At 61.8% G+C, this 56912-nt stretch carries 55 protein-coding genes; 28 read left to right on the forward strand and 27 right to left on the reverse strand.

What is annotated here, in order from left to right:
- Nucleotides 1-226 precede the first annotated feature (226 nt).
- Complete coding sequence (locus QTI17_RS29315; protein WP_286537201.1) at nt 227-1309, reverse strand: MBL fold metallo-hydrolase; 1083 nt, start codon at nt 1307-1309, stop codon at nt 227-229.
- Nucleotides 1310-1844: 535 nt separating this feature from the next.
- Here QTI17_RS29315 and QTI17_RS29320 point away from each other — a divergent pair.
- The gene (locus QTI17_RS29320; RefSeq protein WP_286537204.1) at nt 1845-2882 is read left to right on the forward strand and encodes a LacI family DNA-binding transcriptional regulator; all 1038 of its coding nucleotides are present in this window, start codon (nt 1845-1847) and stop codon (nt 2880-2882) included.
- A gap of 257 nt (nt 2883-3139) precedes the next feature.
- Here QTI17_RS29320 and QTI17_RS29325 read toward each other — a convergent pair whose 3' ends face one another.
- From QTI17_RS29325 to QTI17_RS29350, 6 genes are all read right to left on the reverse strand, one after another.
- Nucleotides 3140-4000, reverse strand: coding sequence for an amidohydrolase family protein (locus QTI17_RS29325; RefSeq protein WP_286537205.1), 861 nt, complete (start codon nt 3998-4000; stop codon nt 3140-3142).
- Nucleotides 4001-4273: 273 nt separating this feature from the next.
- Nucleotides 4274-4618, reverse strand: coding sequence for a DUF202 domain-containing protein (locus QTI17_RS29330; protein ID WP_286537206.1), 345 nt, complete (start codon nt 4616-4618; stop codon nt 4274-4276).
- Nucleotides 4615-4983: a YidH family protein gene (locus QTI17_RS29335; RefSeq protein ID WP_286537208.1), complete on the reverse strand. Its 369-nt coding sequence runs from the start codon at nt 4981-4983 to the stop codon at nt 4615-4617. The genes QTI17_RS29330 and QTI17_RS29335 overlap by 4 nt, the downstream gene beginning before the upstream one ends.
- 85 nt (nt 4984-5068) lie before the next feature.
- The gene (locus QTI17_RS29340; protein ID WP_286537210.1) at nt 5069-5920 is read right to left on the reverse strand and encodes an ABC transporter permease; all 852 of its coding nucleotides are present in this window, start codon (nt 5918-5920) and stop codon (nt 5069-5071) included.
- Nucleotides 5917-6747 (reverse strand): ABC transporter ATP-binding protein, encoded by an 831-nt coding sequence (locus QTI17_RS29345; RefSeq protein ID WP_286537212.1) that lies wholly within the window; start codon nt 6745-6747, stop codon nt 5917-5919. The genes QTI17_RS29340 and QTI17_RS29345 overlap by 4 nt, the downstream gene beginning before the upstream one ends.
- The gene (locus tag QTI17_RS29350) at nt 6744-7778 is read right to left on the reverse strand and encodes an ABC transporter substrate-binding protein (protein WP_286537215.1); all 1035 of its coding nucleotides are present in this window, start codon (nt 7776-7778) and stop codon (nt 6744-6746) included. The genes QTI17_RS29345 and QTI17_RS29350 overlap by 4 nt, the downstream gene beginning before the upstream one ends.
- 318 nt (nt 7779-8096) lie before the next feature.
- Here QTI17_RS29350 and QTI17_RS29355 point away from each other — a divergent pair, with 318 nt between their 5' ends.
- From QTI17_RS29355 to QTI17_RS29365, 3 genes are all read left to right on the forward strand, one after another.
- A complete protein-coding gene (locus QTI17_RS29355) occupies nt 8097-8828 on the forward strand; it encodes a DUF4286 family protein (RefSeq protein ID WP_286537216.1) in 732 nt (243 codons plus the stop codon).
- A gap of 37 nt (nt 8829-8865) precedes the next feature.
- The gene (locus tag QTI17_RS29360) at nt 8866-9636 is read left to right on the forward strand and encodes an alpha/beta fold hydrolase (RefSeq protein ID WP_286537217.1); all 771 of its coding nucleotides are present in this window, start codon (nt 8866-8868) and stop codon (nt 9634-9636) included.
- Between the two features lie 125 nt (nt 9637-9761).
- Nucleotides 9762-11534 (forward strand): FAD-dependent oxidoreductase, encoded by a 1773-nt coding sequence (locus QTI17_RS29365; protein ID WP_286537219.1) that lies wholly within the window; start codon nt 9762-9764, stop codon nt 11532-11534.
- A gap of 746 nt (nt 11535-12280) precedes the next feature.
- Here QTI17_RS29365 and QTI17_RS29370 read toward each other — a convergent pair.
- A complete protein-coding gene (locus QTI17_RS29370) occupies nt 12281-13051 on the reverse strand; it encodes an alpha/beta fold hydrolase (RefSeq protein ID WP_286537220.1) in 771 nt (256 codons plus the stop codon).
- A 264-nt stretch (nt 13052-13315) separates the two neighbouring features.
- On the opposite strand from QTI17_RS29370, the gene QTI17_RS29375 reads away from it, so the two are divergent.
- Nucleotides 13316-14212: a LysR family transcriptional regulator gene (locus QTI17_RS29375; protein ID WP_286537222.1), complete on the forward strand. Its 897-nt coding sequence runs from the start codon at nt 13316-13318 to the stop codon at nt 14210-14212.
- A 54-nt stretch (nt 14213-14266) separates the two neighbouring features.
- Here QTI17_RS29375 and QTI17_RS29380 read toward each other — a convergent pair whose 3' ends face one another.
- From QTI17_RS29380 to QTI17_RS29395, 4 genes are all read right to left on the reverse strand, one after another.
- Entirely contained in the window at nt 14267-15751 is a 1485-nt protein-coding gene (locus QTI17_RS29380) for a tripartite tricarboxylate transporter permease (protein ID WP_286537224.1), read from the reverse strand.
- 32 nt (nt 15752-15783) lie between these two features.
- Entirely contained in the window at nt 15784-16329 is a 546-nt protein-coding gene (locus QTI17_RS29385; RefSeq protein ID WP_286537225.1) for a tripartite tricarboxylate transporter TctB family protein, read from the reverse strand.
- A 3-nt stretch (nt 16330-16332) separates the two neighbouring features.
- Nucleotides 16333-17283, reverse strand: coding sequence for a Bug family tripartite tricarboxylate transporter substrate binding protein (locus QTI17_RS29390; protein WP_286537226.1), 951 nt, complete (start codon nt 17281-17283; stop codon nt 16333-16335).
- A 174-nt stretch (nt 17284-17457) separates the two neighbouring features.
- Entirely contained in the window at nt 17458-18324 is an 867-nt protein-coding gene (locus QTI17_RS29395) for an IclR family transcriptional regulator (protein ID WP_286537228.1), read from the reverse strand.
- A 111-nt stretch (nt 18325-18435) separates the two neighbouring features.
- Here QTI17_RS29395 and QTI17_RS29400 point away from each other — a divergent pair, with 111 nt between their 5' ends.
- From QTI17_RS29400 to QTI17_RS29425, 6 genes are all read left to right on the forward strand, one after another.
- Nucleotides 18436-19404, forward strand: coding sequence for a Bug family tripartite tricarboxylate transporter substrate binding protein (locus QTI17_RS29400; protein ID WP_286537229.1), 969 nt, complete (start codon nt 18436-18438; stop codon nt 19402-19404).
- A 76-nt stretch (nt 19405-19480) separates the two neighbouring features.
- The gene (locus tag QTI17_RS29405) at nt 19481-21832 is read left to right on the forward strand and encodes a cytochrome P450/oxidoreductase (RefSeq protein ID WP_286537230.1); all 2352 of its coding nucleotides are present in this window, start codon (nt 19481-19483) and stop codon (nt 21830-21832) included.
- Nucleotides 21833-21845: 13 nt separating this feature from the next.
- Complete coding sequence (gene hmgA / locus QTI17_RS29410; protein WP_286537231.1) at nt 21846-23135, forward strand: homogentisate 1,2-dioxygenase; 1290 nt, start codon at nt 21846-21848, stop codon at nt 23133-23135.
- Nucleotides 23132-24400: a fumarylacetoacetase gene (gene fahA, locus QTI17_RS29415; protein WP_286537232.1), complete on the forward strand. Its 1269-nt coding sequence runs from the start codon at nt 23132-23134 to the stop codon at nt 24398-24400. Before hmgA ends, fahA begins: the two co-directional genes overlap by 4 nt.
- A gap of 366 nt (nt 24401-24766) precedes the next feature.
- The gene (locus QTI17_RS29420) at nt 24767-25426 is read left to right on the forward strand and encodes a CoA transferase subunit A (RefSeq protein ID WP_286537233.1); all 660 of its coding nucleotides are present in this window, start codon (nt 24767-24769) and stop codon (nt 25424-25426) included.
- On the forward strand, nt 25423-26064 hold the full coding sequence (locus tag QTI17_RS29425) for a 3-oxoacid CoA-transferase subunit B (RefSeq protein ID WP_286537235.1): 642 nt from the start codon (nt 25423-25425) through the stop codon (nt 26062-26064). The genes QTI17_RS29420 and QTI17_RS29425 overlap by 4 nt, the downstream gene beginning before the upstream one ends.
- Before the next feature lie 333 nt (nt 26065-26397).
- Here QTI17_RS29425 and QTI17_RS29430 read toward each other — a convergent pair whose 3' ends face one another.
- The 7 genes from QTI17_RS29430 to QTI17_RS29460 form a co-directional block, all read right to left on the reverse strand.
- The gene (locus QTI17_RS29430; protein WP_286537237.1) at nt 26398-27201 is read right to left on the reverse strand and encodes an SDR family NAD(P)-dependent oxidoreductase; all 804 of its coding nucleotides are present in this window, start codon (nt 27199-27201) and stop codon (nt 26398-26400) included.
- Between the two features lie 31 nt (nt 27202-27232).
- Nucleotides 27233-28183: a Bug family tripartite tricarboxylate transporter substrate binding protein gene (locus tag QTI17_RS29435; protein ID WP_286537239.1), complete on the reverse strand. Its 951-nt coding sequence runs from the start codon at nt 28181-28183 to the stop codon at nt 27233-27235.
- A 14-nt stretch (nt 28184-28197) separates the two neighbouring features.
- Nucleotides 28198-29004 carry an SDR family NAD(P)-dependent oxidoreductase gene (locus QTI17_RS29440; RefSeq protein WP_286537240.1) on the reverse strand — a complete coding sequence of 269 codons (807 nt, stop codon included), beginning with the start codon at nt 29002-29004 and terminating at the stop codon, nt 28198-28200.
- Entirely contained in the window at nt 28982-29818 is an 837-nt protein-coding gene (locus QTI17_RS29445) for an SDR family NAD(P)-dependent oxidoreductase (protein WP_286537241.1), read from the reverse strand. Before QTI17_RS29445 ends, QTI17_RS29440 begins: the two co-directional genes overlap by 23 nt.
- Before the next feature lie 17 nt (nt 29819-29835).
- Nucleotides 29836-30819: a Bug family tripartite tricarboxylate transporter substrate binding protein gene (locus QTI17_RS29450; protein WP_286537242.1), complete on the reverse strand. Its 984-nt coding sequence runs from the start codon at nt 30817-30819 to the stop codon at nt 29836-29838.
- 58 nt (nt 30820-30877) lie between these two features.
- Nucleotides 30878-32005 (reverse strand): NADH:flavin oxidoreductase/NADH oxidase, encoded by a 1128-nt coding sequence (locus tag QTI17_RS29455; protein WP_286537243.1) that lies wholly within the window; start codon nt 32003-32005, stop codon nt 30878-30880.
- Between the two features lie 81 nt (nt 32006-32086).
- Nucleotides 32087-33709, reverse strand: a complete 1623-nt coding sequence (locus QTI17_RS29460) for a class I adenylate-forming enzyme family protein (protein WP_286537246.1) — start codon at nt 33707-33709, stop codon at nt 32087-32089.
- Between the two features lie 550 nt (nt 33710-34259).
- Here QTI17_RS29460 and QTI17_RS29465 point away from each other — a divergent pair.
- The 5 genes from QTI17_RS29465 (at nt 34260) to QTI17_RS29485 (ending at nt 39479) form a co-directional block, all read left to right on the forward strand.
- Nucleotides 34260-35903, forward strand: a complete 1644-nt coding sequence (locus QTI17_RS29465; RefSeq protein ID WP_286537247.1) for a flavin-containing monooxygenase — start codon at nt 34260-34262, stop codon at nt 35901-35903.
- A 182-nt stretch (nt 35904-36085) separates the two neighbouring features.
- Nucleotides 36086-36841, forward strand: a complete 756-nt coding sequence (locus tag QTI17_RS29470; protein ID WP_286537248.1) for an SDR family NAD(P)-dependent oxidoreductase — start codon at nt 36086-36088, stop codon at nt 36839-36841.
- Nucleotides 36842-36890: 49 nt separating this feature from the next.
- Nucleotides 36891-37691, forward strand: coding sequence for an enoyl-CoA hydratase/isomerase family protein (locus QTI17_RS29475; RefSeq protein WP_286537250.1), 801 nt, complete (start codon nt 36891-36893; stop codon nt 37689-37691).
- Nucleotides 37692-37724: 33 nt separating this feature from the next.
- A complete protein-coding gene (locus QTI17_RS29480; protein WP_286537251.1) occupies nt 37725-38489 on the forward strand; it encodes an SDR family NAD(P)-dependent oxidoreductase in 765 nt (254 codons plus the stop codon).
- Nucleotides 38490-38792: 303 nt separating this feature from the next.
- A complete protein-coding gene (locus QTI17_RS29485) occupies nt 38793-39479 on the forward strand; it encodes a TetR/AcrR family transcriptional regulator (protein ID WP_286537252.1) in 687 nt (228 codons plus the stop codon).
- Nucleotides 39480-39570: 91 nt separating this feature from the next.
- On the opposite strand, the gene QTI17_RS29490 is transcribed toward QTI17_RS29485, so the two are convergent.
- Nucleotides 39571-40470 (reverse strand): LysR family transcriptional regulator, encoded by a 900-nt coding sequence (locus QTI17_RS29490; protein ID WP_286537254.1) that lies wholly within the window; start codon nt 40468-40470, stop codon nt 39571-39573.
- 119 nt (nt 40471-40589) lie between these two features.
- On the opposite strand from QTI17_RS29490, the gene QTI17_RS29495 reads away from it, so the two are divergent.
- The 6 genes from QTI17_RS29495 to QTI17_RS29520 are packed head-to-tail and all read left to right on the forward strand — an operon-like array spanning nt 40590 to nt 46372.
- Nucleotides 40590-41573: a Bug family tripartite tricarboxylate transporter substrate binding protein gene (locus QTI17_RS29495; protein ID WP_286537255.1), complete on the forward strand. Its 984-nt coding sequence runs from the start codon at nt 40590-40592 to the stop codon at nt 41571-41573.
- Between the two features lie 35 nt (nt 41574-41608).
- Nucleotides 41609-42592, forward strand: coding sequence for a PDR/VanB family oxidoreductase (locus QTI17_RS29500; RefSeq protein ID WP_286537256.1), 984 nt, complete (start codon nt 41609-41611; stop codon nt 42590-42592).
- 21 nt (nt 42593-42613) lie between these two features.
- Nucleotides 42614-43741 (forward strand): Rieske 2Fe-2S domain-containing protein, encoded by a 1128-nt coding sequence (locus QTI17_RS29505; RefSeq protein WP_286537259.1) that lies wholly within the window; start codon nt 42614-42616, stop codon nt 43739-43741.
- Nucleotides 43742-43766: 25 nt separating this feature from the next.
- Nucleotides 43767-44621 carry a gallate dioxygenase gene (locus QTI17_RS29510; RefSeq protein WP_286537260.1) on the forward strand — a complete coding sequence of 285 codons (855 nt, stop codon included), beginning with the start codon at nt 43767-43769 and terminating at the stop codon, nt 44619-44621.
- A complete protein-coding gene (locus QTI17_RS29515; protein WP_286537262.1) occupies nt 44618-44977 on the forward strand; it encodes a protocatechuate 3,4-dioxygenase in 360 nt (119 codons plus the stop codon). The genes QTI17_RS29510 and QTI17_RS29515 overlap by 4 nt, the downstream gene beginning before the upstream one ends.
- A 45-nt stretch (nt 44978-45022) precedes the next feature.
- Complete coding sequence (locus QTI17_RS29520) at nt 45023-46372, forward strand: MFS transporter (protein ID WP_503011136.1); 1350 nt, start codon at nt 45023-45025, stop codon at nt 46370-46372.
- A gap of 88 nt (nt 46373-46460) precedes the next feature.
- Here QTI17_RS29520 and QTI17_RS29525 read toward each other — a convergent pair whose 3' ends face one another.
- Both QTI17_RS29525 and QTI17_RS29530 read right to left on the reverse strand, forming a co-directional pair.
- Entirely contained in the window at nt 46461-46964 is a 504-nt protein-coding gene (locus QTI17_RS29525) for an H-NS family nucleoid-associated regulatory protein (RefSeq protein ID WP_286537264.1), read from the reverse strand.
- A gap of 87 nt (nt 46965-47051) precedes the next feature.
- Nucleotides 47052-47606 (reverse strand): GAF domain-containing protein, encoded by a 555-nt coding sequence (locus QTI17_RS29530; protein WP_286537266.1) that lies wholly within the window; start codon nt 47604-47606, stop codon nt 47052-47054.
- A gap of 759 nt (nt 47607-48365) precedes the next feature.
- On the opposite strand from QTI17_RS29530, the gene QTI17_RS29535 reads away from it, so the two are divergent.
- From QTI17_RS29535 to QTI17_RS29545, 3 genes are all read left to right on the forward strand, one after another.
- The gene (locus QTI17_RS29535; RefSeq protein ID WP_286537267.1) at nt 48366-48689 is read left to right on the forward strand and encodes a helix-turn-helix transcriptional regulator; all 324 of its coding nucleotides are present in this window, start codon (nt 48366-48368) and stop codon (nt 48687-48689) included.
- Entirely contained in the window at nt 48686-49975 is a 1290-nt protein-coding gene (locus QTI17_RS29540) for a type II toxin-antitoxin system HipA family toxin (RefSeq protein ID WP_286537269.1), read from the forward strand. The genes QTI17_RS29535 and QTI17_RS29540 overlap by 4 nt, the downstream gene beginning before the upstream one ends.
- A gap of 88 nt (nt 49976-50063) precedes the next feature.
- Nucleotides 50064-50846 (forward strand): Fic family protein, encoded by a 783-nt coding sequence (locus QTI17_RS29545; protein ID WP_286537270.1) that lies wholly within the window; start codon nt 50064-50066, stop codon nt 50844-50846.
- 316 nt (nt 50847-51162) lie between these two features.
- Here the strand turns inward: QTI17_RS29545 and QTI17_RS29550 are convergent, their stop codons facing one another.
- From QTI17_RS29550 to QTI17_RS29560, 3 genes are all read right to left on the reverse strand, one after another.
- Nucleotides 51163-51588 (reverse strand): helix-turn-helix domain-containing protein, encoded by a 426-nt coding sequence (locus QTI17_RS29550; RefSeq protein ID WP_286537273.1) that lies wholly within the window; start codon nt 51586-51588, stop codon nt 51163-51165.
- A 48-nt stretch (nt 51589-51636) separates the two neighbouring features.
- A complete protein-coding gene (locus tag QTI17_RS29555) occupies nt 51637-52359 on the reverse strand; it encodes a DUF6998 domain-containing protein (protein ID WP_503011147.1) in 723 nt (240 codons plus the stop codon).
- A gap of 105 nt (nt 52360-52464) precedes the next feature.
- Complete coding sequence (locus QTI17_RS29560) at nt 52465-54051, reverse strand: hypothetical protein (RefSeq protein WP_286537276.1); 1587 nt, start codon at nt 54049-54051, stop codon at nt 52465-52467.
- A 199-nt stretch (nt 54052-54250) separates the two neighbouring features.
- Here QTI17_RS29560 and QTI17_RS29565 point away from each other — a divergent pair, with 199 nt between their 5' ends.
- Entirely contained in the window at nt 54251-54466 is a 216-nt protein-coding gene (locus QTI17_RS29565) for a hypothetical protein (RefSeq protein ID WP_286537278.1), read from the forward strand.
- A gap of 164 nt (nt 54467-54630) precedes the next feature.
- Nucleotides 54631-54927 (forward strand): hypothetical protein, encoded by a 297-nt coding sequence (locus QTI17_RS29570; RefSeq protein ID WP_286537280.1) that lies wholly within the window; start codon nt 54631-54633, stop codon nt 54925-54927.
- Between the two features lie 44 nt (nt 54928-54971).
- Here the strand turns inward: QTI17_RS29570 and QTI17_RS29575 are convergent, their stop codons facing one another.
- Nucleotides 54972-55202 (reverse strand): hypothetical protein, encoded by a 231-nt coding sequence (locus tag QTI17_RS29575; RefSeq protein WP_286537281.1) that lies wholly within the window; start codon nt 55200-55202, stop codon nt 54972-54974.
- A 97-nt stretch (nt 55203-55299) separates the two neighbouring features.
- Nucleotides 55300-55962 carry a hypothetical protein gene (locus QTI17_RS29580; protein WP_286537282.1) on the reverse strand — a complete coding sequence of 221 codons (663 nt, stop codon included), beginning with the start codon at nt 55960-55962 and terminating at the stop codon, nt 55300-55302.
- A 110-nt stretch (nt 55963-56072) separates the two neighbouring features.
- On the opposite strand from QTI17_RS29580, the gene QTI17_RS29585 reads away from it, so the two are divergent.
- Nucleotides 56073-56900 carry a metallophosphoesterase gene (locus tag QTI17_RS29585; RefSeq protein ID WP_286537283.1) on the forward strand — a complete coding sequence of 276 codons (828 nt, stop codon included), beginning with the start codon at nt 56073-56075 and terminating at the stop codon, nt 56898-56900.
- The last annotated feature ends 12 nt before the right edge of the window (nt 56901-56912 follow it).

Below are 56912 nucleotides of genomic sequence, written 5' to 3' on the forward strand. Positions count from 1 at the left end.
AAAACGCCCGGCGGGCAGACCTCACGGCGCGACGTTGACCGAAATCGCGACCCATCGCGTCGTGATGTCTTCAGATCCGACGACGTCGTTCATTGATCAGCATCTCCCTAGAGTCTTCTTCATATACTGAACCTAACGAGTTCTAAGTGCTTCCATGTCCCCGGCCCCAGAAAAGGCCGGGGATGCTTGCATTCGGCGTGCGTGGGATCAGATGCACACCTGTTAGTCAGTCGCGATGGCCGTTGCCGCGATCATCATCCCGGCGGCCATCGGCCCAGTACCCTTCCCACCCACGATCACCTCGGCTGTCGTCGGGTAGCACTTGTCCGGTCCGGGCGGCGTTAACGCGAACGCACTGCTCCTGCATAGCAAGAAAGCGGGTGTAAGCCTGCTTCTTCTGAAGGACGAACGGGTTGGGATCCGAGTCACCACGACCGTCTCGGCGATACTTGATCAAGTCGAGCTTGTAGAGAGACTGGTCTTGCACTTGATGGTTGCCGATGATCACATCGACTTCAGCGCGTCGCGTCTTCTGGTTGAAGTAGCGCAATGAGTTGATTTGCGTCAGCTTGCCTTCGATGGTGCGTGGTATTCCGAAACCTCCGTAGAGTGCTGCCATATGCTTGTCGCGCCCATCCGTCACTGGAATGATGGTCGACAATGCGCCGTTCGTGTGGCCCGGTGTGACGTAGAACTGAAACGTCTTATCCCCGACCTTCCAGAATTGACCGTCGGCGACCGTCACATTGCGTACCGGCGCGCCGGTCTGCGTCGCCATCGACGCCCACGCCACTTCGGACGCAACGACCTGCGCGCCGTAGGTGTCCTGCAGGTATTTGGCACCTCCGAAGTGGTCGCGATGCTCGTGCGTGACGACCACGTATCGAATGTCGGCCGGTGTGAATCCAAGCTTCTTCAAGCCTGCCACTAAAATCGTTTCGGCCTCTTCGGCATTGTTAAGGGCGTCGAACACAACAAGCCCCGCGCTCGTCTTGACCGCCCACGCGGAGACGCCAACCTGTCCAACGAAGTAGAGGTCGTCGAACGCCTTGCCTGGCTCGACAAGCCCTGGTTCCTGCATCAGATCGTCAAGGACCGGGTATGCCTGATCGAGAATGCAGCGCTGGGCGAAGTAGGGATAGAGATCATCAGCGGCGAGCTCGCGACCTATATTGAGGTGCTTCTTAACTTTCTCGACGATTTGATTAGGGAAGGTGGTCGCCGGTGTCAATTGCGCAAGAGCGGCGGAAGACGAAATGGCAAAGGCCATCAATGCCGCCACTTTGGGCACTGCGAGGATTTTGAACATGGGATGTTCTCCGAAGGTAAACGTCAATGAGTGGACTGGACGAGCCGCGGGTTAGTTCTCGTTGTCCTCGAGAGATCGATTCGCGGTGGAGCGTGCGACCTTGGCACGGTCAGCAGCCAACCGCTCTTCTTCCTGCGCGTTGGCTGCGGAAAGTGGAGGTGGCGATGACAGGTCAGCTGCGATGGCCTTTTCCGAGGCGCCTGCACTCGTGCCAGCGGTAGGTGCGGAAGACCCGCCTGTCGAGGTCGGGACCGACCCTCCGCCGCTTCCACCTCCGCAGCCGGCAATGACCGCGACGACCACGAGCGAGGTCGCTCGTATGTAGTTCATGGGTGTCTCCTATCTGAACTGTTGAAGGACCGGATGTGCTTCGTTTGAAGCGACATCCATTGAGATGGGACGGCCGTCCTCGATCGCTGCGACAGATTCATTGTTAACGTTAACAAATGCCTGCATATACCGGGTAAACCCCTTGTTCCTGCCTGAGGCTTTCTTGAAGATCCAGTTGATCAGCCGCAGGGCCTAGACTTGCCGTATGACGACGCGGAATTCAGCCCATCTCAGACCGATCGCCCTTGGCGCGCGACCGGTCGCCACTCTTCGCGAGGTCGCTAAACTGGCAGGCGTATCCATGATGTCGGTGTCTCGAGCGATCAACTCTCCTCACCAAGTGTCGGCAGCCACTCTAAAGCTGGTAACCGAGGCCATCTCCAACCTGGGCTACGTACCCAATCTCGTCGCTGGGGGCTTGCGCGCTTCCAGAAGCTATCTGGTGGTCGCCTTGGTGCCGACAACCACGGGACCGCTTTTCGGTGAGATGATCCATTCATTGACGGAGGCGCTGGACGCTCGCGGGTATCAAGTCATGCTCGGCGAGATCGGCTACGCACGATCACGCGAAGACGAACTCTTACGAGCAATCGTCGGGCGCCGCCCCGATGGCATCGTCCTGACCGGGGTGATGCATTCCGCCGAAAGTCGACGCATGCTGCTGACGTCCGGCATCCCGATTGTCGAAACCTGGGATTTCACACGGACGCCGATCGACATGCTCGTCGGCCTGTCGCATGAGCGCCTCGGCGCGGAGGTATGCCGCTTCCTGCACACACGCGGTCGACGGCGACTGGCGCTGGTCAGCGGTGACGACGAGCGGGCGGCCCGACGCAAGGACGGCTTTGTCAAGGCCGCGAAGGGTCTTAGTTTGCGCTCGCCGGTCGTTCATTTCGGACACTCTCCCACGACTCACGCGGAAGGGCGAGATGGCCTGGCCAAGCTACTCGTTGATCACCCTGAAACGGATGCGGTTTTCTGCAGTTCAGACATGCTCGCTCTGGGTGTTCTCACGGAGGCACGGCTGAGAGGCATCAACGTTCCCGAGCAGCTGTCCGTCGTCGGGTTTGGGGACATCGATTTCGCTGAAACCGTCAGCCCAAGTCTTACAACTGTTCGCATCGATGGGACCCGCATCGGACAAACCGCAGCGCAGTTCATCGCGGACCGTGCTGAGGGCCGCATCGTCGAACAACCCATTGTGAATATCGGGTTCTCGATCGTGCAGCGCGAGAGCGCATGAGCCAAACTGTCGATCGGTGAAGATTCCCGCCCGAGAGCCCGCCCAGATCGGCCACAAGTCGGTCGCCAGCATGACAAATCGATCTGCAGCAACCGTCAGCAAACTAGGCAAGAGGCTGAAGCTTGGCTTGATCCTGAGCCTGTTAATGGCCAGAGCAATCGACGATCGAAATGAGGTACGACGCGGCTGCCCAACGAGCCCCGACCGGAATCGCTCAGACTGGTGTCGTTCATGGCTGGCTCGAGGGCATTGGGACTTCAGAGTCCCGGCAATTGAAAAAGCTCCGCCGCGTTTCCGTAGAGGAAGCGATCCAACACGGATGCCGGCAGATCGAGCGAAAGGATCTGGTCGAGCCGCTGGCCCTGTGCAGCCATCGGATAGTAGAAGCTAAAGACAAACCGATCCTGGCCCCAAGCGCGCAACGCGGCCAGGTAATCCTGCTCGCCCGGCATGCCCGGGAAGTAGTGATCCGGACATACCCAGACGTTCTGTCGCCTGAAGACGACCCCCATCATTTGCTGCGCAAAAGGCCAGCCCGCGTACGAAACGACGATCTTCAACTGCGGAAAAGCGGCCGCCAAGCGATCGATGTGCAGCGGATCGGCATAGGTCATATCCGGCCCCGCATTGCCGCCGTTGCGAATGAAGACGGGGCGCCCCAGGGACGTGCAGAGTTCATAGAAGGCAAACAGGCGGTGGTCGTCGGCCTTGGCAGCATCTGGCATGCAGCCGGGCATCAGCGCCGCCGCAACAAAGCCTGCCTCAAAGGCGCGCTTTGCCTGATCCGGGGCATTTGGATTTCCGATCGGGTCGAATGCCGCCACCCCCGAGAGCTGCTGATGCTGCGCACACAAAGCCGCAACAAACTCATTCGGAATCTCTTCCACAACGCCGTTGGGAGACGGGCCAGGGCCTCTGGCTGCCGCGTGGATCAGCGTCCGCACCACGCCCACGTCGGCTTGTTGGGCGAAGAAGAGGTCCATTGACCGGGCCTCGAACGCCGGGTCGGCGGGAATGCCCCTGCGCGCCCGGCTCGATCGCGCGACATTCAACGCGTACGGCCGGCCGACAACGAGCGCAGGGTGTGGCGGTCGTGAATTGACGTCGATGATTTTCATGGGAAGTCTGTTGTTGCGGTGTACCGCGGCGGCAATTCGCCCTCAAAGTTCAAAAAGCAAACGCTTATCGCAGGTGCGGAAGCAGCAGGTCATCATCTTGTTGTAGATCTCTCACGGGGCACACGCTGCGGACTGGTGCCTCCCTGCGGCAATGCGCCGGCGACGGCGTCGGTGGCCTACTCGTTCCCGCAACCGCCCTGGTAGCGGCGCTCAAGTTGAACAGTCACTTCGGGCTCTCCTCGTTTCAATAAAATTCGCAGCTTCGAATACGCGTCACGCGCTCGCCAGAACCAAGGCGACACATCCCATAACCCCTGTCAGCGCGGAAGTCACAGCGACGAACGCGATCCATGTCGCCCGCACCCGCGGCGGCACCATTCCCTGCAAGAGGTGCTCGCGCCGCCATGCGCCATAGGCAAAGGTGGCGAGCGCACAGCCAAGCAGGGCCAGGGCCAACCCCGAAAAACTGCGTTCCTGCATAGACCAGAGACCGCGCAGTTCCAGCAACGCGCAAACGACGATGGACATCGCAGTCCTGCTCCACGCCAGCGCCGTTCGCTCGCCCTGCAGACCGGGGTCGAACGGAACAGCATGAGGTTGACGAGCGCATTTTTTCATCTGAGCACCAGCAAGACCGTGACGATTGCAGCCACAGCCAATGCCCACACGCCGAGCAGCCCGACTGGCCGCGCGTGCGGCAACGGCGCAGAGTGACGCATTGCAACCTCGTTCGCCGCCCAGCGCCTGTACGCGAAGATACAGAGAAGGGTCGCGAGCATGCACAGGCTGATGGCAAGGGCCTCCACCGCGAGATGCGGTTGCAACTTGGTGGAGAACTGATCAAGAAGGATCCCTCCTGCGAGAATCGCCAGCGCCGTCCGAATCCAAGCTAGAAACGTGCGCTCGTTGGCCAACGAGAACCGGTAGTCGGGCTCAACTCCTTCGCGTTGCCAAGCGGGGCGGTCCAAGAGCTTGATTTTCATAGCGCGTACTCCGATTCAACGCTGGATGCCATTACGTTTCTACGGTGGTCCAGCGAGCGTGCCGGTCGACCTTTGCGGCGGCGGCTCAGCCGGGAATGTCGGTGGTTCCGTGGGCCCAACTGAGTAGCCTGCGCTCGAGCCATTCGAACGCGGTGGTTACGAACACGACACAGACGATCAGGATCAGCATGACGGCCAACACACTGGCGATGTCAAACTGACCGCTGAAGGTCTGTACCAGGAGGCCGAGACCGCTCTTCGCTGCGATCATTTCGCCGATTACTGCACCGCTCGTGCAATAGATCAACGTGAGCTTGAGCCCCGCGAATACGCTTGGAAGCGCCCACGGCAACCGCACGTACCAAAAGAGCCTCATGTCGGAAGCACCGTAGAGGCGAGACATCAACAGCATGTCCCGATCGACGGTCGCCAACCCTCCCATGGTGCTGACAAGGACGATGAAAAAGCCCAACGATGCAGCCAGCACGATCTTGGAAGCCATCCCGATGCCGAACCAAAGGATGAACATCGGCCCCAACGCAACTCGGGGCATGCTGTTGAGTGCGGAGACGTAGGGGCTCAGCAAGGCCCGCAGACGCTCGTTCCGATCGAGCAGCACCGCGCAGGAAATGCCGAGTACGACAGAGATGGCGAAGGCAATGATCACCTCGATGGCTGTCGTGGCCAGGTGAGAAAGCACATCGGTTTCGCCAAAGAGGTTGATCAGCGCAGCCCCGACCGCCGCGGGTGAACTGATGAACGCCGCGCTGGCCAGCCCCGTCTGCACCGCGAATTGCCAAAGCAGAATAAAACCTACCAGGACGAGAGCCCGGCCTGTGTAGAGACCCCAGGAACCGCTCCAGAAGGTCGTGCCCTTGGGCGGCGGAGCGGCTGTGACCGCGGCCAATTTCTCTTCAGATTGCGCAAGATCGATCATGACATCCCCTGGCGAAGTGCGTGCCATGCACGCTTGTAGACTTGGTGAAAAGCGTCGCTTTCCTGGAGTTCGGCGGCCGAGCGCGGTCGCGGGATGTCCACATCGATCGTCTCGATGATTCCCCGGCCACGGGTGCCCATGACGACCACGCGATCTGCGAGCGTGACGGCTTCGCCGATGTCGTGCGTGACGAACACGACCGTCTTGCGCGTCGCTTCCCACAATGCGAGGAGTTGGTCGTGCAGTACAACCTTGGTCTGGACGTCCAGCGCACTGAACGGCTCATCGAGCAGGTAAATGTCGCGATCAACCGCAAAGGCCCGCGCCAATGCCACGCGCTGACGCTGCCCATGCGAGAGCTGCGACGGAAAGTGATTCTCGTGCTTGAGTAGGCCGACGTTGTCCAGGAAGCGTCGCGCCGTGTCCGTGCGTGCCGGATTGCCCACACCGGAAAGCATCAAAGCGTACTCCACGTTCTGCCGTGCAGTGCGCCATGGCAGCAGCGCATCCCGTGCAAGCGTATAGGCTACGTCGCCCTGTCCGGCGACCGGCTCATGGCCGTTTACCAAGACGCGGCCGTCTCTTACGGGCACTAAACCGGCAACCGCGTTCATCAGCGTCGTCTTGCCGCAACCGCTGGCACCTACGATGGCGAGGAATTCGCCGGTGCGCACGTTCAGATTGACTCCCGACATGACGGGTGGCGCACCGCCGAATGCAATGGTGACGTTGTCGATCTGGATCCCATGCTCGGCGCGCTGGCGGGTCAGGGACTGCGCGCGATCCGGGGCGAGCGCCGCGGGGTGCGCGCCAAGTGCTTGTTTCATGAGCATTTCGATTCCTTCGGTGCCGTTGGGGCGACGAGATCGGAGAACTTGAAGGTCTTCGTGACCTGCTTCTGTTCAGTCAGAAGGTCTTGCCACACTTTGACGCTCTTCTCTGTGACGGCAGTGCCATAGGCCGGAAGCATGTCGCGGATCATGGTCCGGTACTGCTCGTCGCTCAATTCCGTTGTCGGAACCTTCTTCTTTAGGATTCCAACCAGTTCGTCCAGATTCTTCGGATCGCGGTACCAGCAGTAGCTTTGCTCGGTGGCACGTACAAACCGCTTGACCAGCTCCGGATTGCTGGCGATCGTCTTGTCGCTCGCCCACCAGAGGCTGTAGCCAAGGTCCTTGAAATCAGGAGGACCTTCGCCTCGAGCCAAATTCACGATGACGGTGCCTTCCTTCGTCGCCTCGACGATGGGTGGAAGCGGCCAGAGGCTCAAGTACGCATCGATCGACTTGTTCTTCATGGCAGACCGTGCGCTGGCCGGCATCCCGACCGCTAGGTACGTGACGTCGGACGATTTCACACCGGCCTTGGTCAGCAACTTCTCGGTCAAGTAGTGTGTGGAGACACCGCGCGCAATGACCCCGACGTTGGCACCCTTCAGGTCCTGCATGACCTTGGGGTACCCCTCACCTTTGTGTGGCAGGGGAAAGTCGCTGCGCACGATGAGTGCGTACGGAAGAGCGACCGTGTTACCGACGACCGCCTTGACCGGCAGGCCCTTGCTGACGGTACTGAAGAGGTTGTCGTATGCGTTGTTCCCGAACTGGACGCTGTCGCTTACCACTGCCGCTGTCATAGCCGCCCCGTCCGGGATCGAGATGAGCGACACATCGAGCCCGTTCGCCTGATAGAAGCCTTTCTCTTGGGCAACAAAAGCCGGGAACGACACTAGTGAGCCTGGATAGATTCCGACCTTGGTAGGCAGGTTTTCGGCGGTTGCTGATGCACTCCATCCCAGCAACGCAACGAGCGGCGGGAGGAACAGGGCGCGGAAGCCGCACCGGATGGGATTCACTGGCATATGCGTTGTCTCCTGAATGGGTGCTTGAATTCTTCCGCCACCCGCCTTCCAGCGAAAGATGCTTGCGCCGCATCTCGATTCCGGGGCGCTATATCGGGGTAATCCCTGCCCCCCAAGCACGTGCCGGAGCGCCCCCAAGCGCCCTCGGTTGCAGCACGTCTCTATTGGTCGCTCAGAAGGACACTGCCACAAGGGTTTGCCCGCATATAGCGACGGGGAATCGAGATGCGGGCGGCGCATCTTCCGGGCATTGCAGGGTCCCGCAAGAATCGGTAGCACCGCGTGATCCGCACGCGACTACCCCCCACAGGAGCCATGATGAGCCGACATTTGATGTGCGTGATGACCTCGCCCACCGCGGGCAAGGAACAGGAATTTCAACGCTGGTACAACGACCAGCATGTCCCCGACGTGATGCGTCTACCCGGTGTGCTCACCGGCCAACGCTTTCGCCTGAGTTCCGTTCAGCACAAGGCCCCGCCGTTTGCACAAAACTACGTTGCGCTCTACGACATCGAGAGTGACGACCTTGAGGGCTTCAACGCTGAAATTGCCCGTCGCTTCGGGACGCCCGAGATGCCCATGAGTGATGCGCTAGCGCTGCCCGTGGTGCGCTTCCTCCTCGACCCGGACAGCCCCCTCTTGCGTACCGACGGCAAGACGTCCAGCTCACAGCCGGAGAACCGGCACTTGATGTGCGTCATGACGACACCCGCTGACGGCAAAGAGGCGGAATTCACCCGCTGGTACGACGAGCAGCACATTCCGGATCTCATGCGCATGCCGGGGCTCTTGAGCGCCCAGCGATTCCGCCTGAGCGCCACCCAGCACAAGGCGCCGCCGTTCCCCCAGACATACCTGGCGATCTATGAACTTGGAACCGATGACCTGTCTGCCTTCAACGCGGACTTGCTAAGCCGCGTGGGCACGGCCGCAATGCCGCTGACCGATGCCCTAGGCCCAGGCTTCGTACGGTTTCTGCTCGATTCGATCACGCCGCGTTGGGTGAACGAGGCGTCGACAGCGACCGAGCCCGCCGTCGCTCGTTGATCGCGCGCACGGATTCAATCTTTGCAAAGGACAAGTCATGAGCAATCCCGTCGTCGTCGTGGGTCACGGCCCTCACAATGTTATCGCCCTCCATGGTTGGTTCGGCAGCGCCAAGTCATGGGGCCCCTGGGTCGACGCGTTGGACACGGACGCGTTCACCTACGCGTTCGTCGACTATCGTGGCTACGGCGCGCGAAAGGACGTGCCAGGCACGTACAACCTGGAAGAGATCGCTGAAGACGTCTTGAGCGTCGCCGACAAACTGGGCTGGAAACGATTTAGCCTGCTGGGTCACTCCATGGGCGGCGCCGCGATCCAGCATGTGCTCGCCGCACACCCCGAACGGGTACGCGCTTTGGTCGGCATCAGCCCTGTGCCAGCAAGCGGAGTTCCGTTCGACGAAGCGACGCTGCGCTTCTTTGAGTCTGCGGCTGAGGATGCTCAGGTCCGGCGAACAATCCACGACCGCGGCACAGGAAGTCGCCTTTCGGGGCGGTGGCTCGACAGGATGGTCGAGAACTCCATGGAGCGTTCGACCCCTGCGGCCGTCGCAGCCTACCTCCACTCGTGGGTGAAGACCGACATCTCCTCGCGCGTGCAAGGAATGGAGCTGCCGGTCCACGTCATTGTCGGAGAATTCGATGGCGCAATCAACGAAGCCTTCGTTCGCAAGACGTGGCTTACTTGCTATCCAAATGCGAGTGTCGAAGTAATGCAGAACGCGGGCCACTACGCCATGGACGAAACGCCTGCCGCTCTGGCGGCCAGCGTCGAACGGTTCCTGCGCAGTGTCCCGCTTTCGGACTGACGGTGACCTGCTCTCAAGCGAGGTCGCGCCCATCGTGCCCCAAATTCATTCTCTTGCGCCCGGCGCGCACCAACGCTCGAGCTCACCTCGCTTGTGGTCGCATCACACCGTAACGGAGTAGATCCATGTCTGACAGAACAACCCATTTCCCGAGCGCCACAGAGTACGACGTCCTCGTAATAGGCTGTGGCGCGGCAGGCCTCTCCACGGCCATCTCGGCGCGTCTGGCCGGCTTGACCGTGCTCGTCGCAGAGAAGGCCGATGTGGTGGGCGGCGCAGCCGCTCGATCGGGCGGACAGGTCTGGGCTCCGGGAAGTCAACTCGCGCGCGCCGCGGGCATCGTGGACCCGCCCGAGGCCGCACTTCAATACCTGCAGAGTGAGGCCGGGAGTTTGTTCGATCCCGAGCGCGCTTCGGCGTACCTCCGCGCGGCACCGCGCATGGTGGACGAGTATTCCTCCCGCACAACCGAGATGCGTTTCATCATGAATCCGCTGGCCGGGGACGCCCACCCACAGCTTCCCGGCGCAGCCGGTTCCGGGCGTGTGCTGATGGTCCCGGAGTTCGACGCAAGGAAGCTCGGTCAGAGAATGACTCAACTGGCGCTCCCCTTGAAGGAGTGGACGTTCCTGGGCATGCAGATCGGCCCCGGCAAGGAACTCAATCACTTCTTCAATTGGTACCGTTCCCTTGAGTCGGCGAAAGTGGTCGCGTCCCGATTCGCCCGGCTTGCCAGAGACCTTCTGACACACGGCCGCACTACCCGTCTCGTCAACGGACAAGCATTGGTGGCGCGCTTGTTCAAGTCGGCGCTCGATCTGGGGGTGGAAATTCAGACCGAGGCAACGGCGCTGCGTCTAATGACAGACGCGGGAAAGGTCACTGGCGCAGTGTTCAACATCGCGGGCGAACAAGTGGCGGTAGCCTCACGCCGCGGCGTGGTCTTGGCATGCGGCGGGTTTCCACATGATCGAATCCAGCGCGAGGCTTTGCAACCCGGCCCGCTGCGACACGCCCTCCTCCCTCTCGCGCCCGAAGGCAATACGGGCGATGGTTTGAGGCTGGCGTTGGATGTCGGCGCCACTCTCGACCGCCGGCTTCCCAACGCCCTGTCATGGACCCCAGTCTCTCGGATAGAAACAAAGTCTGGCGTGCGTCTGTTCCCACACCTTATCGACAAGGGCAAGCCTGGGTTTATCGCCGTCGATGCCAAGGGTCGGCGGTTCTGCAACGAGTCGGGACCTGGCAACGATTTCGTACGAAAAATGGCCGAGCGGACCGAGGCAGGTCCGGTTCAAGGTTACCTCGTGTTCGACCACGCTGCCCTGCGACGATGGGGTGCGGGGATGGTGCGTCCAACGCCGCTTCCCTATCAGCATCACGTCCGCAGCGGCTACCTGTTGCGTGGCGATTCCGTTGCGGAGCTGGCTGGAAAGGCTGGCTTGGAGCCGGACTGTCTGGCCGAGACCATCGAGCGGTTCAACAAGTTCGCATCGACGGGCATCGATGAAGACTTTCAGCGAGGTGAATCGCTTGCAGACAAACGCAACGGGGATCCGAACTGCAAGCCGAACCCCGCCCTTCGTGCGCTGACGCATGGACCGTTTTACGCAATTCGCCTGCTTGCCGGGGACTTCAGCACGCTGTCGGGTCTGACCGTCGATGCGCAGTGTCGCGTCCTGGACACGACGGGCCAGCCGATTGCCGGGCTGTATGCCGCCGGCAACGATGCAGCGTCCATGATGGGAGGCAGCAACATCTCCCCTGGTTCCACACTTGGACCTGCCCTCGTGTTCGGTTACATCGCTGCGCAGCAGTTGATCGGTGCCGACGTAACCAAGGAAGTGGCGACGCCCGACTCCCTGCACAGCAACGATCGAGAGCCCGCCGACGCGTAGCGCTCGGCCGTTGCGGATGGAGAATTCGAGTGATGACGCCCTAACGGCTGACGTCACCCGGGCCTCTGACCGCGCCATTCGCTGAAGTTGTCACGTGCGACAACGAGCCTCCCTGCGCAAGTCGATCGGCTGCCGCGATTGGCGTCGATTGGGGCCTATTGCCCATTCGAGGCGCTCAGCCCGAAACCTCGCGCGTTAGGCCGTCCGGCATCACCAATCATTCCGTGCTCGCGGGGATTGGCCATCAGACTTAGTCGGCCTGTCCACACCCACGATCTCTGCATGAGGCCCTGGACGAGTTCCCGAGTTCCGGCGCCAGCCCGACAGATCGTTCATCTCCGAAAAATACCCCTGGTGTCGAAAAGTTGCCACCTCTCGCTCGCTTGTGAGAAGCGAGAGTCGGCGCCACGCCGGGAAATGAACGAGCGCGATCCATCGGAGCGCCGTCGATTTCGTAGAGCTGGGTCCGCTATGGAACCTCCACGCACTCGCCGCTGGGGCCAGAAAGAGAAAGCTGAGCGGCCATCCACGAATCCTTGTGCACAGAGCAGATGGTTCATCGAAAGTCGAACCTACCATGTCCAACACTGTAGGCGGCACATCGATTGGTCAGCGAACTGAGCGTCGGCGACGCCTCGGAAATCGAAACGCAGGGCGAGCATACCGGCCACCAAAGGAGGCTTCGAAGCTGCGTCCTCTATGTTCTCAAGTGCCTCCGGCGGTTTTGATGCTTGCGGCTGGAGCGATCAGATTTCCAGCGGATGCTGATTCAGGAAGCGTTCCACCGCTGTGGCCAGCGCCACGGGCGTCTCATCCATCGAATAGTGGCCCGCGTTGGCGATCACCTCGACCGTCGCGTTGGGATAGTGGGATAGCCAGGTCTTGCGAGCAAACTCCTCGTTGATCGCGCCGTCGTATTGTCCGACGATCACGTGCACGGGGAGTTCGAGCCCGGTCACCTCGGGTGAGATATCCGTCTTCGCCCAGGCATGCAGATAGGTTCCCACCGCTTGCTCGGTTGAGCGGGCGAAGGAGTTGGCAACGATCGTGTCGAGCCAGCGGCCGCTGTGGCGCCCGCCGGTGCCTCGATCGACGATCGTGCGTCTGACCTTGGCATCACCCGCGGCCGATTCGAAGAAGGCCAGAGTCGGTGCATCGAAGGGTACGCCGCTGGCCGGGACGGGGCTAACTCCGACCAAGGCGTTCACGCGGCCGCGCGCCGCGGTCAACACATGCTGGATCGCGGCGCCGCCCATGGAATGACCCAGGAGACTGAATCGCTTCCAGCCAAGGTCGTCGGCTGCCTCCAGTGCATCCCGCGCGATCTCCTCGAGGCTGTAGTCGCCGGGTTCTCCCATCCGGTCCCCATAGCCTCGGGAATCCATGAATGCATATGCATAGGCATCACCATCGAGCACGTCAACCATCGGTCCCCATGACCTTGCGCTGCCAAGCCAACCGTGCAGTGCGAGAACCTTGTGCGGACCCTTGCCGACGAGAACAAGTGAATCTTTCATTGTCTTTTCCAATGTGGATGTTTGATCTCAAGCGCTGTATGCGGCAATTTTCCCGGAGCACCTTCCGCACAGGAAGATGCGGGCGGCGCATCCTGATTCCGAGCCGCTATATGCGGGCAAACCCCGGGAGCCTGCCGCCAGCGTGAAAAGGGGCTGAAGCTTCGAACGCCACGGGCGTTGATGGGTGCAAACCACGGCGGCTCGCCCCGGTGGCTCACAATGTCGGGTCCGCAGCGCCAGGAAGCTGCAAAAAAGGTCTTACGCATGCAACTGAAACAACTTGAGGAGTTCATCGCCGTGGTGCAAGCGGGCAGCCTCAGGAGCGCAGCTCGAAAGCTCGGGGTCACCCAGCCGTCGCTCACCAAAGCTATTCAGCGTCTGGAGGAAGACGTCGGCTCTCCGCTCTTCGTGCGCACCGGCCAGGGCGTCAGCCTGACCGAGTTTGGGAGCGTCCTGCTTCCTCATGCAGAGGCGATTCAGGCCGAGCTGCAGCGTGCCAACGAAGAACTCGGTCATCTTCGTGGAGGCGCCGAGAGTTTCATTTCAGCGTCCACGACGCCTGTGGCGGGGACAACCATCGTCCCCGAGGCTCTGCGGATCTATCGAAGGTCCTACCCCAATGTGACGGTCAGTGTGCTGGACGGACTGTCGCCGCCCGGGCTGTCGCTACTGAGGATCGGTGCGGTGGACTTCTATGTGGGCTCTGCGCCTGGCGTGCAGAACGACAAGAGCCTGAGTTCCATTCAGCTGATGCCCAACCCCCTCAAGATTGCATGTCGGCCAGGACATCCCCTGCAGCAGGCAAGACGTCTAGCCGATCTTGTCGGCGCCGAGTGGGCCTTTGCGGGGCCTACCGGATTTCGCGGCGAATTGCTAGACACAGCTTTTAAGGCGCGCGGTCTACCGCTGCCTCGCTCCGTGACACACTGCGCGTCTTTCACCAGTCTTCTCTCGGTCGCCTCTGCGAGCGACATCCTCACGTTGGTGGCCGAGCGTATGTTCTCCAAGGGGCCCTTCTCAAACGTGCTTGTCCCCGTGAACATCGAAGACTTCGAAATGGAGCTGTCGCCAGTTAGGGTTGTCTGGAAAGCGTCCAATCGACAGACCCCGGAGGCAAAGGCATTCGTCACGTCCTTGCAGCAGGCTAGCCGAAACAGCTGAAGGCGCGATGACGATACTGCCCGCGCCTTCAGCCTGTGGTTGGTGTCGCTTGTGTCAGGCCTTCCTTAGCGTCTTCATCTTTTGAAGCAGGGGCCATCCCAACATCAGAATGCCAGCCACGGTCAACGCAGCAGACGCCGGGCGCTGCAGAAAGATGAGGAACGAGCCTTCGGAAATCGACAGCGCCTGGCGCATCGAGCTCTCAAGGAGGTCGCCGATGACCATCCCGAGCACTAGGGGCACTGCCGGGAGACCGGACAGCGCGCAGAACCAGCCGAAGATCCCGAACCCGAAGGCAATCCAGACTTCATAGAATGAGTTGGACACCGAGTAGGCACCCACGAAGCAGAGGGTTAAGATGCCTATCCCCAAAATTCGGGGATCGACTTTCACCAACATCGCGATGTACTTTACGAGCAGCAAAAGGATCACCAGGATGGCGACGTTGATCATCATCATGCTCGCAAAGACGCCGTTGACCAGTTGCGGTTGTTCTGCAAACAGGTTCGGTCCAGGGAAAACGCCGTGAACCAGGAACACGCCCATCATGACCGCGGTAATGGCATCGCCGGGAATCCCCAGCGTCAGCACAGTCACCATCGCACCGCCGCTATTGGAATTGTTGGCGGCCTCGGCGGCGATAATCCCCTCGGGGTTGCCCTTCCCGAACGTCTCTGGGCTCTTCGAACCCTTCCGGGCTGCGAAATATGCGAGCGAAGTGGACAGAGCGGCGCCAACCGCAGGCAGCACCCCAATTAACAGTCCGATCAGCACCGACTTCGAGAGCGTTCGCGGGTAGCGGAACGGTTCGACGAAGTGCTTCAAGCTGACGCCTGCGTTTTCCAGTTCTTTGTTCGAGCCAACGCTCCGTGGTTTTGAGCCGAGTAGCACAAATCCCTGGGCCATGCCGAACATTCCAATCGCGACGGAGACAAGCGGCAGGCCGCTCATCAGCCCGGACGAGCCGAAGACGAAGCGTTGTTCACTGGAAGTGGCATCGATTCCCACCGTCCCGATGAACAGGCCGAGACCCACCATCAAGACCGCCTCAACGAACTGCTTCGAGTAGGCGCGGCACACGCAGATCGCCGCAAGCACGGCAGCGCATGTGAACTCGGCGGCGCCGAACTGAGTCGTGAACTTCGCCAGTTGAGGCGCCGCGAAAGCGAGAAATAGCGCGCTGACGATGCCGCCCACGAAGGCGGACGCGAAGGCAAGTGATAGAGCGCGTTCGGCTTCGCCGCGCCGTGCCATCGGATAGCCATCGAACATTGTCATGATGGAGGATGCTTCGCCTGGCGTCTTTATGAGGATCGACGTTACAGCCCCACCGTAGAAAGCCCCGCAATATATTCCCAGCAGCAGGGAGAGCCCAGCGAGGGGCGGCATGCCGTACGTGAACGGCAGGCACACCGAGATGGCCACGATGGGACCAAGACCTGGAAGGACGCCGACGAAGATGCCCAGCAGGCTTCCGGCGGCAATACTGAGGAGGACCGACCAATGAAGTGCGGCCTGCAATCCGGATAGAAGTTCCATGATGATGATCTCAGAAAGATGGTCGGCTGCAGTCAGGCAAAGAAGCCGAGCAGACCCGCCGCCGGGAACCACACTTTTAGCGCCAGCGAAAAGACGAGGTAGCAAGCCGTACCCAGTAAGAGGGCGATGACCACCGATTTCTTCCACCCAATGCCTGCCAGTCCCCCTGCCACGAGAACAAAGACGACGGTTGACAACCAGTAGCCGACAAGCGGAACCAGCAGGACGTAGGCCGCGAAGAACGGAATCGAGGCCGCCACGACGCGACGATTGGCTGTACCGTCGTCAACCTCTTCGCCTGCATCCAGGGACGCCCCTCGGAGGATTCTGACGACGTGAATCGATGCCCCGATGGCCACCAAAGCCAGCGCAACACGTGGCATGAACGCAGGTGACTCGTAGAAGTTGACGTCATGCCGATAGTTGGTGATGAGGGTTGGCGCATACACGTAGAGCGCTACGGCACCGACGAGCAGCAAAAAGGTGAGCGCTACAGCCAGGACTCGCTGGCCCTGCGCCGGGACAGCGACTTCGGCATCGGGTTCGGTGCCGAGCGACGTGTCAGTCGCGGTTGCCATGGGTTACTTCTTCACCAGACCCAGCGAGTCCATCACAGGCTTCATGGCTGCCTCGTCTGCAGCAATCTGCGCCTTGGCCTGCTGAGGATCCACGAAGAAGAAAGGCGAGTTGATGCGCCGGCTCAGCTCCTTGATCGACGGATCCTGGACCGCCTCTTTAAGGGCCGCGGTCAGCTTGTCCATCACCTCCTTTGGTGTGCCCTTGGGCGCGAATAACCCACTCCAGAGGAGTGAATCGAAGTTATAGCCCGCCTCGCGTAGGGTTGGCACGTTGGGAAGTTCCGCGATGCGATCCTTGGTCAAAGCAACCAGCGGAATGATCTGGCCCGCTTTCAGGGAACTCGCGACGACGCTGTACGGGGCTACGACGAAGTCGGCATCTCGCGACTCGAGCTGAACAAACCCCGGCGAAGGGAATGTCACTGCCTTGTAGGGCCAGCCGTTCTGCGTGGACATGCGGTGCACCATGATGGCCGGATAGGACGCAGGCCCATAGCTGCCGAAGATCGGGGGCTTGCTCGCGCTCTTGGCAGACACCTCGAATGCCTTGAGGTCGGCCAAACCCGCGTCCTTTCGCGTGGTCAGGACCATCGTGACGGCCGAGTACAGTCCGATTGGCTCGAAGTCGGCGGGCTTGTAGGTGGCGTTACCCGCGATCGGTTGCGCTACCAGCGCAGCGATGTTCAAAGAGCCGATCGAGTACCCATCCGGCTTCGCTCGTGCGACTTCGGAGGTGCCGATGACCCCTTGGGCCCCCGGCTTGTTGATCACCTGCACTGGAACGCCGAGTTTCTTTGACATGACGGACGAGATCGCACGCGCGGAGATATCCGCTTCGATGCCGGCCGGCCAGGGCACGATGATCTCGATGGGCTTCTCCGGGTACGCAGCCATTGCCAACGGCGACCAGACACCAACGAACGCTGCAGAGGCATACATCCAAAGCGGGTTCATATTTGCTCCTAGTTATCTTGGGTTTCAGTGCGCCCAAGCATTAGCTTGGACCTATGGGGAGGGACAGGGGATTGTTTTCCTTTGGTCGAACGCCCGGAAGATGCCTGTGGTTGCATGCCGATTCTCGAACGCTATATCGGGGAAATCCCTTGAGTGCGGCGTTGTGGCAGTGGATCACGCCGTGCGCGCGATCGCGGCGGATTCTTCTGGATCGCAGTCAGGCGGAGGTTTGGGGAAGCCAAGCGTCGCGCTGATCGCAGCTGCTTCTCTTCGCACGGCCGATGCGATGGCACCACCGACAGCTGCATCAAATCCGCCCGTCGCGCCTAGGGCAGTGAGCACGGCGCAGACTCGGCCGGTGTGATCGTGCAACGGCGCTGAAACGGCGCTGATGCCCCGCAGATTGATGTCCCGCACGGACGCGCACCCTGCGTCACGCACTTCTCTGCGGAGCGCTTCAATGGGCTGCTTCGCATCCAGCAGTGCACGTCGTTCGGGCGAAGAGTTCGCCAGTTCCTCCTTCGCCATGGCCTGGACTGCGCCCTCGTCCAGATAGCCCAAGAAGGCGCGGCCGGTCGCCGACCACAGAAGCGACAGCACGGATCCGACGCGAACGTTGACCGTGACAGGCAATCCAGGTTCCTCGAACCGCACGATGGTCGGCCCCCTGTTTCCCATCACAGCAATGAAGCAGGTCACCTCCAGCGTTTCCCGAAGGCGCACGAGCGCAGGTTCTGCAGCGCGCAGGGGATCCGCTTGGCGCATGGCGGCCACGCCGATCCTGATCGCCTCCGGCCCCAGGAAGTACTGCTGCGTCGCCGCGTCCTGGGAAACCAGACCTTCCTCGCTCAGGCTCGCGAGATAGCGATGCACTTTGGCCGCCGACTCGGAAACCCGCGCGGACAGGGCCGTCAAGGTTGCACGTCCCCCCAGGTCAGCGAGCCCCTTGAGGATGGCCATCCCGGTTTCTGCCGCCTGTACGCGCTGACGGCGCTCGCGGGGACGTGGGTCGAGAGGGGGGATAGGGTTTTGTGACGTCATGTAACAGCAGCGTTGGTTTACGCATTCTCAGGGTTAGCCAGGGGTTGCTAATTACGCAATGCGGATCACAATTACGCAATACACGATTTCCCTTGATCGACGGAGACCCCCATGAAGAAGCTTCTCGCCTACTGTCTGCTGGGCCTACCCCTAGTCGCATCGCTGCCCGCGCACGCCCAGACCTGGCCCTCAAAAACCGTTCGCTGGCTCGTGCCCTACCCGGCCGGCGGGGGCTCGGACTTCCTGGCGCGGACAATCGGCCAGCAGCTCTCCACGCAGATCGGACAGCCAGTAGTGGTCGACAACAAGCCGGGGGGCAACACGGCCATAGCCGCAGCCGACGTGGCTCGCTCCGCCCCCGACGGCCATACGGTCTTGTCGGCCGACAACGGGACGATGGTGTTCAACCCAGCCCTCTACAAGAGCCTGAACTACAGCCCCACAAAGGACCTCGCGCCGGTCACCCTCATGGGGCGCTTCCCCATGATCTTGGTGGTAAGCCCCAGCGTGACGGCCAAGGACGCGAAGGAATTCATCGCCCAAATCAAGGCCAAACCGGACGGCATCAACTACGCATCGGCAGGCGCCGGCAGTCCTCATCACCTGGCCATGGAGCTGCTCAAGATCGAGGCTGGCTTGAAGATGACCCATGCCCCCTATCGGGGTGCGGCCCCAGCGTTGGCTGACGTCGCAGGTGGCCAAGTGCCGGCCATGATGGTCGACTTGGCTGCAGGCGCCGGGTTCATCAAGGGCGGCAAAGTCCGCCCCCTTGCCGTAGCAAACGCCAAGCGCCTTCCGCAATTGCCCGACGTGCCGACCTTTGCCGAACTTGGTTACAAGAACGTCGAAGCCGCAGCGCTGGTCGGTATGGTCGTGCCCGCTGCTACGCCTGCCGACGTCGTTGCCAACCTCAACAAGCAGGTTGTAGCCGCCATCAATGCCCCGGACGTCCACAAGAAGCTCATTGACTTCGGCGTGGAGCCAGTTGGCAATACATCCGCCCAGTTCGCGGAATTACTCAAGAGCGAGACCACGCGCTGGCACAAGCTCATCCGCGACCTGAACATCACCCTGGACTGACTGTCCTTCCTGCCGCTGTCTGGCGGCTAGCACCTGCGTCCGCTTGTGCCCCTTTTTGTCCTTTGGAGCTCCATTCATGAATCCCGAGTCCACCTCCGCCCCGTCGACCGGCGCTTGCCCCTTCGCTCACGCACCTCAGCAAGAGTCGCGAGCACCCAACGGATGTCCCGTCAGCCAGCGCGCTGCCACCTTCGATCCGTTCAGCGACGATTACCAGCAAGACCCTCCCGAATACGTTCGCTGGGCGCGCGAGCAGGAGCCCGTCTTCTTCAATCCCAAATTGGGCTACTGGGTCGTCACCAGGTTCGAAGATATCAAGGCCGTGTTCCGCGACAACATGGCCTTCAGTCCGTCCATCGCACTTGAAAAAATCACTCCCACTGGCGATGAAGCCAACGCAGTGCTGGCGTCCTACGGCTACGCTATGGCGCGCACGCTGGTCAACGAGGATGAGCCGGCCCACATGCCGCGCCGCCGGCTTCTCATGGATCCTTTCACTCCAGAGGAACTGAAGCACCACGAGCCTATGGTGCGACAACTTGCTCGCGAATACGTGGATCGATTCGTCAACGAGGGCAAAGCAGATCTTGTCGACCAGATGCTGTGGGAGGTCACCCTCACGGTTGCCCTGCATTTCCTCGGCGTGCCCGAAGAAGACATGGACACACTGCGCCGCTACTCCATTGCCCACACGGTCAATACCTGGGGTCGGCCGAAGCCCGAGGAGCAGGTCGAGGTGGCGCACGCCGTTGGCAACTTTTGGCAGTTTGCCGGCAAGGTGCTGGAGAAGATGCGGCAGGATCCATCTGGCCCGGGTTGGATGAAGTTCGGTATCCGCATGCAAGCAGAACATCCTGACATCGTCACCGATTCGTACCTGCACTCGATGATGATGGCAGGCATCGTGGCCGCTCACGAGACCACCGCAAACGCGACGGCAAATGCCATGCTGCTGTTGCTCAAACACCCGAGCGTCTGGCGCGAAATCTGTGAAGACCCCAACCTGATTCCCAATGCAGTTGAGGAATGTCTGCGTCACAACGGCTCCGTGGCTGCCTGGCGACGCCTAGCAATGAAGGACGCCAGGATCGGGGGCATCGATATTCCGGCCGGTTCAAAGCTGCTGATCGTGATGTCGTCCGCCAATCACGACGAGCGGCACTTCTCGGATGCTGACATGCTCGACATCCGCCGCGAGAACGCCAGCGACCACCTCACGTTCGGCTACGGGTCGCACCAATGCATGGGCAAGAACCTCGCGCGCATGGAGATGCAGATCTTCCTTGAGGAACTCACGCGTCGCCTGCCACACATGCGCCTTTCGGACCAATCGTTCACCTACGTTCCGAACACCTCATTCCGGGGCCCGGAGCACCTGCTGGTCGAGTGGGATCCGTCCCAAAACCCGGAAAGGAGTCGGCCCGCTCTGCTCGAGAAGTTGGTCCCCATCCGTATCGGCGAGCCGTCCAAACATGCCATTGCGAGACCCGCGGTCGTCGAGCAGGTCGATCGCGTTGCAGAAGGCATTGTTCGGCTGCGCTTGGCTTCTCCCGACGGAAGACCAATGCCTCGATGGACGCCAGGATCACACCTGGACATCGAGTGCGGATCGCCCGATCTGACGCGCCAGTATTCTCTTTGTGGCGATCCGGCCCACGCCGATACGCTTGAAATCGCCGTGCTGCTCGAGAGCGAAGGTCGCGGCGGCTCGGCGTGGATACATAACAACGTGAAGGCCGGCGACCAGGTGAAGATTCGTGGCCCTCGCAATCACTTCCGGATGGACGAGGCGGCGAATCGCATCATCTTCATTGCAGGCGGCATCGGGGTGACACCGGTCAGCGCCATGGCGCGTCGAGCGAAGACACTTGGGATCGAATACGATTTTCACTACAGTGGTCGCAAGCGTGCCACGATGGCGTTCCTTGACGAGCTGACCGTTTTGCATGGCGATCGTCTTCACGTGTATGCCGACGACGAAGGGCAGCGCAACAATCTCGAAGCGCTTCTGGCGCATCCGATGGAGGGTACGAAGATCTACGCCTGCGGACCGGTACGCATGCTGGACGCACTGGGAAAAGCATGCGCGCATTGGCCTGAAGACTCGCTGCGTATCGAGCACTTCGTCTCGACGATCGGCACCTTGGACCCGACGAAGGAAAAGGCGTTCGAAGTCGAGTTGAAGGACTCGGGCATCACCCTTTCGGTGCCAGCCGACCGCACCTTGCTGCAAGTCCTGCGTGGCGCAAATATCGACATCCAGAGTGATTGTGAGGAAGGACTTTGCGGCTCCTGCGAGGTGCGGGTCTTGTCCGGGCAGATCGACCATCGGGACGTTGTGCTCACGCGGGGCGAGCGTGAAACGCATGGCCGAATGATGACGTGCTGCTCGCGCGCCTGCGGCGACAAGCTCGTTCTCGAACTCTGATTGGCGAAGCAGCATGAGCAAAAGATCCTATCTCTCTGGCTTCGGCAACGAATACGCCACGGAGGCCGTCGCCGGTGCGCTCCCGCAGGGCCGCAACAGCCCGCAGCGCGCGCCTTTCGACTTGTATCCCGAGCTGATCTCCGGCACCGCCTTCACAGCGCCGCGCAACGAGAACCGCCGCACCTGGATGTACCGCCGGCAGCCGTCGGTCGTGTCGGGCCGCTACAAGGCATATGCGCAGGCGTTGTGGAAGACCGGCGCCGACCGCGAGATCCCGCTGCCACCCGAGCCGATGCGCTGGGCGCCGATCCCGACGGACAACGCCGAGGTCGATTTCATCGACGGCGTGCGTACCCTTGCCGCCAACGGCGACGCCGAAGGGCAGTCGGGCATCGCCGCGCACGTCTACGTCGCGAGCAAGTCGATGGGGCGCCGCGCCTTCGTCAACGCCGACGGCGAGATGCTCTTCGTGCCACAGCAGGGCCGCCTCGAGATCACGACTGAGATGGGGGTGCTCGACGTCAAGCCTGGCGAAATTGCGCTGGTGCCGCGCGGCGTCGTGTTCAAGGTCGATCTGCCCGAGGGCCTCTCGCGCGGCTACCTCTGCGAGAACTATGGCGCGCAGTTTCGCCTGCCCGAACTCGGCCCGATCGGCTCGAACGGCCTCGCGAATTCACGCGACTTCCAGGCCCCGGTGGCCTCTTATGAAGAAGCGACCATCGCCTACGAGCTCGTCAAAAAATTCGCCGGCCGCTTCTGGTCCGCGCCGACCAGGCATTCGCCCTTCAACGTCGTCGCATGGCACGGCAACCTCGCGCCGGTGAAGTACGACACCGCGCACTTCATGACCATCGGCTCGATCAGCTTCGACCATCCCGACCCGTCGATCTTCACGGTCCTGACCTCGCCCTCCGACACGCCCGGCACGGCCAATTGCGACTTCGTGATCTTCCCGCCGCGCTGGCTGGTGATGGAAGACACCTTCCGTCCGCCCTGGTATCACCGCAACCTGATGAGCGAGTTCATGGGCCTGGTCTACGGCGAGTACGACGCCAAGCCCGGCGGCTTCAAGCCGGGCGGCGCCAGCCTGCACAACTGCATGGTGCCGCACGGCCCCGACGAGGAAGCCTTCGACAAGGCGAGCCACAGCGACCTCAAGCCGCAGAAGCTCGACAACACGCTGGCCTTCATGTTCGAGAGCCGGTTCCGATTCATCCCGACCGCCTACGCGATGCAAAGCCCGGCGCTCGACAACGACTATGCCGACTGCTGGGCCGGCCTCAAGGACCAATTCAAGCCATGATCGCCATCGACGCCACCCACGACCCGAAACTGCGCAGTTGGGTCGCCTCGGCCAACCAGGCCGGCTGCGACTTTCCGATCCAGAACCTGCCCTTCGGCCGCTTCAGCCACGGCGCCGACGCGGCGCCGCGCATCGGCGTCGCGATCGGCGACCGGATCCTCGACCTGCGCCGCGCCGGCCTGATCGACATCGACGACATGAACGCGCTGATGGCGGCCACGCCCGAGAAGCGCTCGGCGCTGCGGGCGCTGATCTCCCAGGGGCTGGCCGAAGGCAGCGCGCGGCAGGCGGAATGGGAGTCGGCCCTGGTCGGCCAGTCGGCGGCGACGATGCACGTGCCCTGCCGCATCGGCGACTACACCGACTTCTACACCAGCGTGCACCACGCGACGACAGTCGGCAAGCAGTTCCGCCCGGACAACCCGCTGCTGCCGAATTACAAGTGGGTGCCGATCGGCTATCACGGCCGCGCTTCGTCGATCGTGGTGAGTGGCCAGCCGATCCGGAGGCCGAGGGGACAACTCAAGTCGCCCGAGTCCGTCGCGCCGGTGCTCGCGCTCTCTAAGCGGCTCGACCTGGAGCTGGAACTCGGCTGGTTTGTCGGCAAGGGAAACTCGCTTGGCGAATCGATCGACATCGCGGAGGCCGAGAATCATCTCTTTGGCGTCGCACTGTTCAATGACTGGTCCGCGCGCGACATTCAAGGCTGGGAATACCAGCCCCTAGGCCCCTTCTTGTCGAAGAACTTTGGCAGCACTCTTTCGCCGTGGGTCGTAACCATGGAGGCCCTCGCGCCCTTCCGCGCCCCCTTCGAAAGACCCCCTGGCGACCCGCAGCCGTTGCCTTACCTCGACGACGCTGACAACCGCGCGCAGGGAGCCTTTTCGATCTCGCTGGAAGTGCTGCTGCAGACCGTAAAGATGCGCGACGCCGGCGAAGCGCCGGTGCGCCTGACCCACACAAACACCACCCGTGCCGCCTATTGGACCCCGGCGCAGCTGGTTGCGCACCACACGGTGAATGGATGCAATCTGCAACCGGGCGATCTGTTCGGCTCGGGTACCCTGTCCGGCCCCGAGCCTGACGAAGCCGGCTCACTGATGGAGTTGACTAGCGGCGGCAAGCGGCCGGTGACGCTTCCGAACGGAGAGCAGCGCAGCTTTCTGGAGGATGGCGACACACTGATCTTGCGCGGCTATTGCGAGGCACCCGGCGCTATCCGCATCGGGTTGGGTGAAGCCCTCGGCACTATCGAAGCGAGCTGAAGTTGGATCCGTTTCGCCACCCTCGAGCGGCCGCTCGTCGATTGATACCCTTGCCACAACGACCAGGCTGCAACGTCGGGCCTTGGATGGTTAAGAGGCTGGTCCCGGCCGCTTGGGTGTTGCTGACCTTCTCGTCAACGGCAGCAAACGCGCAACACCCCTTTCCGTCAAAGTCGAATCGCTGGACGTGCAGGTGACAGAGATGGGGTGGACAGTAGATCAAGTGACCAAACGCCGCGGTCGCACGCTCGTTCGGTTCGCTGCTCACGTCAATCGTCACACGTCGACGGTCCGGCTGGAACCTAGCCTTCATGGTGACCTATGCGAGTGCGTGGCCGGGGGCTGCGAAAGGACAGTGGTGCTCTGATGAAAAAGGCGATCCCACTCGATCAAGCTGTCGCGATGGTTCCCGAGGGAGCCGTGGTGATGGTGGGCGGGTTCATGGGCGTGGGCAGTCCTTTACGCCTTATCGACGAGTTGGTCCGCCAACGCCGAGGCGGTTTAATTCTGATCTGCAACGACACCGCCCGACCGGGCGTCGGCGTTGGGCGGCTAATCGACGCCGGCCTCGTGAGAAAGGTCATTGCCAGCCATATCGGGACGAACGCCATTACGCAGCAGCTGATGATCGACGGCCGAATCGATGTCGAACTGGTGCCTCAGGGCACCCTTGCAGAGCGGATTCGCGCCGGCGGCTTCGGCTTGGGAGGCGTACTGACGCCGACCGGGGTCGGCACGCTGGTCGCCGAAGGCAAGCGCACGCTTGAAGTTGACGGCAAGAGCTTCCTCTTGGAGACCGCTTTGAAGGCAGACTTCTCTTTCATTAGCGCAAAGCGGGCCGACTACTACGGCAACCTTGAGTACACGCTGACCGCACGAAATTTCAACCCCCTGATGGCAATGGCGGCGACGACCACGATCGCCGAAGCAGAAAGCATCGTTCCGGTCGGCATGATCAGCCCAGATTCAGTGATCACACCGGGCGTCGTGGTTCACGTGTTGGTCGGACGGGAGCGCGCGCAATGAACGACAAGGAGGTCATCGCGCGCCGTGTGGCGAAAGAATTGAAAGACGGCGACCGCGTGAACCTTGGAATCGGACTTCCAACACTAGTGGCTCAGTATCTTCCATCATCGCTTCATGTGTTCTTCCATTCCGAGAATGGAATCATGGGCATGAGCCCACTTCCTGGCGAGGGTTTCGAGGACATCAACCTGATCGACGCCGGGGGGCGGCCAGTCGGCGCCCTTCCAGGGGCCTGTGCATTTGATTCGGCGTTTTCTTTCGGGCTGATTCGTGGCGGCCATCTCGACGTCACTGTGCTCGGCGGTTTGGAGGTTGACGCGGCTGGAAGACTGGCGAACTGGGCGGTCCCCGGGGAAAGAATACCCGGCATGGGTGGCGCGATGGACCTCGTCACCGGCGCCCGCCGGGTGATCGTGGCCATGCTCCATCGCTCGCGTACGGGCTCGAAGATAGTTTCCCGTTGCAGCCTCCCTATTACGTCAATTCGACGCGTCGACTTAATAGTTACGGAACTTGCGGTGATCCGTCCGACCGATCTCGGCTTGGTTCTGGAAGAGACTGCACCGGGTGTAACAGTGCAGCAGGTGGTGGACGCGACAAGTGCACCTCTGATCATCGGCCCTGGGTTGACCGCGTGAGGCCCGCAGCCTGCTGGAAGGACGCCCGCTAGTCACGGCCGGAGATCTCCAGTGCTGCGAGCTGCAAACTCCTCTCAGCCTCTCAGCGACGAATGACTCGGGATCTCAGACCGCGCCATAGCCGCCGCCCAGTGCATTCGCTACCGGGCGCGCGGAGTGTGACTGCCTCTACTGACGATTTAACTCCCTCCTGCACCTCCTGTCGCCGCGATCCGCCTTCCCGCCCACCGTCCTCCAACAGAGGAAAACTCTTGAAGTAGCGCTAGCGTTTCCGCGGATTGCCGAGGGAAGACGCAATCGAAGTCACACCGCAACCCAAGTTGAGCCCGCGGACTAAGCGATGGACCTACCACCATTGATCAACAGATTGTGGCCGACGACGAAGCGTGCATCGTCGCTCGCAAGGAATGCGACCCCAGCGGCAATGTCATCAGGCCTGCCAAACTCTCCCAAAGGGATCGTGGAGAGCATTCGCTGGCGCATCTCAGGAGATTGGGTTGCGAACGCTGGGGTCTCGATGGGGCCAGGAGAAATCGCGTTCACCGTCACGCCATAGGGGGCCAGTTCGATCGCCAGGACTCGGGTGAAGCCGACAACGCCTGCCTTTGCGGCAGCGTAGTCGCAAAAGGTGGGCGTGGGCGAAAGCCAGGAACCGGAGGAGATGTTGATGATCCGGCCGGATCGCCGCTCTCGCATGGACCGAACAACCTGCCGGCTGCACAGCATCGTTGCCTTCAGGGACAGGTCTATCACGAAGTCCCACGTCTCAGGCTCAGATTCGGCGAACTCGCTGCGCTTCGATCCCGCGGTGCGACCGACCACGTTGACGAGAATGTCGACGCGACCGAGACGTGCCTGCATGCTCGAGAAGGTCGTTTCCACCGAGCTTCGATCTGCGCAGTCAAGCAATGCGAATTCCGCCTCGATTCCCATCGACCCAAGCTCCTCGACCGTCTTCGAACCGCCCGGATCAACGTCCAGCGCGACCACGTACGCTCCTTCACGGCCGAGACGCAGAGCCGTGGCCTTCCCGATACCGCTCGCAGCACCCGTGACCACGGCAATCTTGTCGCTCAGGCGTGTCTGGTGCGCCGGGAGGGAAGCTCTTTCTGATCGGTTCGTCACAGCTAGATCCATTGGTTATGTGTGGGCGGGAAATGAGCCAATTTCAGTTCTCGACAGTCAGGCCAGCTTGGGAAACGAGGCGTTTTTCCGTTTCCATCGCGTTCTTGACCCAATCTTTGAATTGCTCGGGCGGCAGGGACCATGGCTTCAGGCCCAGTGCCTTAGCGGTGCTTTGATACGCCGGGTCGTGCAGTGCGGCGCTGAACGAAGCATGGACCGCCGCAACCGCGCGCGGATCCATGTTCTGCGGTCCGCAGAGCGCAAACGTCGAGCGCGCACTGCTGTCATAGCCTTGCTCCTTGGCCGTAGGTACCTGCGGCTCATCCTGGAGGCGTTGGTCAGCGAAAACGGCGACCAGCCGCAGCTTTGAGCCGAGCTTTCGCCCCTCTGACACTGGCATAAACGCCGCGTCGAGCGTCCCACCGATGAGGGCCGTGCCGAGTTCTGGCGCGCCCTTATAGGGAGCGTGGTTGAACGAAGCCCCTGCCCTGATGGAGAGGTCCTGCAGGAGCAGATGACCAGTTGAACCTATCCCCGCTGTTCCGACATTTAACGTCCCTTGCGCGCCCTGCGCGGACGCAACGACGTCCTTGAGGTTCTTGCTGGGTGAAGTATTGGAGACGAAAAGTCCGTGGTCGGAATCGGCGATGCTCAGGATGTATGAGAATTCCAGTGGGTTGTACTGGACCTTCCCGAGAAACGGCGCCCTGTAGATGTTCTGGGTAGCCAGCATCAGCGTGTATCCATCAGGCTGTGCACGAACAAGTGCATTGGCAGCAAGCAGGCCGAGCGCGCCGGCCTTGTTTTCAATCACGATACTTTGGCCGAGGCCGCGTTCGGCAGCCTTTGCCAATGCACGCATCAACACATCCGCCAAGCCACCTGCGGGAAACGGGACAAGCACGGTGACGGGTTTCGACGGGAATTGCTGAGCCTGACTCATAGGGCTGAGTGCAAGTGCAATTGAGGCGCTGAGCAAGTGTCTGCGATGCATGCGGTCTCTCTCAGTTACGAGTTTTCGTTAGCGCCGTGGATCGAGTCTCGATCAGGGGCCATGAAATGCGTTGTGCTCCAGCCACCATCCACGGCCAGCACTTGCCCGGTGATGAACGAAGCGTCATCACTGCCGAGGAACGCAACTGCCTTCGCGATATCGGCAGGCATTCCCACCCGTCCCAGTGGTGTACGCCTCCGGAGCACATGCTCCATTTGACGATCACCGCTTTCAAGTGGGACGGCAGTCGCCGGAGTGGCGATCAGTCCGGGAGCGATTGCGTTCACCCGAATCCCGCGTGGACCGTACTCGGCGGCCATCTGCCGGGTAAGTCCGATGACAGCTGCCTTGGCTGCCGAGTACGGCGCGGAGCCCTGGACGCCGACAAGTCCGAAAATGGAAGCGATGTTGACGATGCTGCCGCCTCCTTCAGGAAAGCATGACAGCGCGCCGGCCGACATCCTGAACAGAGTACGCAAGTTGATGTCCAGGGAGCGATCCCAATCCGCATCCGATGATTCATGCGCGGTGCTCGCTTTGCCACTACCCGCGTTGTTAACCAAGATCGAAAGAGGTCGGCCCGTAGATTGAAGCGCGTGACTGAAGATGCTCGCTGGCGCAGCTTCCGTCCGCAGGTCGACGTCGAATGTGGTGATATCGGATTGCAACGATGCCAATTCTCGAAGGCCATCGGCGTTGCGGTCCACCGCGACCACAGTTGCGCCGCAATGGGCGAGGTGCAACGCGATCTCACGGCCGATGCCCCGACCGGCACCTGTCACTATGGCCAAAGCGCCGTCAAAATTGCATGAGCTGGTCATCAGAACTCTCCGGGTTGCTTTCGCAATCTTGCATGTCGGGTTCGACCGAAGAACCCGAGGACATCGCTGAGTTGCCACCGTCGATCGCGAGGATCGCACCATGAATCGACGAGGCGTGCTCGGATGCGAGGAAGAGAATTGCGTCCGCTTGATCACTAGCCTCTGCGGGGCGGCCCAACGGGATGCGCGCATTTCGCTGCGCGAAGCGTTCTGGGTTGCGCTGCGAGTTCGCGCGCGCTGCGGGGGTGAGCGTGAGACCCGGACTGATGGCATTCACGCGAATGTTGTGCTGACCCCATTCGACCGCGAGCGCCTTTGTCAGGCCGACGACCCCGTGCTTTGAAACGACATACGAAACCCGGTTGGGAATCGCCATCAGACCGGCAACCGAAGCAACATTCACGATGGCGCCACTTCGGTTCGGAATCATGCTTCTAGTTGCCACTTGTTGGCACCAGAAGAACACCCCATCGAGATTGATCCCCATCACCTTTCGCCAGAGATCCACCGAGGTGCTTCGTGCCGGATCCCATGCCGGAATGACACCGGCGTTGTTGATGAGGACATCGATGCGACCATACCGTTCGAGTACAGCCGAAGTATTGTTCTCGACGTCCAGATGGTTCGCCACATTTCCTGCGATGGCGAGCGCTTCGCCGTTCCTACGCAGATCCGCGACGGCGGCCTCAACACTTGCATCGGATACGTCATTTACGCAAACGATCGCGCCCTCGGCCGAAAACGCTTTCGCCGCTGCGAGCCCTATGCCCGAGCCGGCACCGGTCACGATGACCACCTTGTCCTTGAATCTCAAACCTGCTCCTTGACTCGTCATTGCAGCTTGATGTCAGCCGCGCGGATGATCTTTCGGAAGGCCTGGGTGGATTCGTTCAGGATGGCGGAAACTTTATCGGGGCCGCCGGCCTCGGCCGTGAGGCCGAGTTCCTCCAGGCGCTTTGCGACATCAGGATTCGTCACGGTTCGGTTGACCGCCGCCTCCAATCGCTTTGAGGCATCGACTGAATAGCCAGCGGGCGCGAAGATCGCGAACGGCGGCGGGTTCTCGAACCCGTGATAACCGAGCTCAAGAAACGTAGGAACGTTAGGTAGAAGCGGAGAGCGCTTTGTACCGTTGACGGCTACCGGATTAAGCTTTCCGCTCTGGAAATGCGCGGTGTACGCGACAACGGTATCAAATGCGAGGTGCACATTGCCAGCGATAAGGTCAATGATTAGCGCAGAGGAGCCTTTATACGGAACTCCGACGATCGGCACGCCCGCCATCCTGATGAACATCTCTGTGTTTAGATGCCCGACGCTTCCGAGCGAAGCGGTGCCATATGTCAGCTTGCCCGGATTGGCCTTTCCATAGTCGACAAGCTCACGCAGCGAGCGCACCGGCAAGGTTGCGCTGACGGCAACCACGTTCTGGAATGACGCCGCCATCGCTATAGGTTTCAGCTCCTTCAGGGGGTCATACTGCAGCTTCATATCTGCGGCCAGCGCAATCGCCAACGGGCCGGTCGCGGCGAACAGGATCATTCCCTGATCAGGATTGGATTTCGCGACTGCGGCTGCGCCGATGTTCCCTCCGGCGCCGGCGAGGTTCTCGACAACAATTGGTTGTCCCAGTTCTTTACTCAACTGAGTCGCTATCACCCGGGCGGCGACGTCGGTAGCGCCTCCCGCGGAATAAGGGACGACAAACTGTATGGGGCGGGTGCTGCTCTGTGCGGCAACTGGAGCGGCGATCGCAGCTGCGAGGGCGAAAGCAAGGGCGTGGCGCCGGCTCTTAGAGATAGTCTGGTGTCTCATTTGATCTCTTCGGTGTCTGCGGTTGAGGTCTTCGGGGCTGATAAGACTTGCACGGAGGTCAAGAGGCTTTTGGACTGCTGCTGGCGAGGATGGACGCACGCCGTTCGAGCCACCACCCGAATTGCTCTGGCCACCTCTCATACGACTTAGCAAGTTCCAGGTACGCGTGAACGGCCCAGTTCGGGTCGTTCAACGCTTCACGTCCAATAGCAACAAGATCAGCAGAGCCTTGCTCGAGAATGCCGTTCGCTTGAGCAGCCGTGAGGATCAGGCCAACTGCCATCGTGGCGACCGCGGCTTCGGCGCGTATTTGATTGGCCAGGAACACCTGGAATCCTCGCTCGCGCTTGATCCTCGCAGCCGTATTGGCTCCAGTCAGCCCACCCGACGAGCAGTCGATCACGTCGATGCCGAGCGCCTTGAGCTCCCGCGCAAATTCGACGCTGTCCTCAACGGTCCAACCGCCAACAACGTTGTCGGTTGCGGAGATGCGGCAGAAGACCGGCCGGTCTGTTGGCCAGACAGAGCGGACCGCGCGCGCGACATCGAGCGGAAACCGCATCCGCCCTTCCAGGCATCCGCCATACTCGTCCTCTCTGGAGTTGGACAGCGGTGACAGGAACTGGTGGAGCAGATAGCCGTGCGCGGCGTGGATCTCCACGACTTCATATCCTGCCTGGAGCGCCCGCAATGCGGCGTCACGCCAAGCCGTTACGATTTCGCCAATCTCCCCGACCGTTAGCGCCTTCGGTTGCAGCCAGCCCTCGTCCATGGGCTCGGTGGTCGGGCCGACAACTTCCCAGGGTATGTCCCCCAGCGCGACGTCCTCTGCAGTCAGCGGCCCGTTTCCGCGCCAGGGCCGCTGCGTGCTTGCCTTACGGCCAGCGTGCGCAAGTTGAATGCCCGGAATTGCGCCGTTCCACCTGATGGCTTCGGTCACTCGCTTCAGGGGTTCGATATGTGCGTCGCTCCAGATCCCAAGGTCGCCATGCGTGATGCGTCCCATGGGATGGATGGCGGTTGCTTCTGTAAAGACGAGCGCGAACCCGCCAAGTGCAAATCGGCCAAGATGGATCGCATGAAACGCGCTCGCGATCCCATCGTTCGCCGAGTACGTGCACATGGGCGAAACAACCATTCGGTTTTTCAGTTCCAATCCTCTAACTTTCAGCGGGCGCAGGAGCATCGCGCCTGATGTCGCGGAACTTTGGGAATCATCCACAGAGGTGTTTGGCATAGTCTGAAGTACGTTTAGGCAGGCCGAAGGTCACCGAGTCGCCCCACCGCGCTGGTATGGCCCTAATGTCTTGCGCAGTTCGGCCTTCATGACCTTTCCGGTCGCGGTAAGAGGGACCTCACTTAGGAACTGGAAAGTGACAGGTATCTTGTAGTCCGCGAGGGAACGCCGGCAGTGATCTGCAAGTTCAGTCGCCGGCGGGGGCGGCAGGTTCGCGTCGACCACGACGAAGGCCGCCACCTGCTCGCCGAACAGCGAGTCCTGTTGCCCCACGACTACGGCGACTTTCACTGCCGGGTGTTCCAGCAACACCTGCTCGACTTCCGATGAATAAATGTTCTCGCCGCCGCGGATGATCATGTCCTTCTTGCGATCCACCAAAGTGACCAACCCATCGTCGTCCTGGAAGCCCAGGTCTCCGGTGTGAAGCCATCCGCCCCGCAGCGCTTGATGAGTGGCATCGGGATTTCGGTAGTAGCCCTGCATGACGTTCGGCCCGCGGGCGACCAGTTCGCCCACAGTACCGGCGGGCAGCTTCTCGTCGCTCTCCCCGAAGATGGCCACCTCCACACCGGCCATCGCCATCCCGACGGATCCGGCCCGGTCGATGGCAAGTACGCCCGGAAGCGTCACGAGCGTGCCGCCGGATTCCGTCTGTCCCATCCCATGGACCAGTGAAGCGTTGGGAAAGAGTGCCTGCACTTCGCCCAGCTTCGCAATGGCCATCGGTGCGGCTCCGAACATCACGGTCCTAACCAAGTCAAGTGTGATGCCCAAGGCTTTCGCCTTTTCCACCATTAACAGCAGGATCGACGGTACGCCGAAGAAGGCGTTGATGCGCCTGGACTGGATCAACCGTAGCGTCGCCTCGGTGTTGTAGCTGTCGACAATCAGAGTGCCCCCGAGGAAGAACACCGGATAGAAGATCGTGTGTGCCGCGATGTGGAAGAGCGGCGTGACCGCGAGCGTTCGTCCCTCAGGAAAGTTGAACTCCCATGCGTCGGGCGACTGCAGTGCGTCGACGATGAGGGTGCCGTGCGTATGGACTACGCCTTTGGGCTGGCCAGTGGTCCCCGAGGTGTAGTACAGCGCGGCGGGCGAACTTTCTTTTATGTCGGGCTCCCCGGTGAATCGCCCTTCCCCTAAACCGCACGAAGCATCTTGGACGTCCAGCACGATCCTTGAAGGCGACACGCCGTGGTCGGCCGAGACGGCGGACACGATGCCATCGAACGACGGTTCAGTCACAAGTAGCACCGACTCGCTGTGCTTCAGAATATAGGCGGCTTCCCTTGGCACCAAGCGGTTGTTCAGCGGAACAGCCACAGCACCGACACCCAGAACAGCGAGATACCAGACGACGTAGTGATCGCTGTTGCTCACGAGAAACGCGACCGACTGGCCTTGCTGGACTCCCCGGGCCTTCAGGACCTCCCGTGCACGGTCGACGCAGTCCAGCAATTCGCCGTATGTGAGGGATCGTTGGCCGAAGACGAGCGCGGTCCGCGACGGCCAAGCGCGCGCGCGGCGACGCAGGAAGGCGGTGAAGGTCATGCCTTTGGCTGAAGCCATCTCGCGCTGAATGGCGATTCCCAGCTCGCTGCGCTCGCGGGCGACCCGGTCAATGGTGAACTTGAGTTCGTCCGTAGTCATGAGGCTCCCCTACCAGGCCGCTTGAGCGACCGTCGCGCCCGAGATGATTTGAGGTCTTTTGAGTTGCATTCTTCGTTCCTGAAGCGTTACGGCAGACGTCAGCGTGGAGCAGGTTGCGCAAGCTGCATCACAGACTTGGATGTGTCAGTACTTCTCAGGTGCATCATGGTACTCATGGGTATCACACAATACTAGTTAGGATCGCCGCGCGAACTACTGGTGCTAACCCTAGGCGAGCAGGAATGCCGGAGGGCCCCTGCCCAAAGATCGCCAAGCCATCCGATCGCAGCAACGCAGCTTTAAGAGCGCAACTTCTGGCGTGCCCTCCAGGTCATCGCTCGGATGGCGAGTTCCCGAGTGACCACGTCGTCGTGCAGTTGGTAGGGCAAACCCGGATGTCGCGGCCGATTCCAACAAGTACTATGACGATACTGCCGAGTATCTCCAAGAGTCTCACGGGTAGGCTATCGGAGGTGTTCGTAGTACGGATCGTTAGGAATAGATGGCAGGCGCATCAAGTTGCAAGGTCATCGCTAAGAAAGGATTTGTGATGGCGTCAGAAACCTCAGCAGCTACCAACGTCGACGCGGTCGTCATTGGTGCCGGCATTACTGGCATGTATCAGACGTACTTGTTGCGCAAGATGGGCCTTCTCGTGCAGAGTTTCGAAGCCGCGCCAGACGTTGGGGGCACGTGGTTCTGGAACAGGTACCCGGGCTGCCGCCTTGATACAGAAAGCTATGCATACGGCTACTTCAGCCTGGCCGGCATCGCTCCCGACTGGCAATGGAGCGAGCGATTCGCAGGCCAGCCAGAACTCCTGCGATACGCACGATATGCCGCTGACAAGATGGAGATCCGAAGCAGCTATCGGTTCAATACGAAGGTCGTCAGCGCGCACTACGACGAGTCGGCCAATCAATGGCGTGTGGCGCTCGACGACGGCACGAGCGTGACGTCGCGCTTCCTGATCTCCGCCGTCGGTCCGCTTTCCGCGACTCGGATGCCGAACATTCCTGGCCTTGATTCCTTCAAGGGTGAGTCATTCCATTCATCGCGCTGGCCTCGTGACGACTCGGACGGGCCCAAGAGCGTCGATTTCTCTGGCAAGCGAGTCGGTGTGATCGGCACGGGTGCAACAGGAGTGCAGATCATCCCTGTGGTGGCGAAGACTGCCGAACAACTCTACGTCTTTCAGCGTACCCCCAACTGGTGCACTCCGTTGGGCAATCACGAGCTCAACCCGGAGCTCACCGCAGAGCTGAGGGGAGATCCGAAAACATTCATGGAGTTGCTCAAGTCGACTCCCACGGCCTTCCCCCATGCCCGCGGACTGAAGAAGGCCAAAGAGGATGACGTGGAGCAACGGAACGCGTTGTTCGAGTCGCTGTACTCCATGCCCGGCTATGCCATCTGGCTCTCCGGGTACCGGGACGTTCTGACGAACAAGACCTCGAACCAATACCTCGCAGATTTCATTGCGCAGAAGATTCGTCAACGGGTGCACGACCCCGTGGTGGCCGAGAAGCTGGTGCCCAAGAATCATGCGTTCGGCACTCGGCGAGTTCCGATGGAAACCAACTACTACGAGGTGTACAACCAGGCGAACGTGCACCTCGTGGACATCGCAGAGTCACCGATTGAATGCGTGACCCCCAAGGGGATTCGCACCGAGGACGGCGAAATCGAACTGGACGTCATCGTCTTCGCGACAGGCTTCGATGCTGTGACTGGGTCATTTGACCGCATTGACATTCGCGGCAAAGGCGGGGTTTCCTTGCGGGAAACGTGGGCCGATGGCCCGGTGACCTATCTCGGACTTCAGGTGACTGAATTCCCCAACTTCTACACGCTTGTGGGACCCCACAACGGTGCGGCCTTCTGCAACATCGGAGTCTGCGGGGGATTGCAAGTCGAATGGGTCACACAAATGATCGGCTGGATGCGCAAAAACGACAAGACCTATGCAGAGCCCATCGAGTCGTATCAGGAGAAATGGACGACGCGAGTCTACGAAGATTACGCCAAGACGCTGCTGGCTGACACTGATGGCGCCTGGTGGGTCAAGACGACCGAGCAGCCTGACGGAACTGTCCGCCGCCGCGCACTGGTCTACATCGGCGGGGCACCCGAATACAGAAAGTTCTGCGAAGACGTCGCCCTCGCAGGCTACGAGGGTTTCGACCTTCGATAGGCGCAAAGAGTATGGCTAGAAGCTCAATCAGGCAGCCCAACGATTGGACACAGAGGAGCCCAGTGCAAGCAGTTGATGTGCCGGCCTCCAAGACAAACGCTCAACCTCGACTCGGTAGCCCTGGCTGGAGGGGCGTTGAGCTCGACCTAAATAACCCCCCGTTCTAACTGACTGACCCGCTCATGAAAACCGGAAAACGTGCCTTGGTGACCGGAGCCGCTGCCGGCATCGGTTTGTGTACAGCGAGACGTTTGGCAAGCGATGGCTGCGTCCTGTTTCTCCTTGACCGCCTTGACGGTGTTCGAGAGGTCGCTGAAACGCTAGCCGAGCAAGGCGTACTGGCCTACCCGATCGTTGCGGACCTGACGCGCGACGAGGACATCCGCGCCGCCTGTGCGGAAATCGATAGGCTTGCAGGCGGATGCGACATTCTTATTAACAATGCCGGCGTTCATGTGAAACGTGATGGTCACTACATCCCCGACGAGAGTCTGACCGTCGAAGACTGGGAAATGACCATGCGGGTGAACGTGACCGCTCCGTTCCTTCTAAGCCAGTACGCAGTCAAATCGATGGCTTCCGGAAACTGGGGTCGGATCGTGAATGTGTCCTCTCGAGCAGGGAGGACTAGTGGGCCCGCAGCGGGCACGCACTATTCCGCATCCAAGGCTGCGCTGATTGGCATGACCCGAAGCATGGCCGCGCACTACGGACGCGTAGGGATCACCATCAATGCCGTGGCGCCGGGTCATGTCTTGACCCCGATGGCGCTGCAACAGGCCCCTGAAGTACTCGCGCGCTCTGCCCAAGGCAATCCGCTTGGACGCCTCGGTGATCCCGACGAGATCGCCTCGGCGATCCAGTACCTGACGACCCCCGCGGCCGGCTTCATCACCGGCGCGGTGATCGACGCGAACGGCGGCGGATTCATGGGATGACCAGCGCATCGTCCTATGCAGCCGGAACATCTGGCAGGAGGCGGGAAACATGGAAGAGATGCAAGTAGCGCCAAACGGAGAATATGAATCGCCTTCGGTGGTGGCGACCGCTGAAGGCCGTGTTGCAACCATCACTCTCGACAGGCCGCGCAAGGGAAACTCCCTTTCACTGGCGTTGATGCGCGAGCTTCGCTCTGCGCTGCGCGTTTTCCAGGAAGACAACGAGCTCGACATGCTGTTGCTCCAAGCGAATGGGCGGCATTTTTGTACCGGCGCCGACGTCAGTTGGATCAATGCCGTCACCTCCGGCGACGCCGAGCTTTGGACGCGGGGAATCGGAGAACTGTTTGCTCTGCTTGCCGACTTGCATGCGCTCGACAAACCGGTGATAGCGCGGGTCCATGGATCGGCCGTCGGCGGTGGCGTCGCAATCTTGGCACTTTGTGACTCCGTAGTCACGGTTGCCGACGCTAAGTGGTCACTTCCCGAGATCCAGTTGGGCATGGTGCCCACCGTGGTGATTCCTGCGTTGCTCGAGCGCGTCTCGCGATCGACGTTGGAGCGGCTGCTCTTTCAGGACCATGCATGGAATGGCACATCTGCGCTCGAGATGGGATTAGCCACGCACGTGGTTGCCGAAAAGGATCTCGACGCAGCGATCAATGTCACCCTCGAACACTGGCGAGCAATCCCGATTCAGACCGTCATCGAGACCAAGGCTCTGTTGCGACAGATCGAGGGATCTGATTTCGTGCGTCGTCTTGCTGAAGTCAGGCCAGCCGCAATGGCGGGGCTTCACAGCGAAGACGCGAAGCGACTTGTCGGCGCCATGCGGGCGTCACGAACTTGATTTAAATCATTCTTCAACCAATTCGGAGACCGAATGTCCTCAAACTGGAATCAATCAACGTACGTCGTTCTGGGCGGTACGGGCGCAATCGGGCATGCCATCTGCCGATCGCTGGCGACATCGGGTCACGCGATCCATTTCACCTTCGGAAGTCGTCTGTCAGCAGCGCAGGAGCTTGCGGCTTCAATTGAGAAATTAGGCGGCAAAGCAAGCTATCAACAGGTGGCATGGGGAGACGCAAAGGCTTTCGCTGCATTGTCCGAGAAGCTCACCGAGATCGAAGACCTTCGTGGCGCCGTCTATGCCACTGGCCCAGACATCGAACAGCCCTTCCTGAGCCAGGTCGCACCGTCCCGCTGGAACGAAGTCTTGCAACAGGACGTGATGACTTTTCTTAGCTTCGCACATCTCGTCGTGCCGCTATTGCGCGCAGCCAAGGGCTCCTCTTTCGTTGCGATCACCACGGCTGCAACCCAGCGGCATCCCGCGCGCGACGCGTTGTCGTCCGTGCCCAAGGCTGCCGTTCAGGCGGCAATCCGAGGCCTGGCCCGTGAGGAAGGGCGCTTCGGGATTCGCGCCAACTGCGTTGCCCCCGGCATGCTCGACACGGGCCTTGGCCAGCGGATGATGGACAACCACTTCGATGCGACGGCGATCGAGAAGATCCGGCAGAGCGTCCCACTCCAGTTTTTTGGCAATGCCGACGACATTGCAGCCGCCGTTGTATTCCTACTGTCACCAGCAGCCCGCTACATAACCGGGCAGACCCTGTGCGTCGACGGGGGTTGGACGGTCTAACTCGAAGAACGCCATCGGGCACGCCTCAGGCTGCCGTACGCAGCACCCCAGGACGGCGATACCGCCTGCGATGACGTCGCGCGTGCGGTCTGGTTTCTTGGGAGTGGCGTCGCGCCGTTCGTGTTCCAGGGCGTAAAGACCGCGGCGCATATTTGGCGGCATTCAGTCCCGCCACAAGCGTTGCACCGCTGGCAAGAATTCCATCCAGTATTATTCGATACTATTTGGTTAGCTCATATGTCTCGGTGGTATCGGCGCCGCCGCGACGGGTGACCAGCGCTGATCGATCGCCAACTGGAAAACATGAAACCTGCCCTGTCAAATGAACCCAAGAGGACCGTCGATCCGCGCGGCGCCTCCCAGCTTCAGGCGGAAATTCGCGAGTTCAAGCGTGAAAAGGTGCTGGATGCTGCACTACGCCTCTTCTACGAGAAGGGCTATTCAAACACCACCATGGATGAGGTGGCGCGCTCGCTCGGCGTAACGAAGCCGTTTGTGTACCGCTACTTCCCGAGCAAGGAAGCACTTCTCGTCGCACTGTACGAGCAATCGACCGATGTCGTCATCGGCTTGCTGGCCGCGGCGACGGAGAAGTCTACGGAGCCGGACGAGCAGCTTGCGATGTTTATCGATAGCTTTGTGCGGGAGAACACGCGCTCAGTCATGGTAGGCATGGTGTACATGCAGGAAGAGAAGCATCTGGATTCGACCGTGCGCGCATCCGTCAACGCGCAGCAAAAGCGTTTTGACACTGGGTTGGCTGCGCTGATCGAGAAAGGCGTCGAGCGTGGAATGTTCGTGTCCAGGGACCCCAGGGTCGCTGCGCTGGCGATCACCGGCATGGTTCGATGGCTGCAGCGCTGGTACAAGAAGGATGGACGCCTCTCGGAAGACCAGATCAGCTCAATCTATACAGAGATGGCATTGAATTCCCTCTGCTACCAAAAGCCTGCCGCCCGATCGGACGCGACGAAGAAGCGCGCCAGTTAAGAATCTTTGGTCGACGAGGCGTCTTCTTGTCCGTACCCTGGACAGGTTGACTGCCCATGATTCCTCGGCCGCGAACGCGCGCGGCCCTCGCCTACTTTCGTTGGCGCCATCGCTCAGACGCCAACTCCTGAGACAGCCATGTCACGAGCGCCGACACGCGTGCCACCCCTTGCCGGCGTTTCGGCACATGGGCTCGGAACCAAGTCTCCTGCAGGGCAAAAGAAGGGAGCACCTTCAGCAAAGACCCATCGTCGAGCGCCTGCCGTGCCACGTAGGCCGGCAATGCGGCGATGCCGAGACCGGCCAGTGCGGCGGCCAGCAGCGTGCGATTGTCGTCGGCCAGGAGACGCGGGCGCAGATCGACTGCGATCGTGCCGCGATTGGTCTGGAACTGCCAACTCGGGCCCGAAGGCTTGAAGCACAGGCAGCTGTGGTCGACCAACTCGCGCGGGTGCGCCGGTAACCCGTGGGCCGACAGATACCCGGGCGTGGCGCAGACCACGGCGTCGACCGGGCACAGCGGGATGTCGACCACACCCTCGTAGCTAGCCGAGCGGCCGCTGATCGCGACGTCGAAACCCTGTTCGGCGGGATTCGTCGATAGGTCCACCAGTGCGAGTTCGAGCGTGATGCCGTCGTGCATGCTCAAGAAGCGGCAGAGCGCTTCGCCGAGGAACAGCATGGTGAGCGTGGTCGGCGCCATCACGCGCAGATGGCCCTCGAGCTTGCTCTCGTCGCTCGACACGCTCTCGAGCAGCTCGTCAAAGCTTTGGACCAGCGTCCCGGCGCGCGACTGGAACTTCTCACCCGCCTCGGTGAGCCGGACCGCACGTGTCGTGCGCTCGAACAGCCGCGTGCCCAAGTGCTTCTCGAGCTGTCCGATGCGCTTCGCGACCACCGAAGGCACGACGCCGAGTTGACGCGCCGCCTCGGAAAAGCCGCCATAGCGGGCCACCAGCGCAAAGGTCTTCACGTGTTGATAGGTGTCCACATTCGTTCCAAATATCGTTAACTGATACTCCGAAATTGCTTAAATTATGCTTGATGTTCATCAATAAAATTGCGGAAACGAGCCGGAAAGAGCTTCGACAACCCTCACCGGAGACACGCATGATGAAATCCTTCCCCGGCCTGCTGGCCGCCGCCGGCGCAATGCTCGGCCTCTTGGGCGCCGCGCATGCGCAGGCCCAGAGCTATCCGACCAAACCAATCAAGATCGTCACGCCATTTCCGGCGGGCCAGGGCCCTGACGTGCTGCTGCGCATCCTGGCCGACAAGATGGGCAAGACGCTCGGCCAGCCGGTCATCGTCGACAACCGGCCCGGTGCCAGCGGCTTCATCGCCTTCGATGCGGTCAAGCGGGCCGCGCCCGACGGCTACACCCTGGGCCAGATCGACAGCTTTCAGGTCGGAACGCAGCCGCACCTCTTCACCAAGCTCCCCTACAACGTCCTGAAGGACTTCGATCCCATCACGCCGCTGGTTCGCAACAGCTTTTTCGTCGCTGTGCCCGCCAACTCGAAGTGGACCACGATGGGTGACCTGATCGCCGCTGCGAAGGCCAAACCCGGGGCCGTCTCCTATGGCTCGTGGAATGTCGCCAGTCCCGCCCATCTTGGCGGTCTGCTGCTTGAGTCGACCACCGGCACCAAGATGACGCACATCCCGTTCAAGGAAACGTCGCAGCTCTACCAGTCGGTCGCCAATGGCGAAGTCGACTGGGCGATCGGCAGCGCCGCCTCCGCGGGCTCGCTGCAGCAAGCTGGCAAGCTGCGCTTCATCGCGGTGGCAGCACCCAAGCGAACCCCCGGATATGCCGACGTGCCGACGGCAAAGGAAGCAGGCGCGCCGGCCGGCTGGGAAGTCAGCGGATGGAACGGACTGCTGGCGCCCAAGGGCACCCCCCAGGACGTGATCCTCAAGATCAACGAAGCCGTCATTAAGGCGCTGGACGAGCCCGATGTGCGCGCCAAGCTGGCCACCTTCACCTATGAGCCTTACACGATGAAGCCCGCCGAGATGACCCGGTTGATGGAGACCGAAATCGCCAAGTGGGGCCCGACCATCAAGGAAGCGAGCATCAAGCTCGATTGAGCCGCACCGCTCGCTCGCCCGCATAGGAGCCATCCATGGCACGCAAACACATCGATGTCGAAGTCTTCAGTGTGCGGCAGCTAACGCCGCGCGTTCGCGAGTTCCGCCTGCGCACGCTCGACGGCGCGCCGCTGCCGGCCTATGGACCGGGTGCGCATGTCGAGGTCCATACCGGCAATGCACAAACCGGCCTCGTCGTACGGCACTACTCACTGATCGGCGGCGACGTGGAGGCGGACGATACCCGCGATACGTGCCGCATCGCGGTACAGCGGGAGGATCGCGGCGGCGGCTCGGCGTACATCCACGCGAACTTCGAGGTCGGTACCCGGCTGCAGATCTCTGCGCCCACCAACAACTTCCCGCTGGACCGGCGCGACCATCACAGCCTTTTGATTGCCGGTGGCATCGGCATCACACCCATCTTCTCGATGGTCCGCAGCCTGGCCCGGCGTCGACGCGAATTCACCGTGGTCTACGCCGGGCGCGAGCCGGAATTCATGGCGTACCGCGAAGCGCTGGTCGCGGTAGCTGGCCACCGCGTTCGCCTGCACATCAGCGGCGGCCAGGACACGGGCAAGCTCGATCTCGACGCACTGATCGCGGCGCAACCGGTCGGCACCACCGCCTATGTGTGCGGTCCGGCAGCGATGGTGGAGGCCACGCAGGCGGCGGGCCGCGCCGCCGGCTGGGAAGCGGAACGCATCCGCAGTGAGCTCTTCGGCGCCGGTCCTCAGGGTGACGAAGTGGCTTTCGACGTCGAACTCAAGCGTTCGGGCCGCGTGGTCCGGGTTGGCAAGGACGTGAGCATCCTCGACGCGCTGATGGCTGCCAAGGTCGACGTGTTGTGGGACTGCCGGCGCGGCGAATGCGGCCTCTGTCCGCAGAGCGTTCTGAAGGCGGACGGCCCGATCCAGCACCGCGACCAGTACCTCTCACCGGAGGAGCGCGAGGCCGCAGACACCCTGTGCATTTGCGTTTCACGCATCCGCGGCGAGCGTCTGGTGCTCGACCTCTGATTCATCGAAAAGGACCCCATCATGGAAAAAGTTCTTGAACACGTTGTCGAGCAGGTCATCCTGCATCCCCGCACGCCGCTCGCCGAGCCCGCCTTCGAGGCCGGCGGCTTCGCCGACCACAACACGCCGCTGATTCGCAATTGCTGGTACGTGGCCGCATTGAGCAGCGAGGTCTCGCGCGAACTCACGAGCCGGCGCCTGCTCGGCGTCGACGTGGCGCTGTACCGCACGCTGGCCGGCGAGCCAGTCGCGGTGCGCAACCGCTGCCCGCATCGTTCTTTCCCGCTCGCCAAGGGCCGCCTTGAGGGAGACACATTGATCTGCGGCTACCACGGCATGCAGTTCGACCCGTCGGGGCGCTGCGTCAACATGCCGTCGATGCCCAACGTGCCGACCAACGCGCAGGTGCGCAGTTTCGACGTCGTCGAGCGTGCACCTCTCATCTGGATCTGGATGGGCGACCCGGACCAGGCCGACGAGGCGTTGATTCCCGACACCCATTGGTTGAACGACCCGGGCTGGAAGAGCGTCAGCGGCCAGTTCCACCTGAAGTCCGACTACGTCTCGATGCACGAGAACCTGCTCGACCAGACGCACTTCCCCTTCCTGCATCCCGGCGCCATCGGCACGCCCGAGTACGCGCGTTCGAAGCTCAAGATCCGGCGCGACGGCGAGGTGGTCATCATCGATCGCTTGCTCAAGAACTCGCCGCCGCCCGGCGTCTATGCCGTGCCCACGGGCCTTACGGGCAAGCCGGTCGACCGCTACTCCGAGGCGCGCTTTCAGTCGCCGGCGCTGCACACCGCTTTCGCGAAGATCGTCGACCCTACGCCGCCGCCCGGGGCCATTGCCGAGTACCGCTTCAACATCACGCACATCTTCACGCCCGAGACTAACGGCAGCATCCACTACTGGTGGTTCAACTCGCGCAACTTCGACCTCGAGAACAAGTCCTCCGACGAATATCTGCACGCGGCCTCGGCCAAGGCCTACCTCGAGGACGTCGATGCGCTCGAATGGATCCTCGACGTGGTTCAGAAAGACACCGAGCAGCAGTTCGACCTCAACTTCGCGCCCGACAAGCCGGGCCTGCTGATGCGTCGCGCCCTCTACGACCGCGCTGCAGCCGAAGCCGGCTACGCCCTCTGATCGATCACCGCCAAGGAGCGCCACTGTGGCCAGAATCATCGGGTGCATCGGCACCTCGCACGTGCCGACCATCGGCGTCGCCTACGACAAGGGCAAGCAGCAGGACCCGGCCTGGAAGCCACTGTTCGACGGCTATCTGCCGGTCGCGAGCTGGTTGGCCGAGCAGAAGGTGGACGCGCTGGTCATGATCTACAACGACCACTGCACCAGCCTCTTCTTCGATCTCTATCCCACCTTCGCGCTGGGCATAGGCGCACAGTTCGAGGTCGCCGACGAAGGCGCCGGCCTGCGCGACCTGCCGCCGATCCGGGGCGACGTCGAGCTGCAGGCTCACGTTGCGGAGTCGCTGGTCAACGACGAATTCGACATCGCGGTGTTCCAGGACAAGGCGATCGATCACGGTTGCGCCTCGCCGTTGCCGCTCTTGTGGCCACACAAGCCCGATTGGCCCGGCACGGTGGTGCCGATCGCGGTCAATGTGTTGCAGTTCCCACTGCCGACGCCGCGCCGCTGTTGGCGCCTGGGCCAGGCCATACGCCGCGCCATCGAGTCCTACCCGAAGGACTTGCGCGTGGTGGTGGTCGGCACCGGCGGTCTGTCGCACCAGGTGCATGGCGAGCGCACGGGCTTCAACAACGAAGACTGGGACGCGCGCTTCCTTGAACTGCTCGAGCATGATCCGCAGCAGCTCACAGGCATGACGCACGCCGACTTCATCCGCCTGGGCGGCGCCGAGAGCGTCGAGCAGATCATGTGGCTGGCGATGCGCGGCGCGATGAGTCCGCGTGTGCGCAAGCTGCACCAAAACTACTACCTGGCAACGACCACTGCGATGACGGTCGCGCTGTTCGAAGATCTTCCCGAAGGAGCCGCGGCATGAACCCCCAGCTCGAAGGCGTCGAGTCAATCGCCGGCACCTACGTGTTCGACCTGCGCGTGAGCAATCGCGCGCTGAAGCTCAATCGTTTCTTCTGGCAAATGATCGGCAAGCCCTGGCGCGAGCGATTCGAGGCCGACCCGGAGCAGCTGATGGCCGAGGCCGGTCTGAGCGAAGAGGAGAAGAGCTTGGTGCGCGCTCAGGACTGGATCGGCCTGATTCGCCATGGCGCCAACTTCTTCGTGCTCGAGAAATTCGCCCGCGTGTCGAGGACGACCAACCTCGAGGTCTACGCATCGATGCGTGGCGAGAGCTTCGAAGACTTCATGAAAACCCGCCGGGTGCCTGACGCGCGATAAGACGACGCGGGCCCGACGCCACCCACGACGCCCCAGGAGACAAATTTGACCCAACCGACCGCAGTGGACGTCAAGGCGTTCATCAACGACCGCCCCATGTCCGCAGCCCAATGGCTGCTGCTGGCCCTGTGCTTCCTGATCGTTGCCGCCGACGGCATCGATGTCGCGATCATGGGCTTCATCGCCCCCGCGATCGTGCAGGAGTGGGGCATCTCCCGCGCGAGCTTTGGCTTGGTGATGAGCGCCGCGCCCTTCGGTCTCGTGCTGGGCGCGCTGGTGGCTGGCCCGTCATCGGACCGCTTCGGGCGCAAGAAGGTGCTGATCGCCTCGGTGCTGCTGTTCGGCGCCTTCACGCTCGTGACCGCATTCGCGCGCGACCCGATGGAAATGGCGATCCTCCGGCTGCTGACCGGACTCGGCCTCGGTGCCGCGATGCCCAACACCACCACTTTGCTGTCCGAGTACGCCCCCGAGAAGCGTCGCTCTCTGCTGATCACGATCATGTTTACGGGCTTCGGCGTCGGCTCGGCTGCGGTAGGTTTCGCGGCGGCTTACCTGATCCCCGCACATGGCTGGCGTTCTGTGCTGCTGATGGGTGGCCTGCTGCCATTGCTGCTCGTGCCCTTCTTGGTGCTATACCTGCCCGAGTCCGCGCGCTTCATGGTCGTGCGCGGACGCAAGCCCGAGGACATCGCGGCGACGCTGGGTCGGGTCTGCCGCGCGACGTTCGCGGCCGGCACGACCTTCTTCGCGCCCGAGCCGCCCGTGACCACCAAAAGGCCGATCGGCGTGCTGTTCTCGCCGGGCTACGGGCTCATGACGGCATCGCTGTGGGTGACCTACTTCATGGGCCTGCTGGTCATCTACCTGATCACCGGCTGGCTGCCCACGCTGATCAAGGATGCCGGCCTGCCAATCTCGACCGCCGCCAACATCACTGCAATGTTCCAGACTGGCGGAACGGTCGGCGCGATCCTGGCAGGCTGGGCCATGGACCGCATGCGGCCGACTTGGGTCATCGCGGGTTCCTACCTCGGCGGCGCGCTCTGCGTGATAGGCGTAGGCGCCACTGGCGCGCTCTCGGCCTCGTTGTTCCTCTGGGTACTGGCTGCCGGCTTCTTCATGAACGGCGCGCAGACTGGCCTCAACGCCTTCGCCCCGAATTGCTACCCGACCGTGGCGCGCGCCACCGGCGTCAGCTGGATGCTGGGCATGGGCCGCTTCGGCAGCATCCTCGGATCCGCCGTGGGCGGCGTGCTCGTAGGGCTCGGATGGGGATTCGGAGCGATCGTCTCTGCGTTGGCAGTTCCGGCGGCGATCGCGGGGTTGGCGATCCTAGTGGGCCGACGCAACGGGCAGGCTTTGCCGACCCAGGCTGTGGGCGTTGCGCACTAGGAGTCCAGCGGCGCGGCGGTCTGCATCCAGAGAAAAGCGGACTGCTCCTGGCGTGCTTCGTCCTGCCGGTCACGCTTCCGACCGGAAGTCAGACCTTCATTTCTTCCAGCGTCTTCCCACCGGCTAGCGCATCTTTGAGCCAGCGCGGCTGCGGGCCGCGACCAGTCCACGAATTGCCGGCGCCATCCTGAAACAGCACCGACCATGGCCGGCGCTTTGGCGAAGCGGCCTTTGCCGCTTTGATGCTCTTGGCTATCACCGGGGCAGCCGCACCCGTCTTCGCGCGGAACGACTCCAGCGATGCTCCACCGGCGATCGCTTCGCGCAACCAACGAGGACGTGGGCCACGACCTGACCAGTCCTGGCCGTTGCCATCGTGGTACTTTGCGCGGGATGCTGGCTTGCCGAGGATCTTTGCCTTGCCAGGGCGCGTCGCACCACCAAAGCCAAGTTGTTCAGCCGTCAGGCCATAGTGCTCGATCGCGGTCTTGATTCGCGCGATAACGCCGCCAGTCTCCTTTTGGCGAAGAGCGTCGGCTTCCTTCTGAAGCTTTGCAATCTTTTGCTGGATCTGAGAATAAGTCTGAGTCATGAGTCACCGTAGTCGGATTGGGGAAGTGGTAGCTTACGCCCAGTGACTCGGGGCCCAAATCGGCCCACTTTCCTACTTTTGACAGTTTCACTCCCAAGGAGGAAGCGGCCGGGTCACGTCTTGGCCATCCGCCTGCGCGAGGAAACGGCCAGCTGCATTGGCGGCCATGACTAGCCGCTGTACGTCTCTCTCACTCAGGTCCTCGCGCGCCTCAAAACTGAACCCACAAAGAACTCCATAGAGCGAGCCATCGGTAAAGCGAACGGGCACGCCAATGTGTGCACCCAGCCTTTCGTACGCGCTCGATAGGCCGTAGGACGCACGAACTCTGGCGACACTCTCCAGAACGCTTGGCATGCGGCCGTCGACGATCCTCTGGCAAAGGGTGTCTTCCAGCGAGTTCGACCCGCCTAGCTTCAGACCATCCGGCAATTGCTTGGCCGAGACATGCCTGAAGATCCTCTGCCCGTCGACAAATTCTCCGAGAAAGACAACTTCGAGTCGCAGCTCTTCGCGCACCACCCGCAATAGATCGCCGATCATTCGCTCCGCATCCGAGACATGATCAAGTCGATCGGCTTCCGCGGTGACCGCGACCAATTTCCCCGGGAACTCCGCCCCGCTTACCAAATGTGCTTCCACAACGCACTCCCTTCGAACCTCGATGCTAGGGGGCGGGAAAGCGTCGCTGCAGCGAAAACCATTCCAGAAATCACGAAAGCACCGGCGAAATTTGCGGACAGGGTGCTGTCTAGGTCGGGCGCATCCGGGCGACGGGCTGAATCGATTGGAAACGTCGCGGCGAACCCACGCTCGAAACCAGCTCCCAAGGGTTACCTGAGCCATTCGACGAGCGAATCGGGTGCGCTGTACCGCGCCGAGACCCCATAAGCATCTATGTCACGACGACCACCTGGCTGTGAATCGCCGCAGGCCAGTCCGCTTTGCCACCTTCTTCAAGACTCAGCCTGGCGGGAGGCGTCCGCGATCGACTTCGCCTACACGTCGCGTCTGGTGGAAAGGAACACTACTCGCCGAGAGACGCCATCAGCGCCGGCGCCGTCAAGCCGCACCGGATTCTGGCGTCGCTGCCAGAAGTCGCGGGCAACGATCGAGCGCTGGCTCGAGAACGCGGCAAGCGTGGGCCGAGACGAATGGCGATGAAATCCGCCCGGCGCAGTTACATCGCATAATTACACCGTTATAGACATTTTTGGCGCTATTGTCTAGAATGGTTAAAATCCAAACCTTCTTCAACCATCTCTTGCGGGCTCGACCGAGTCTGGTTCGTCGAGCCGTTACAGGGCTAAAATTCCATCAAAATAGACATTTCAAAGCGTATTTGTCTAGAATGGCGGGATGCCAAGCAAGTCCCCCGTTATCTTCCCGCAGGAGCAACGGATGCTCACGCAGCTCGGAGAGCGAATCAAGCTCGCCCGCCGTCGGCGCAAGCTAAGCACGCTGGTCGTGTCCCAGCGCGCGGGCATTTCCCGCACCACGGTCTATAAGGTCGAGGCAGGTGAGCCGGGCGTCACTCTGGGCACATACCTTCGCGTCTTGGCCACGCTCGGCCTGGATGGCGACCTCGACGCGGTCGCCTCCGATGACAAGGTCGGCCGCACGCTTCAGGACCACGGATTGCTGTCGACGTCAGCCTCCAAAAAGCGCCTCAAGGCACCGTCCCCTCCGAGCGACGCCAAAAACCCCTTGAGGGAGCGCTCATGACTCCTCACGGAAAGGTTCTGGAGGTGTGGCTCGACTGTGATCTCGGTCCGCCCTGCCTCGTGGGCACGCTCGCCCACGACCGCGGGCAGATTCGATTCCAGTACGACAGCGATTGGCTGTCCGACGATCGCGCGTTTGCGCTGGACCCGGATCTGTCGCTGGCCGCCCAACCGTTTTTCCCGAGAGCCGAGGTCGGCAACTTCGGCGTATTCCTCGACTCCTCGCCAGACCGCTGGGGACAGACGCTTATGAAGCGCCGAGAAGCGTTGCAGGCGAAGGACGAGAACCGCGCCCCGCGCACCCTCTACGCTTGGGACTACCTTATCGGCGTTCAAGACCTCACGCGTCAAGGAGCGCTGCGCTTTCGCCTGCAGGGGACCGATGAATTCCTCGGCAGCGAGAAGATGGCAGCCCCGCCGGTTACCACGCTTCGCGAGCTGGAAGCCGTCGCCTACCAGCTCAGCAGCCGCCGGATCGACGATCTCGACGCATTGCGAAAGTGGTTGGCGGTCCTGGTGGCCCCAGGCGCATCTCTCGGCGGCGCGCGCCCGAAAGCGAATTTCACGGAGTCCAACGGCTCACTCTGGATTGGAAAGTTTCCTGCCCGAGACGATGACAGAGACGTGGGTGCATGGGAATTTGTGGTGCACGACCTGGCGCAGAAGGCTGGCGTTGACGTGCCCAATGCCAAGCTCATCCGCATGAACAATGACTTCCACACGTTTTGCGTCGAGCGCTTCGACCGCGCAGCCGGGATCCGAAGGTTCTACGCGTCGGCGATGACACTTCTTCGGAAGGAGCAGAGCGAGGGCACCAGCTACCTCGAGCTGGCCCAGTTCATCCGCCACCACGGCGACGGCGCACACGTGGACACGGATCTCGTACAGCTCTTCCGCCGGGTCGCGTTCAATGTCGCCGTGGGCAACCGGGACGACCACCTCCGCAACCACGGCTTTGTGCTTGGGGCGAGCGGGTGGCGCCTTGCGCCGGCGTTCGATGTGAACCCGAACATTGACAAGGCAGAGCATGTGCTGAACCTCGATGACTCGGACAATCGGCCGAGCTTGGCGACAGTGCTGAGCACGGCCGAGTTCTACGGGCTGAGCGCAGAGGAGGCCGCATCGATCGTGGAACACGTGGCCGACGTCGTGGATCACTGGCAAGCTGTCGCCGCGAGGCTCTCGATCTCAAGGGCCGATGTGCTGCTGACTGGAGCGGCGTTCGGCGCCCACGCTGAATATCGGGCCGCCGATGCCTCAGTTGCGCAGCCTCCCCACAGGCCATGATGTTCCATTCATAAGGCGACCGGTCGTCGACTCGACGCAGCGAAGGGGCCATCGCGCACCTCTCGCGATCCTGCGACGATCGCCCTCAATGACCATCGCCTTCGTTCCCTCGCGCCTTGCCAATCTGGAAGTCTTCCGCGATTCCGAGTTGAGCGAGTTGCACCAGCTTGCCCGGGCCAGCCCGCTTCAGGGCCTCCTTCGAGACCCAGACTGGCGGGAGGCGTCGGCGATCGACTTCGCCTACGCGTCGGGCCTGGTGGAAGGGAACACCTACTCGCGGGAAGCCGCCATCGCATTGTTGACGGCCGGGACCATAGCCCCGGGCAAGAGACCCCAGGAAACGCAGATGCTGCTGAACCTGCGCGATGCACACGCGTTGATCCTCGACAACGCCCGCGAGATCGTCCAGGCCGGTCTCGCAGGCTATCGGGACATCCACACCATGCTGATGCGCGGGATCTTGCCCGCCGAGCAGCTCGGCGCAACGCGCTCCACCAGGCTCGTTCGCATCACCGGCACGGACTACATACCGCCGGACGGCGCGGCCTACCTTGATCGGCGGGCGGCTGAGATCTTGGCGGGCCTGGGCCACGCGGCCAACCCGTTCGACGCCTGCCTCTACGCGGCCTGCAACCTGTCGTACCTCCAACTGTTCGAGGACGGGAACAAGCGCGCTTCGCGGGTCTTTCAAAACGCGATCCTGATCGCCGCCGATCTTCCGCCGGTCCTGTTCCCTCCCTCGATGATCGACGCCTACATCGGCGCCCAACTCGTCTACTACGAGACGGGGGACTTCCTAATGCATCGCGGGTTCGTGCTGGACGCGTACCGGCGGGCATTCCGGGAGCGCGTCTCCAAAACAGCCAACTGATGGGTCGCTGACCAAGATCAGACTGCGGCATCTTCACACCCCTCAAGGCCTCGCGGGTGAGTTGCATCGGGAGGCGGGCTTCGTCTTCAACTACACCACCGGGGAGCGCAATCCGATCCATGCTGGGCGACTCGTTTGCTCAAAAAATGCGCAAGGCCTGGGATGACGGCGTGCTTCTTGCGCGGCCTGCCGGGAAGGTGATCTCGGGGCATTCCCTGGCCACCCAGGAGGACTTGGACGCCGAGAACGATCCAGACGAGGCAGTGGCTCCGCGCGGATGAGATTCTCAGTGCGCTTGCGCCTCGCATGAAATCGGTCAGGCAGAAGAATTCAACCGCTGCATCCACACCCGCATCAGCTCGACGCACTCCAGCTCAGTCACCTTGCCGCCCTCTGCGGCTCGCGCGGCGGTGTCAACAAACGCCCGCCTGACGGGGGACAACTTCTGAGCTGCGCGCGTCGTGAGTGGGGTCCATTCATCGTCGCCGGCAGCCGCTCCTGCCTTCTCTGGCAGCAGGGCCAATACCGAGACTCCAAGTGCATCTGCAATTGCAATCAACGTGCTCACCGCTGGATCAGAGTCCCCTCGAAGGATCTTGCTGATGCTCGACTGCGCAATCCCACACTTCTTCGCGAGTTGGACCTGAGTCTTGAGCTTCGGGTGGGCCTCCATAGCCTCGAGAAGCCGGGCACCCAGGATGCCAGTGAGTTCAGTGCGAGGCGGCGGAGGTGGACGAGGCATGAACGATGGCCGCTGTGAAGTTGGTCACCCAGCATACCGCGACCTACGCTAGCGGGGACCGCGCGAAGCGTCAGCCGCCTCGGCGTCCTGCCGCTCAGGCGCGCCGATCTCCTTGATGCTGCGGATGATCAGGGTGCCGAGCTGGCGCGTATTGAGCGGGTTGCCTCTCTGGTTCAGCAACCCCACGTTGAGCCGGATGGCCAACTCGCGCAGCACCGGCTTGGCTGGCACCTGGGGCTGACCATCGCGCAGGACCTCGATCGTTCCGCTTTCGAGCTCGCGCACCAGGAACCCGTCAAGCGTCGCTTCCGAGGCGAGCGGCGACGTCTCCCGCGGCGCAGACCGGTTGGGAGCAAGGCGTCGCAACGGGATGTTCAGCCGGCCAGACCCTCGATCCTCATTCATGAGCTGACGCGCATCGGCAATCGGCTTGTCCAGCAGGGTCTCGACCTGCATCTCCTCCGTGTTGATCCGCAGGACAAACACTCGATCGACCTGGTCGAGCGTGTTCGGATTGAACGAGATGAATCCATCGAGCCCACTCTGAGCGGTGGTCTTGACGGAGATCCGTTCATTGATGGCGCTCACCACGTCGTAGCCGCGCTGGTTCACCTCCGTGGCCATCTGCCCGTTGGTGATCATCGCGACGTACAGCTCCCCGATGCGGCCGCACAGGTGCCGAAGCTCCGTCGGGGCGACTCCCCAGGAGATCTCGCGCTCGAACCAGGACATCGCCTCGCCCAGGGACTGGATCAGCTGCATCTGCGACATCGCCACGGTCTCGCTCCTTTTGGGGTTGGCGGATTGTGACGGATGGGATCCCGACGGCGCCGGTGAGCGGGTCCATTGATGGGCTGGACTACCTCCCAGCAGACGTCAGGCCCGTCGTTGTTCGGAGCTCATGCGCCGTTCGAACTCAGCCGCAAGATGCCTGAAGGCGCGAAGGTCAACGCTCCACTCCAACTTTCCCACCGTGTCATCAAAGGCCGCCGACGCCCCCCGTCGAGCAAGCGACCGCTGGTCCGGTAATACCGCCGCCAGCTTCTCAACAGTTGCTCGTGACAGCCCCTCGATGATGGCGACCGGATTCGACCCGTCGTAGTCCGCACATAGAACGTGGTGGCCGTTCCAGCTGCGCAACTGGGTCTTGTAGGCAGAGCCTCCCGCTCGCTCAACGCAGCTTCCGTCCGCATCGAAGCGGCGTGCCATCAAGGCCGCAGTCCTTGGGTTCTCTTTTCCGGCGAGCGTGAAGCGCCACGCCCCTTCGCTCGCTATCAGCTCCTCGCCCTCCCAGCTGTCGGCGAGTTGCATTCGCGAGTCCTTGGACTGACCGATTCCAAAGAGTTGCTCAAGTGGACCCTGATCGCCACTACCAATCGCTCTCGCAACAAGCTCCAGCAAGTCCTGATCGTCGACGAACACACTCTCGACCGCTCCTATCGAGATCCGTTCGTAAGTCGACAATGGGTCATCCAGCGCACCGGATTTCCTTTCCAGCCAGTAGCTCGAAATGCCTCCCAATCCGCCGACCGCGAGGGCTGCTCCGCTCCAGTTCGACGTCAGCTCGCTCGGAGCGCGTGAAAACAAATCGGCCACGGCATCGATGCCGTCCGAATAGAAGTCTTCAACCACCCCTGGCTCTTCCGAGCTGGAACTTTTCTGCATGAACCATGGCAACGAGGAGAACTGCGCACCTGCACCAGCGAGATGGTTCCACGAAGGCGCGTCAAAGGCGGCAGCGGCCACTTGTTCGAGAAAACTCCGGTTGGGCTCTGGATGGCCGCAGCGCGCACAGAGTACACGCGCCGAGAAGAGCCATTCCTTTGGCACCGGGAGATGGCTTCGCTCGGCCGACGGAAATGGCGCGCCTGTGCCCTCTCTCCTTGCGGGTGCTCCATTCATGACGAGCTCCGATAACCCCGGCCATCGACGCGCGCGTTTGAGCAACTCCCGCTCAACGTCATCGAACTTGCGCAACCCGATGACGGTTCCCTCAGCGCGCCGCCGGATCTCCTCGCTTGGCCGTCGCATGTTCATCGGACCAATGGTCGCCAGACGCTCTGCGCCCAGCCAAAGGTCGAGCCTTTCGCGATCCCTTGCAAGCGTCAGTGAAGTGGGAAGCATCCTTCGGAAGCGGCAGTCCTCGACCAGAAATGCCACGGCGTGAGGGAAGGACTCAACACATCGGATCTCCAGGTCGAAGTCGTCGGAACCACCAAGTTGAAACCGCTGGACTGCGAGCCATCGAGTGGGCGCGGGCCACCGCATCAACCGCTCGCTCGCATTTAGGTCCTGCCTCGAAAATATCCGATCCAGCGTAGCGTGCCAATGTCGGCCAAGGTGAGTCTCAAGATCGCCGAGCAACGGCTCAACCCTCTTGCGCAGTTTCACCCACGGACCATTCCACGTCTGCCAATGGTCGTCGCTGGACAAACCGTCGTCGTCAATTGCGGGATTGCTCATGTCTACCTCGAACAAACGGGCGAAGCGGTGTGCACATTGCCGCGCCCAGTTCAAGGAAGCTAAGCGGGAGGGAGAGTAGGCCCTGGTTCACCATCCGCGGAATGCGGGTGCACGGCGGGCTCGGGCAGCCTTGGCACTTACTCTACGGCGTTCAGCGCAGAATTTCAAGCCCCTAGGCGGACACCGGTACGATCGGCGCATGACCGATTCCCTCGACCTTTTCGCCCGATCCCCTGCCCTACTCCGCATGCCTTCGTGGCTGGGCGCGGGTGTGACCGAAACGCACGAACTCCCCTTCGAGCCGGGCGACTACAAGATCACCCCTGGCGATCGGTGGACCGTGACGCTGCTGAAGACTGGTGAGACGGTCTACTCGGGCCTCGGGCCTGTTGAGATCGTCCGCGTCAAGGCATAGCGTCCCGGCGGCGGCGGCGCGCGAAACCCGAGCGGCAGTCGACCCTATCTTCGTTCCCGCACTACAGGCCTTTCCCGCGAAGCGCGCGTCGGCATGAATTCACGCACCGATCGAATAGGATCCGCCATTTTTGGCCCAAGTCCACACACAGCATGAAACTACCTTTGATCGCCCTCGCCTTCGCCGCCGCATCGCTGTCTGCCCATGCAGACCTCGACGGAGAAGGAGACTTCTCCAACGGCAAAGTCACCATCGGCAAGGCCTACGGCGCTCGGGGTGCTACGGAGTTCACTTCAAGCGCCTGCGCAGGCAAGGCCTTCTACCCGAAGTGGAACGAGGCGACGAACAGCTACTCGGGCAGCGGCGTCACGATCGTCGAAGACGCGAAGAGCACGCGCCTCGAAGTGACGGCGCCCAACGCGTGTTTCCCGAAGGGAACGTATCGGCGCGTTCAGTCCTAAGCCTCCTCGTCTTCCCATCGATTCACTTCGAGACCGAGCGGTCGTCAATGCGTTGATCCTCTGGATCCTCCGCGAGTGCCCTCAAGATGGTCGGCCAGTTCGCGCAGCAATCTCGGTGCCTCCTTGGCAAAATCGCAGCTCTCAGTGAGCGCCTCAAGAGCTTGAACGGAATAGCCGCTTCCCTTCGGCCCACCAACGACGACCAGCATGACCGCACTGGCCTGGGTCTCATTGAGCACCCTTGCGCACAGGGAGTCGTAGATGCTGGCGTCCATTGCTATAGGCATGCGTCTTCCTTCGTCTGCATATTGAAGGTGTAGCTTAACAACGCCAGGTCGGGATGCCGTCGCCGGGAAGTGTTCGATCCCGGAGTCAGCTCGGCCTGGTCATCAGCACGTCCGCGATCGTCGAGCCACCATGCGCCACCGCCGCCTCGCGCACAAGCGCTCCTGGCTCCAGATCCATCTCGACCATGTTCGCCACAAATTCGATCAGCGTCTCGCGGTCGAGCATGCCCGGGATCGGGTCATCGACGCAGCCGAACCCAGCGAGCAACGCACCGTCGACCAGGCGGTACAGCAGCAGAATCCAATGGTGGTTGTCGAGTTCCGGCGACTGCTCGGCCGTGGCGATGAATCCTGGCGCCGCGGCGATCGCGCGCAGGCCCGCGGCGAACGCCTGCAACGTCTCTGGGGACGCCATCGATCCCTCCTTCTGCTGCGCCGCCTGGCTGGCGCTGGCCATCGCGACAGCAGCGAGCGCGCGCAGCTCGGGGCTATCGGATCCTTCGACCTCGGCCTTCACTGCGACCAGCTGCCCCGGCGAGATCGCCGCGGCCGCCACCCACAAGTTGCTGGTGTCGACCAGGTAGACGAACGCGTCAGCTGCCAGGGGCTGCCGTCCCGCGTGCAGATCTAGGCCCCAGTTCGGCCTGGGCTCTTGCTCGAGCGCAGCAACGGCCTTCCAGAACGAGCGCTCCGGGCCGGAAGTGGCGGCGACGCGCCGCAACAGCGCCTGGGTCTTGATCGATGACAACTTTTGACTTCCAAATACCGATTCCCCCGAATGCTACGCCTCCCGTCGGACAGCCCAAGCGCCGCCCTGCCCTAGCGCGGTCGCCAGCGCCTCCCGTAAGCTGCTACTGCATGAAACTCCTCGTCCTCTCAGACCTGCACCTCGACAGCGGCGCGTTCCGCGTGCCAGAGGTCGAGGTCGACGCCGTGATCCTGGCTGGCGACATCGCAGGGACCGCAGCCAAGGCCCTCCGCTGGGCACAGCGGCCCGGCAACTTCGGCGAGCACACGCCCATCATCTTCGTGCCGGGCAACCATGAGTTCTACAGCGGGGTGATGGACACGGCACTGGCGGACATGCGCCAGGCGGCCTCCAGCAACATCCACGCGTTGAGTCCCGGCGAGGTCGTGCTGCACGGTGTCCGTTTCCTTGGGACGACCCTGTGGAGCGACTTCGCTCTCGCGATCGAGACCGACGGAGGCGCGGTCAGCGATGTCGCTCGCGCCATGGAGGTAGCGCGTTGGAAGATGAACGACTACAAGTGCATCCGGGTGGCGGAGAACGTCAGCCGCAGCGGGTATCCCGACAGGGTGAACAGGCGCAAGCGCCGACTGACGCCCGAGGACACGGCCGCGCTTCATCTCATGCAGCGTCGGTGGCTCTCCGACAAGCTGGCCGAGCCTTTCGAGGGGACCACGGTCGTTGTCACCCATCACGCCCCGCACCGCGGATCGCTCCATCGGAAGTTTGCTTCGCAGTGGCTCTCGGCGGCGTATGTGAATGAGCTTCCTGCGAGCTTCTTCGAGGTCCCCAGTCTCTGGATCCATGGCCATACGCATGACAGCATGGACTACCAGGTCGGCAACACCCGGGTCATCTGCAATCCGCGCGGCTACGCGAGCGCCTTCGAGCCCCAGCTGAATCCGGCGTTCATCCCCGGGCTCGTGGTCGAGATCTGAGCGTGCCTGTTC

It is taken from the genome of Variovorax sp. J31P179 (assembly GCF_030316985.1).
Classification (GTDB): Bacteria; Pseudomonadota; Gammaproteobacteria; order Burkholderiales; family Burkholderiaceae_C; genus Variovorax; species Variovorax ginsengisoli_B.

Coding starts and splice junctions, on each gene's coding strand:
- QTI17_RS29315 (WP_286537201.1), bottom strand. CDS start 1,309: ATGTTCAAAATCCTCGCAGTGCCCAAAGTGGCGGCATTGATGGCCTTT.
- QTI17_RS29320 (WP_286537204.1), top strand. CDS start 1,845: ATGACGACGCGGAATTCAGCCCATCTCAGACCGATCGCCCTTGGCGCG.
- QTI17_RS29325 (WP_286537205.1), bottom strand. CDS start 4,000: ATGAAAATCATCGACGTCAATTCACGACCGCCACACCCTGCGCTCGTT.
- QTI17_RS29330 (WP_286537206.1), bottom strand. CDS start 4,618: ATGAAAAAATGCGCTCGTCAACCTCATGCTGTTCCGTTCGACCCCGGT.
- QTI17_RS29335 (WP_286537208.1), bottom strand. CDS start 4,983: ATGAAAATCAAGCTCTTGGACCGCCCCGCTTGGCAACGCGAAGGAGTT.
- QTI17_RS29340 (WP_286537210.1), bottom strand. CDS start 5,920: ATGATCGATCTTGCGCAATCTGAAGAGAAATTGGCCGCGGTCACAGCC.
- QTI17_RS29345 (WP_286537212.1), bottom strand. CDS start 6,747: ATGAAACAAGCACTTGGCGCGCACCCCGCGGCGCTCGCCCCGGATCGC.
- QTI17_RS29350 (WP_286537215.1), bottom strand. CDS start 7,778: ATGCCAGTGAATCCCATCCGGTGCGGCTTCCGCGCCCTGTTCCTCCCG.
- QTI17_RS29355 (WP_286537216.1), top strand. CDS start 8,097: ATGAGCCGACATTTGATGTGCGTGATGACCTCGCCCACCGCGGGCAAG.
- QTI17_RS29360 (WP_286537217.1), top strand. CDS start 8,866: ATGAGCAATCCCGTCGTCGTCGTGGGTCACGGCCCTCACAATGTTATC.
- QTI17_RS29365 (WP_286537219.1), top strand. CDS start 9,762: ATGTCTGACAGAACAACCCATTTCCCGAGCGCCACAGAGTACGACGTC.
- QTI17_RS29370 (WP_286537220.1), bottom strand. CDS start 13,051: ATGAAAGATTCACTTGTTCTCGTCGGCAAGGGTCCGCACAAGGTTCTC.
- QTI17_RS29375 (WP_286537222.1), top strand. CDS start 13,316: ATGCAACTGAAACAACTTGAGGAGTTCATCGCCGTGGTGCAAGCGGGC.
- QTI17_RS29380 (WP_286537224.1), bottom strand. CDS start 15,751: ATGGAACTTCTATCCGGATTGCAGGCCGCACTTCATTGGTCGGTCCTC.
- QTI17_RS29385 (WP_286537225.1), bottom strand. CDS start 16,329: ATGGCAACCGCGACTGACACGTCGCTCGGCACCGAACCCGATGCCGAA.
- QTI17_RS29390 (WP_286537226.1), bottom strand. CDS start 17,283: ATGAACCCGCTTTGGATGTATGCCTCTGCAGCGTTCGTTGGTGTCTGG.
- QTI17_RS29395 (WP_286537228.1), bottom strand. CDS start 18,324: ATGACGTCACAAAACCCTATCCCCCCTCTCGACCCACGTCCCCGCGAG.
- QTI17_RS29400 (WP_286537229.1), top strand. CDS start 18,436: ATGAAGAAGCTTCTCGCCTACTGTCTGCTGGGCCTACCCCTAGTCGCA.
- QTI17_RS29405 (WP_286537230.1), top strand. CDS start 19,481: ATGAATCCCGAGTCCACCTCCGCCCCGTCGACCGGCGCTTGCCCCTTC.
- hmgA (WP_286537231.1), top strand. CDS start 21,846: ATGAGCAAAAGATCCTATCTCTCTGGCTTCGGCAACGAATACGCCACG.
- fahA (WP_286537232.1), top strand. CDS start 23,132: ATGATCGCCATCGACGCCACCCACGACCCGAAACTGCGCAGTTGGGTC.
- QTI17_RS29420 (WP_286537233.1), top strand. CDS start 24,767: ATGAAAAAGGCGATCCCACTCGATCAAGCTGTCGCGATGGTTCCCGAG.
- QTI17_RS29425 (WP_286537235.1), top strand. CDS start 25,423: ATGAACGACAAGGAGGTCATCGCGCGCCGTGTGGCGAAAGAATTGAAA.
- QTI17_RS29430 (WP_286537237.1), bottom strand. CDS start 27,201: ATGGATCTAGCTGTGACGAACCGATCAGAAAGAGCTTCCCTCCCGGCG.
- QTI17_RS29435 (WP_286537239.1), bottom strand. CDS start 28,183: ATGCATCGCAGACACTTGCTCAGCGCCTCAATTGCACTTGCACTCAGC.
- QTI17_RS29440 (WP_286537240.1), bottom strand. CDS start 29,004: ATGACCAGCTCATGCAATTTTGACGGCGCTTTGGCCATAGTGACAGGT.
- QTI17_RS29450 (WP_286537242.1), bottom strand. CDS start 30,819: ATGAGACACCAGACTATCTCTAAGAGCCGGCGCCACGCCCTTGCTTTC.
- QTI17_RS29455 (WP_286537243.1), bottom strand. CDS start 32,005: ATGCTCCTGCGCCCGCTGAAAGTTAGAGGATTGGAACTGAAAAACCGA.
- QTI17_RS29460 (WP_286537246.1), bottom strand. CDS start 33,709: ATGACTACGGACGAACTCAAGTTCACCATTGACCGGGTCGCCCGCGAG.
- QTI17_RS29465 (WP_286537247.1), top strand. CDS start 34,260: ATGGCGTCAGAAACCTCAGCAGCTACCAACGTCGACGCGGTCGTCATT.
- QTI17_RS29470 (WP_286537248.1), top strand. CDS start 36,086: ATGAAAACCGGAAAACGTGCCTTGGTGACCGGAGCCGCTGCCGGCATC.
- QTI17_RS29475 (WP_286537250.1), top strand. CDS start 36,891: ATGGAAGAGATGCAAGTAGCGCCAAACGGAGAATATGAATCGCCTTCG.
- QTI17_RS29480 (WP_286537251.1), top strand. CDS start 37,725: ATGTCCTCAAACTGGAATCAATCAACGTACGTCGTTCTGGGCGGTACG.
- QTI17_RS29485 (WP_286537252.1), top strand. CDS start 38,793: ATGAAACCTGCCCTGTCAAATGAACCCAAGAGGACCGTCGATCCGCGC.
- QTI17_RS29495 (WP_286537255.1), top strand. CDS start 40,590: ATGATGAAATCCTTCCCCGGCCTGCTGGCCGCCGCCGGCGCAATGCTC.
- QTI17_RS29500 (WP_286537256.1), top strand. CDS start 41,609: ATGGCACGCAAACACATCGATGTCGAAGTCTTCAGTGTGCGGCAGCTA.
- QTI17_RS29505 (WP_286537259.1), top strand. CDS start 42,614: ATGGAAAAAGTTCTTGAACACGTTGTCGAGCAGGTCATCCTGCATCCC.
- QTI17_RS29515 (WP_286537262.1), top strand. CDS start 44,618: ATGAACCCCCAGCTCGAAGGCGTCGAGTCAATCGCCGGCACCTACGTG.
- QTI17_RS29525 (WP_286537264.1), bottom strand. CDS start 46,964: ATGACTCAGACTTATTCTCAGATCCAGCAAAAGATTGCAAAGCTTCAG.
- QTI17_RS29535 (WP_286537267.1), top strand. CDS start 48,366: ATGCTCACGCAGCTCGGAGAGCGAATCAAGCTCGCCCGCCGTCGGCGC.
- QTI17_RS29540 (WP_286537269.1), top strand. CDS start 48,686: ATGACTCCTCACGGAAAGGTTCTGGAGGTGTGGCTCGACTGTGATCTC.
- QTI17_RS29545 (WP_286537270.1), top strand. CDS start 50,064: ATGACCATCGCCTTCGTTCCCTCGCGCCTTGCCAATCTGGAAGTCTTC.
- QTI17_RS29550 (WP_286537273.1), bottom strand. CDS start 51,588: ATGCCTCGTCCACCTCCGCCGCCTCGCACTGAACTCACTGGCATCCTG.
- QTI17_RS29555 (WP_503011147.1), bottom strand. CDS start 52,359: ATGTCGCAGATGCAGCTGATCCAGTCCCTGGGCGAGGCGATGTCCTGG.
- QTI17_RS29560 (WP_286537276.1), bottom strand. CDS start 54,051: ATGAGCAATCCCGCAATTGACGACGACGGTTTGTCCAGCGACGACCAT.
- QTI17_RS29565 (WP_286537278.1), top strand. CDS start 54,251: ATGACCGATTCCCTCGACCTTTTCGCCCGATCCCCTGCCCTACTCCGC.
- QTI17_RS29575 (WP_286537281.1), bottom strand. CDS start 55,202: ATGGACGCCAGCATCTACGACTCCCTGTGCGCAAGGGTGCTCAATGAG.
- QTI17_RS29585 (WP_286537283.1), top strand. CDS start 56,073: ATGAAACTCCTCGTCCTCTCAGACCTGCACCTCGACAGCGGCGCGTTC.